Genomic DNA, 57671 nt, shown 5'->3' with positions numbered 1-57671 from the left:
CGTACTTCTTGATGTACCCGTCCTGCGAGCCGTCGGCGATCTTGTCGAGGCCGGGCTTGAACGGCTCCCACGACACATACATCAGGCCGCCGTCGCCGAAGACGTTCTGGGCGCCCTTGGAGTTGAAGCCGTCACCCCACGACGAGTAGGAGCCGACCAGGTTCGGCTTCTTGCCGACGGTCTTGGCGAAGGTGTCCACCGGCTTCAGGGAGCTGGGCGCACCGTCCAAGGCCACCCCGAAGTACTCCTTGTCCGGGTGCAGCAGCGGCTTCACGTCGTACGGCAGTTCCGCCCCGGGTGCCTTGGAGGAGGAGCCGGCGGCCGGTTCCTTCGCGGCCTGGGCGGCGGGGTCGTCGCCTCCGAGCACACCACAGCCGGAGACCCCCGCCAGGGACATCAGCGCCACGCAGAGCGGGAGGACGGTCCTACGGATCATTCGGGCTCACCTGCTGAGTGGTGTTCCTTGGGCTGGATGAGCGCCCGCGCAACGACCAGCGCGTAGAACAGCCCGGAGGACAGGACGAGGGCGAAGTCCGGCGGGTAACCGGTGAACAGGCGGTACACGGCCGCTCCGACCCAGACCACGGCCGTGCCGCCGCTCCAGATCCACATGCCCAGCCAGAAACGGCGGGTCTTGTTCTTCTTCGCGCCCTTGGAGCCGGTCGGCTGCCAGCCCATGCGCTGCTTGCGCAGGATGTCCCAGATGGCGAAGACATGTGCCCAGCCGTACATCATCCGTGCCGACCATGCCTCCAGCCGGTACGGCGCCTTGTGCCACATCGGGAAGACGAGGGTGGTGTAGGCGATGCTGGGCAGCACCCAGACCAGGTGCTTGACCTGGAGCATCTCAGGGCTGGTGAGCAGCAGCATGACGGGCACGAGCGGCGCGAAGAAGGTGAACAGCGCCGTGTGGATGTAGTAGAAGAAGCCGGACATGTAGCAGAGCCGACTGGAGAAACGTATCGGCGCGTCCCAGAACTTCTTGCTGGCGAGCAGCGACATCGATCCCGAGCACCAGCGGTACTGCTGGTTGAAGAAAGCCCCGGCGGTGTCCGGGCACACCCCCGTGGAGAGCGCGACCGGCACGTACTTCAGGTCCCAGCCGAGCCCGCGCAGGTCGAAACCGGTGTGCACGTCCTCGGAGTGCTCGATGAGGGTCGTACCGCCGTTGGTCTCCAGCGCGGCCCGCCGGTAGATGGCACAGGAGCCGACACAGATGGCGCCGTCGCTGTTCTGCCGGGACACCTGCACGGAGCGGTAGAACAGCTCCTGTACGGCACCGGCTCCGCGCTCGATCCAGTTCTGTGAGTCCAGCACCCGGAAGTACTGCGGGGACTGCACGATTCCGATGCGCTCGTCGGTCTCCATGTACGGCAGCAGCTCCTCCAGGAGGTCGGAGCGCGGTGTGAAGTCGGCGTCGAGGATCAGGACGTACTTGCCGTCGGACTGGCCGAACCCGAAGTGCAGATTGCCGGCCTTCTTGAACCAGCCGCGGTTCTCCCGGGTGCCGTAGCGGAAGCCGAAGTCCCGGGCCATGGCGGCAAGTTCCGGGCTCGCGCCGTCGTCGAGAACGAAGGGCACGCACACGCCCGGATACCGGTCGGCCAGTTGCCGCACATGGGTCCAGGTGTTGTGCAGCACCTCGATGGGCTCTCCGCACACCGGCAGGAAGACGTCGACGCTGGGATAGACCGGGGGCCGCCAGCCGCGCACGAGCTGTTGGTGGTACTCGAAGTCGAAGTCGCGCGTGAAGCCGTTCACCTTCAGCGACACGAGGTAGTAGACGACCGTGAAGAGCACCGGTGGCGCGAAGATCCACATCAGCGGGCTGGCCTTGACCAGCGCCACTTGGCTGACGGTCAGGCAGCCGAAGCTGACGATCGAGGCGAGCGTCAGCACCCACAGGCGCCGCTTGACGTATGAATACTTCTCCGCATGCGAGGGCGGCGCGGGCAGAAGCCCCATCGGCGCCTGCTCGGCGCCACGCTTTCCTCCACGCCGCGCGGATCGGTGCCCCCCGGCACCGGTCGCTCCGGACATGCGGGCAGAGTCAATAGATGACATTCCTACCCTCCGGGCCACAGGCCCGATTTGTTCCCCACCCCAAAGAAGCCCCTTTCGAACAAAAGGGCTAGACGAGGAAGGTTATCCGAGGGCTGTGAATGACGTAAGGGCCGCGTGAAGACATAAGCCCGCCATATAACTTATGCCCCTTTTCTTCATTGAAAGATCGTGTAACCAACACGTTTCCCACCTGCTCACACTGGGCAGACACGTTCACTTGTGCGCTTCTTGTCACACTTACGAGGCGTGGATACTGGCTGCCGATCTTCGAGCAGCCCAGGGGGGCACAACATGACCGGTTCGAACTCCCGACGCTCCGTCCTCAGATCAGCCGTCGCGGTGGGCGGTATCGCCCTGTCCGCCACAGCGGTCTCCGCCGGCGACGCCGCCGCCGTGGCGGCGGCGGCGGATGCGGGGTGGGTGAACGTCAAGGACCACGGCGCCAAGGGAGATGGCGCCACCGACGACACCGTGGCGCTCCAGGCGGCGCTGGACGCCTGTCAGCCGGGGAATGTCACCGTCCTTCCTGCGGGGGTGTACCGGACGAGCGCTCCCCTGCGCATAGGCCCGTACGTGACCCTGCAGGGCTCGCATGCCGGCGGCGAGGGCCAGCCCGGCGCCCGGAACCCGGTGGTGGGCATCCGCCCCCTCCCGTCGTTCACGGGAAACGCCGTCGTGGAGATCCTGGACCAGCAGCTGGGGGGCTATTCCGTCCAGGCCAACGCGCAGCGCATCTTCTCCCTGTCCATCGACGGCTCCGACCTGCCCCGCGACGGAGCCGAGATCGACGGCATCCGCGCGACCGGGCAGATCCAGCACCTTCAGCTCCGGGACGTGCACGTCCGCGCCGTCACCGGCATCGGGATCAACACCTGGTACAACTTCAACGCCACGGGCGGCCCCCAGGCACCGTTCTGCCTGCACTACGACCGCGTCTCCGTACTGTGGACCGGCTCCCACGGCATCGTGCTGAACAACTCCACCGACTCCGTCTTCCACGACGTGTACGTACTAGGAGTCGGGGGCTGCGGCTGGTGGATGTCGGGTGCGGGCAACTCCTCTTTCACCAGTTGCCGCGCGGAGTGGTCCGCGCTGCACGGATTCGACATCGAGTCCGTGCCTGGGGTGATCAAGATGGTCGCGTGCTCCACCGACCGGAACGGCTGGAACGGCATGTACGTCCACGCGACGGACACGACCGGAGTCCTTCTGCTGTCGGCCACGAACCTCACCCGGGACGGCAAGAACAAGGGCGCCGGTGGCGGCGGGTACGCCGGGCTGGGCGTCGCCGGCTCCCAGTGCAAGGTCATGGCCGACGGCCTGGTCGTCCTCACGGGCAAGGACGACGACGGAACAGGGGTGGCGAGTCCCCAGTACGGCGTGCGGGCCGACAACTCGGCCTACGTGGTGGTCAACTCAGGCCATCTCCAAGGAGTCTCGTCCCCCTGGCGGGACGGCACCGGCAACACCAAGTTCGTGAAGGGGACCCTCGTGGGTGTCGGCTGACGGAACGGGTCACCGCCGGGAGCAGCCGTTCAGCACCGGCCCGCTCCCGGCAACGACCGCCTGTTCCGCACAACCGAGCCGGATGACGATCCCGATGCGAAGTACGCCCCCTTGGTGCGCAATCAGGTCGGCTGATGATAAGAACAACCACTCAGTCTTCACGCTTGTGCCGTACCTGTGACCGTTCCGGGCGCGGACGCCAGAGGGGGGTCCCGATTTGCCCGGGTTTTCGATGCCCGCACGCGGTGGCCGTCACCGCAGCCGGCGGCGCACATGGCTGCTCTCCGTCGTGGCCGTGGCCACCGCGGCACTTATCGGCACGACGATCGGCCTGGTGGCGTCCTCGGCCCAGGCCGACCAGACCACCCAGGGCGTCGACAACCTGCGCACCAACTGGGACCAGAGCGAGTCAGGGCTCTCCCCGGCAGCTGTCCAGTCGTCCGCCTTCGGCCGGCTCTTCGCCACCAAACTGGACGGGCAGATATACGCTCAGCCGCTGGTGCTGGGCGACCAGGTGATCGCGGTCACCGAGAGCAACACCCTGTACGGCCTCGACCGCACGACCGGCGCGATCGAGTGGAGCAAGAACTACGGACCGGCGTGGCCGGCCTCCGCGATCGGCTGCGGAGACCTGGTGCCCAACGTGGGCGCTACCGCGACCCCCGTCTACGACTCCGCCACCGGCTCCCTCTACTTCACCACCAAGGTCGACGACGGCACCGCCACGCACCGCCACCCGAAGTGGCTGATGCACGCGGTGGACCCGGCCTCCGGAGCCGAGCGCGCCGGGTGGCCGGTCACCATCGCCGGAAGCCCCGTCAACGACCCGGGCAACGCGTTCGACGCCTACTACGAACAGCAGCGCCCCGGCCTGCTGTTGATGGACGGCGTCGTCTACGCGGGCTTCGGCGGCCACTGTGACGCGTGGCCGTACCGCGGCTATGTGGTCGGCGTGAGCACCACCGGACACAGCATCACCTCGATGTGGGCCTCGGTGACCGGTGCCAGCACGGGCGGCGCCGGCATCTGGCAGGGGGGCGGCGGCCTGGTCTCCGACGGTGCCGGCCGGATCTTCTTCAGCACCGGGAACGGCATCAGCCCGGCGCCCGGGCCGGGGAAGACCGTTCAGGGAACCCTGGCCGAGTCCGTCGTACGCCTCCAGGTCGGCGCGGACAACAGCCTCAGTACGGCCGACTTCTTCAGCCCGAGCGACGCCGCCACCCTCGACCTCAACGACCAGGACATCTCCTCGGGCGCCCCGATGGCGCTGCCGGACGGCTTCGGTACCGCCGAGCACCCCCATCTGCTGGTCCAGCAGGGCAAGGACGGCCGGGTGTTCCTGCTCGACCGCGACAACCTCGGCGGCATGGGGCAGGGCCCCCAGGGTGGCGACGCCGCGGTGAGCAAGTCCGGCCCCTACCAGGGCATGTGGGGACACCCCGCGTTCTGGGGCGGCGACGGCGGCTATGTCTACGTCGTCGGCAACCAGGGACCGCTGCGCGCGCTCAAGTACGGCGTGCGCAACGGCGGTACCCCCGCGCTCACCCTCACCGGCCAGAGCCAGGACACGTTCGGCTACACCAGCGGATCTCCCCTGGTCACGTCCGACGGCACGGACGAGTCCAGTGCCCTGGTGTGGATGACCTCCGCGAGCAACGCCTCCGGCGCCGACGGCACCCTGCGCGCCTACAGCCCCACTCCCGACGGCAACGGCCATCTCCAGTTGCTGTGGTCGGCACCGATCGGCACCGCGACGAAGTTCAGCACGCCGACCGCGGAGCGCGGCAAGGTGTACGTCGGCACCCGGGACGGTGTGCTCTACGGCTTCGGCAGCCCGGCCAGGACGGCTCTGACCGCGGCCTCGCTGGACTTCGGCCAGGTCGGCCTGGGCGGCAGCAGTTCGGCCGACATGAAGCTGACCGCCACGCAGGACGTCAGCATCACCGGGCTCAAAGCCTCCGGCGCGTTCTCGGTCGACCCGTCCGCCGTACCCACCCCCGAGCAGCCCACGGCGCTGGCGACGGACGCCACCCTGGACGTACCGATCAGCTTCGCCCCCACCGCCACCGGCGGCATCAACGGCACGCTGACCGCGAACCTGTCCGACGGCCAGAAGCTGGTCTTCGCCCTCCACGGCGTCGGCACCAGGCCCGGCCTCGGGGCGGCCCCCGCCGCCCTTGACTTCGGAGAAGTGCCCACCGGGAGCACCTCGACGCTGAACCTCCAGATCACCAACACAGGTACCGCACCGGAGACCATCGACTCGGTCGACTCGCCTGGCGGCGCCTTCTCCACCTCGGGGCTGCCGAACGCGGGCACGGTCGTACCCGCCGGTGGCTCCTTCGTTCTCTCGGTCACCTACACGCCGACCGGCGACCAGGTCGACAGCGACGCGCTCGTGGTCAGCAGCAGCGGCGGCGGCGGCACGCACACGCTGAGCGTGCCGGTCAGCGCGACGGCCATCTCGGGGCAGGGACACCTGGAGTTCTCCCCGAGCTCCCTGGACTTCGGGCAGGTGCCGATCGGGAGCTCGAAATCGCTGTCGTTCACCATCACCAACACGGGCAACATCCCGGTGACGGTGACCAAGGCCAAGGCGCCCACGGGTGACTTCAACAGCCCGGTGCAGCTCTCGGAGGGCCTGATCATCGGTCCCGAGCAGACGGCCGTGCAAAGCGTGACGTTCACTCCCCGTTCCGCTGCGGATCTGAGCGCCTCCTACGAGGTCACCGGCACCGGGACCGACACGAACGGCAACGCCCAGGGCGCCATGTACGTGCAGGTCAAGGGCACCGGCACCGGCACCGCCACGACCACGTCGACCGCCGACGGACTGTGGCAGACCAACGGCTCGGCGGTGCCGTCCGACGGCGGCGGCGTCCAGCTGACCCCGGCCACCAGCAACCAGGCGGGCACGGCTGTGTACACCAAGCCGTTGCGGACCGACGGTCTGCGGGCCACCTTCACCACGAAGTTCGGTCCCGGCAGCGGCGGGAAGGGCATGACGCTCTCTCTCCTCGACCCGGCCCAGAACTCCGCCTCGGCGCTGGGCGGGACCGGTGACAGCCTCGGCATCGCGGGGCGGCCGGGCACCGTGATCGCGCTCGCCACCAGTTGGAACAACACGCTCAAGGCACAGAACTTCGTGGGCGTCGGCCGCAGTTCGGCGGGCTCATCGGTGATCGACTACCAGTCGGTGGCCCGACTCGGCACCTCACTGCGCCAGGGCACGCATCAGGTCGACATACAGGTGGCCGTCGGCCACCTGTATGTCTGGATCGACGGGACGCAGGTGATGGACGCGACACCGACGCTGACATCCACCTCGCTCCTCGCCCTGTCCGGTGCTACCGCCGACGTTGCCGACGTGCAAACGGTGAGCGGTCCGGTCGTCAGCGAGGCGCCACCGCCCCCGCCGCCGAAGGCGGCCACCTCGCTCCATCTCACCGCCCCGAGCACGGGTGTCCCGGGCCGGCCGCTGACCCTCAACGGCACGCTGGACTCGACCTCGGCACTGGCCGCGGGCCAGGTCGTCCACCTCACGAGGAACGGAACGGCACTGCCCGATGTGACGACCGCGGCGGACGGCTCCTTCACGTTCGCCGACACCCCGCCGGCGGAAGCCACTTACACGTACGCCGCGAGCTACGCGGGGGACGCCACCCACGAGGCGGCGAGTGCCACCGGCCTCGTCCAGGTCGCCAAGCTGCCCACCTCGGTCACCCTGACGGCTCCGGCCACGGCCGGCCGGGCCGGCGCGCTGACCGTGTCCGGCAAGCTCTCCGGCGCGCCCTTCATCGCCGGTGAGGTCGTCAAGGTGACGAAGACCGACCTCGCGCACGCATCCGGTGTCTCACTCGCCGACGCGAAGGTCGCCACGGACGGTTCGTTCAAGTTCACGGACACCCCGCAGATCGGCGGCGCCAACACCTACAAGGTGTCCTACGGCGGCGACGTCTCGCACAAGTCCGGCAGCAGCACCGCCACCGTCCAGGTGTCCCGGGCCTCGACGTCCCTGACCATCACCACGGACCACTCGACGTACACCTACGGCCAGTCCGCGAAGATCACCGCGCACCTCGGTACGACCTACAACAGTCGTACGGTGTCGATCTACGCTCAGCCGTACAGCGGAACGAAGGTCCTGGTGAAGTCCGGGACGGTGGACTCGCACGGCAATCTGGCGGCGTCCTACAAGCTCACCCGCAACACCACGTTCAGCGCGGTGTTCGCGGGCGACTACCGGTACGCCCCGAAGACCGCCGCCCGCGCCGTGCACTCCTATGCGGGGGTCGCGGAGAAGCTGTCCGGCTACTACACGAGCACGCACTACGGAAGCACCCTCTACCGGGTGTACCACCGCACCGCCAAGGAGCGGCTCGGCGTCACCGTCTCGCCCAAGAAGGCCGGCCAGTGCGTCCTCTACCGCGTACAGCGGTACTACAGCGGCGCCTGGCACACGCAGAGCACCTCGCCCTGCTCGGCCCTCACCTCCACCAGCACCGGCCACCAGCAGATGTCCCTCACCAACGGCGTCAACAACAGGTACCGCGTGGCCGCGCAGTACGTCCACAGCAGCCGGGACAACACCAACCTCAGCACCTGGGGGGCCTGGCAGTACTTCACCGTCAGGCAGTGAGCACGACTGCGACCCGGCTGAACAGCCCCGCCCTCGGACAACGCGCCAGGGCGGGGCGCCTCACTCTCCGGTCCTCCGCCAGCAGCCGGTTCAGCGCCCGGCCGCCGGCAACGACCGCCTGTTCCGCGCCTCCTTGTTGCGCGCCGCCAGCAACTCGTCCGCCGGATACCCGACTTCCTCGAGCGTCAGGCCGTGCGGCCGTACGACATGGACGGCGCTGTCGCGGACACCCGCGTCCAGCACCTTCCGCGGCCACTCCACGCCCCGGTGCCCGTCCCCCACGAACAGCAGGGCACCCACCATCGACCTCACCTGGTTGTGGCAGAAGGCGTCGGCCCGGACCTCGATCTCGACGACACCGTCCGGCAGCCGCCGCACCCCGAAGTCCAGGATCTCGCGGATCGTCGTCGCGCCCTCACGCTTCTTCGCGTACGCCGCGAAGTCGTGCTCCCCGACGAGGGACTTGGCGGCGGCGTCCATGACGGCGACGTCCAACTCCCAGTCGTGCCACAGCACATGGTTGCGCAGCAGCGGATCCACGCCACCGGGCCGGTCCCCCACCCGGTAGACGTACCGCCGCCACAGAGCGGCGAAGCGCGCGTTGAAGCCGGCCGGAGCCTCCCGCAAGGACCAGACCCGCACATCCTTCGCCAACCGCCCCGCCAGGCGCTTCAGCAGCTTCTCCTGATGCTCCCCCCACAGCGCCTCCGGCAGATCCACGTGCGCCACCTGCCCCCGCGCATGCACCCCGGCATCCGTCCGCCCGGCCACGGTCAGCTCGTACGTCACGTCCTTCGACCGCGTCACCGTCCGCAGCGCGTCCTCGATCTCACCCTGTACGGTCCGCCGTCCCCCGGCCTGCTTGGCCCACCCGGAGAAGTCGGTTCCGTCGTAGGAGAGGTCGAGGCGGACACGGACACAACCGGGCTGTACTTCGTCGCTCACCCCTGGATCCTCTCAGGAACGCGGGACGGGCCCGCCCCGAGGGGGCGGGCCCGCACGACCGGAGGCGCCGACGATCAGGCTCGGCCCTTCGGGTTCAGCACGATGGCGCCGGAGTCGTTCGCCGGATTGCCCTCGTTCGGCATCGTGTACGCGAAGAACGCCCGGCCGGTGGCGTTCTTGATCACCTCGTCGACGCGCAGGCCGAAGGTGAAGGTGCGGGAGGCGTCCTCCAGGATCGGGGTGTCGATGTCGCAGAGGTAGTCGCCCTCGGCGCCCTCCCAGCCGGCGGGACGGCAGGCCTCGGGAACCGTGGTGGCCGTGGTCCCGGGGGGAAGGTCCACCCAGAAGGAGATCGGCTCGCCGCCGGAGCGGAGCAGGGCCAGCCAGGCGGGCCCGTGGTTGGCGAAGCCGACGTCCACCGACACCGTCTGCCCCTTGCGGGCCCGCAGCCGCTCACCGGTCAGGTCGAGGTCGAAGGTGTTCTTCGTCGGGAAGTCCATCTCCGCGTACTGCGTGTAGCCCGACGGATCGGCGTCCGGCTGCCGCACCAGCCCCAGCTCCGGCCCGGTACCCGGCTGGTAGTCGCCCGCGGCCAGCAGGTCGGCGACCTTGTCGGCGGGCACCGCGCTGAAGGAGTACGACATCGAGTCGTAGAGCGCGAAGCCGGCCGTCCCGATCGGGAAGGGGGCGCTCAGCCCGTAGGCCGCCCCCGCCGCGAACTCGCTGTCGAAGACGCACAGTGCCGTGGACCACCCGCGCAGATCATCGGGGTCACGCGGGTCGTACCAGCAGTTGCCGAAGGTGCTCGGGAAGGAGAGGCCCCGGGTGCCGGAGACCCGCAGCACGACGCCCTTGCCGCCCAGGCCGCCCTGGTTGCGGAAGCTCAGCGGTGCCTGGAAGGTGTCGCCGGCCCGGAAGCCCTCGGGCTCGGTCAGCTGCTTCATCCGCAGCTCGGGACCGCCGACCAGGACGTCCACCGTGTGCCCGGTGAAGGCCAGCCCTTCGCCCGCGGCGGTGACGGAGATGGTGCCGAAGTCGCCCGCGGCACTCTCGTCGGTCACGTCGAGACGGATGCCACCGAGGTCGTTGTAGTCCTGGCCGGCGTAGATCTCGGACCGGCTGCAGGTGGCGACCAGCCCGTCGACGGAGCAGCCCTGCCAGCCGCCGAGGCCGGAGAAGTCCACCGCGGCGACCCCGGCCAGGGAGCTTGCGTCCACGGTGACCGTGTACTCGCCGTTGTGGATCGGCCAGATGACTCCGTCATCGTCCGGTACGGCCTCGCCGGGCGCCCGGAGTCCGAGTTCGATCTGCGGCTCGCCCGGTTCACCGGGTTCGCCGGCCTCAGGCTGCAGCGAGAGGTTCACGCTGTCGGGCCCGGTGACGGAGACCGCCAGTGGTTCCTCCTGGGCGGCGGCCGGAACGGCGAGCGCCGTACCGGCCAGTGCGGCCAGCGCTAAGGCGGAGATGGTGCGCCGCACAGCGGCGAGAGACGTCATGGGACCCCCGTAAGTCAGACATCTGGCGCGCCCCCGGATCGGCGACGCGTATGCATGACCTATGAGCCCGCTGTGAGGTTGCCCTCCCACTCGCGTCCGCGCAACGCGAACGGGCCCGCCCCCCAAAGGGGCGGGCCCGTCACAACGCGAGAACGTCACAACGCCACGAGAGCGTCAGGCGTCCTTCGACTCCTCGGCCGGAGCCTCGGTGGCGTCCTCAGCCTCGTCGGCCTTGGTCGTGTCGACCTTGGTCTCCTCGGCAGCCGGAGCAGCCTCGGCGTCCTTGGCGGCACGCTTGGTGGCGGCCTCGGCCTCACCCGTCGCGGCCTGCGCGACCGTCAGCGCCTCGACCAGCTCGATGACGGCCATGGGCGCGTTGTCGCCACGGCGGTTACCGATCTTGGTGATGCGGGTGTAGCCACCGGGGCGGTTCTCGTAGCGCGGGCCGATCTCGGTGAAGAGCGTGTGGACGATGCTCTTGTCCGTGATCACCTGAAGCACCTGACGGCGGTTGTGAAGGTCGCCCTTCTTGCCCTTGGTGATCAGACGCTCGGCGTACGGACGCAGCTTGCGCGCCTTCGCCTCGGTGGTGGTGATACGGCCGTGCTCGAAGAGGCTCTTCGCGAGGTTCGCGAGAAGCAGCTTCTCGTGCGCGGCGCTGCCGCCCAGACGGGCACCCTTGGTGGGCTTCGGCATGGTGTCTCTCCTAGGTGTCTGCCCCGGCCGTATCAGGTACCGGGGTCAGTATCCGAGCAAGCGGGTGCTAGTCGGAGATCCGGGAGCAGCCCCGAAGGAGCGCTCCCGGAAGGGGCGCGGGGAACTGCGCGATCAAGCACAGCGCTCCCGCACCCAAGAACGGACCGGATGGCCCGAGCTCTTAGTACTGCTCGGTCTCGACGAACCCGGCGTCTGCATCGTCGTCCGCGCCGAAGGCATCCGCGGCGGCGGTCGGGTCGAATCCGGGCGGGCTGTCCTTGAGGGCCAGGCCCATGCCGGCCAGCTTCGCCTTGACCTCGTCGATGGACTTCGCACCGAAGTTGCGGATGTCCAGGAGGTCGGCCTCGGAGCGGGCGACGAGCTCACCCACGGAGTGGATGCCCTCACGCTTGAGGCAGTTGTACGACCGAACGGTGAGCTCGAGCTCCTCGATCGGCAGGGCGAGATCAGCGGCAAGGGCGGCGTCCGTGGGGGACGGGCCCATGTCGATGCCCTCGGCGTCGATGTTCAGCTCGCGGGCGAGACCGAACAGCTCGACCAGGGTCTTACCGGCGGAGGCCATGGCGTCACGGGGACGCATCGCCTGCTTGGTCTCGACGTCGACGATCAGCTTGTCGAAGTCGGTGCGCTGCTCGACACGGGTCGCCTCGACCTTGTACGTGACCTTCAGCACGGGGCTGTAGATGGAGTCGACCGGGATACGGCCGATCTCCTGGCCCACCTGCTTGTTCTGCACGGCGGAGACGTAACCGCGGCCACGCTCGACCGTGAGCTCCATCTCCAGCTTGCCCTTGCCGTTGAGCGTGGCGAGGACGAGGTCGGGGTTGTGCACCTCGACACCGGCCGGGGGCGCGATGTCGGCGGCGGTGACCAGACCCGGGCCCTGCTTGCGCAGGTACATCACGACCGGCTCGTCGTGCTCCGAGGAGACGACCAGCTGCTTGATGTTGAGGATCAGGTCGGTGACGTCCTCCTTGACGCCCGGCACGGTGGTGAACTCGTGCAGAACGCCGTCGATACGGATGCTGGTGACAGCAGCGCCGGGGATCGACGAGAGGAGGGTGCGGCGGAGGGAGTTGCCGAGGGTGTAGCCGAAGCCCGGCTCCAGCGGCTCGATCACGAACCGGGAGCGGAATTCGTCGACGACCTCTTCGGTCAGTGACGGACGCTGAGCAATCAGCATGAGTGGATCAGATCCTTCTTTCGTGGACGCCCGCTATTTGACGCCCGACGGACCGCACCCGGTGAAAAGTGCGGGTACTGCAAGGGTACGGGCGGTACCGCCCCGAAGAGCCGTACCGCCCGCGACCTCAAGACAACCTGGCCTCAGACGCGGCGGCGCTTGGGCGGACGGCAGCCGTACTGCGACATGTGGGGGACGACCCCCACACCCCCAGCCGACCGACCGCAGCCAAGGCCTGCGCCAGACGCGGCCCGCGTCAGACGCGGCGGCGCTTGGGCGGACGGCAGCCGTTGTGCGGAGTGGGCGTGACGTCCTGGATCGAGCCGACCTCGAGGCCGGTGGCCTGGAGGGAGCGGATCGCGGTCTCACGGCCGGAGCCGGGACCCTTGACGAACACGTCCACCTTGCGCATGCCGTGCTCCTGCGCGCGGCGGGCGGCCGACTCGGCGGCCATCTGCGCGGCGAAGGGGGTGGACTTGCGCGAGCCCTTGAAGCCGACGTGGCCGGCGGAGGCCCAGGAGATCACGTTGCCCGAGGGGTCCGTGATCGAGACGATGGTGTTGTTGAACGTGCTCTTGATGTGCGCGTGGCCGTGAGCGACGTTCTTCTTTTCCTTGCGGCGCACCTTCTTGGCAGCGCCCTGACGACCCTTGGGGGGCATCTACTTCTCCTACGGGGAGGTGGTCGGTCCTACAGCGAAGACCGCTGATGAAGCGTTGTCCGCTGAGGACTACTTCTTGCCCGGCTTCTTCTTGCCGGCGATGGCGCGACGCGGGCCCTTGCGGGTACGAGCGTTCGTGCTGGTGCGCTGACCACGGACGGGCAGACCACGGCGGTGCCGCAGGCCCTGGTAGCAGCCGATCTCGACCTTGCGGCGGATGTCGGCCTGGACCTCGCGGCGGAGGTCACCCTCGGTCTTGAAGTTGTTGTCGACGTACTCACGAATCGCGACGAGCTGCTCCTCGGAGAGGTCGCGAACGCGGGTGTCCGGGTCGATGCCGGTCTCGGCCAGCGTCAGCTGGGACAGAGTACGGCCGATACCGAACACGTAGGTCAGGGCGACCTCCACGCGCTTTTCGCGCGGGATGTCAACACCGGAAACGCGTGCCATTCAATGGCTCCTGGTGATCTTCGGAGGTCTTCCGCAGAACCGGCTCCCAGCCGCCGTACCAGGTACGAACTGGGTCCCCGGCCTCCGAACCGGGGGTGTCAGACGAAGTACGTCTGGGCTCTGCGTATGAACATGTTCAACTTGCGTCGCGCGAAACTCTGCGAGAGCAGAGGGTCGGTCGTGCGTCAGCCCTGGCGCTGCTTGTGGCGCGGGTTCTCGCAAATGACCATGACCCGACCGTGACGGCGGATCACCCTGCACTTGTCGCAGATCTTCTTGACGCTCGGCTTGACCTTCATGGGATTGAGGTTCTCCGGGTCAGTGCCACCACCCCGCCGCAGCGGGATGCGGGCAAGATCTACTTGTACCGGTAGACGATCCGGCCACGCGTCAGGTCGTACGGAGACAGCTCCACCACGACCCGGTCGTCAGGGAGGATACGGATGTAGTGCATACGCATCTTTCCGCTGATGTGAGCCAGGACCTGGTGGCCGTTCTGGAGCTCGACCTTGAACATGGCGTTCGGAAGAGACTCGACGACAGTGCCCTCGATCTCGATGGCACCTTGCTTCTTGGCCACGCTTCGCCCTTCGAATCGACTACCTTGATCGACTCTCCTGCCTTTCCCCTGAGGGGCGCATGCGGACATGCGGGTGCACGAGAGCCGACGAGTCAGTCTACGTCAGGCCCCTCCGAAAGACGAATCGAGGAAGGATGCCCGGGAACGTAGATCATTAAGCGAGCGGATCGGGAGCGGCCGTGACCCCGTGTTCGGCCAGCTTCGCCCGGCCGCCGTCGGGAGCCGTGAGCACCAGCGGCCCGTCGTCCGTCAGCGCCACCGAGTGCTCCCAGTGCGACGACCAGGTGCCGTCCGTCGTGATGACCGTCCAGTCGTCCGACAGGACCTCCGTCCTCGGCGTGCCCAGGGACACCATCGGCTCGATCGCCAGGCAGAACCCGGTGACCAGCTTCGGCCCCTTCCCCCGGCGCCGGTCGACGTAGTTCAGCAGGTGCGGGTCCATGTGCATCTCGGTGCCGATGCCGTGACCGCCGTAGTCCTCGATGATCCCGTAACGGCCGCCGCCCGGCTTCGGCTGGCGGCGGATGTACGTCTCGACGGCCCGGGAGACGTCGACGAGCCGGTTGCCCTGCTTCATCGCCGCGATGCCGGCCCACATGGACTCCTCGGTCACCCGCGAGAGCTCGAGGAGCTCCGGGGCGTGGCCCGAGCCCACGAAGGCCGTGTAGGCCGCGTCGCCGTGCCAGCCGTCGATGATCGCGCCGCAGTCGATGGAGATGATGTCGCCGTCCTTGAGGACGACCTCGTCGGACGGGATGCCGTGGACGACGACCTCGTTCACGGAGGTGCAGATCGTCGCCGGGAAACCGCCGTATCCCAGGAAGTTCGGCTTCGCGTCGTGCTCCGCGAGCACCTTGCGCGCGACCTGGTCGAGATCCCTGGTCGTGGCCCCGGGCACCGCGGCCTCTCGGGTCGCCGCGTGGATGGCGGCGACGACCAGTCCCGCCTCGCGCATCTTGGCGATCTGCTCGGGGGTCTTGATCTGCACCATGCGGCGGGAGCCTTTCTGGAACCGGGAAACTGGCAGGGGACGGGTGCTTCAACGATACGTGCACCCACACAGCAGCCGCGGCCCCCTCGGAAGGGAACCGCGGCTGTCGTACTCGGAAAAACCGCTATGCGGCGTCGCCCTCGTGCTGGAGCGCCTCCATGGCGCGGCCGGTGACGTCCTCCACCTTGCCGAGCGCCGAGATCGTGACCACCAGGCCCTGGGCCTTGTAGTAGTCGATGATCGGCTCGGTCTGGGTGTGGTAGACCTCCAGGCGCTTGCGGACCGTCTCCTCGGAGTCGTCGTCCCGCTGGTACAGCTCGCCGGCGCAGACGTCACAGACGCCGTCCTGCTTGGGCGCCTTGTACGAGACGTGGAAGACGTGCGCCGAGTCGTTGCGGCAGATGCGGCGGCCGGCGATGCGCTTGACGACCTCCTCCTCGGGTACCTCGAGGTCCAGCACCGCGTCCAGCTTCATGCCCTCGTGCTGCAGCATCTCGTCGAGCGACTCGGCCTGCGAGACGTTCCGCGGGAAGCCGTCGAGCAGGAAGCCGTTCTCGGCGTCGGGCTGCTCCATGCGGTCCTTGGCCATCCCGATGGTGACCTCGTCCGGAACCAGGTTGCCCGCGTCCATGTAGGACTTCGCGAGTTTGCCGAGGTCCGTCTGCCGGCTGATGTTGGCGCGGAACAGGTCGCCCGTGGAGATGTGCGGGATCGACAGGTTCTGGGCGAGGAACGCGGCCTGCGTTCCCTTACCGGCGCCCGGCGGCCCGACGAGGACGATACGCATCAGCGGAGGAACCCTTCGTAATTGCGCTGCTGGAGCTGGCTCTCGATCTGCTTCACCGTCTCGAGGCCCACACCCACGATGATCAGGATGCTTGTCCCACCGAACGGGAAGTTCTGGCTTGCCCCGAAGCCAACCAACGCCATCGTCGGTACGAGTGCGATCAGACCCAAGTACAGCGAACCCGGCCAGGTGATCCGGTTGAGTACGTACGACAGGTACTCAGCGGTCGGTCGGCCAGCCCGGATGCCCGGGATGAAGCCACCATACTTCTTCATGTTGTCGGCGACTTCCTCGGGGTTGAAGGAGATCGCCACGTAGAAGAACGCGAAGAAAACGATGAGCAAGAAGTACGAAGCGATGTAAATCGGGTGATCACCCTTGGTCAGGTTCTGGGTGATCCAGTCCTTCCAGGCCGAGTTACCGCTCGAGAACTGTGCGACCAGCGCCGGGATGTACAGCAGCGACGACGCGAAGATGACCGGGATCACACCGGCCTGGTTGACCTTCAGCGGGATGTACGTCGACGTACCGCCGTAGGAACGACGGCCGATCATGCGCTTCGCGTACTGCACCGGGATACGGCGCTGGGCCTGCTCGACGAAGACCACCAGGCCGACCATGACCAGGCCGACCGCGATGACGGTGCCGAACTCGATCCAGCCGTCGGCCAGGGTGCCCTGCTTCTTGATGGCCCACAGGGCGGACGGGAAGGTGGCGGCGATCGAGATGAACATCAGGATCGACATGCCGTTGCCGATGCCGCGGTCGGTGATGAGCTCACCGAGCCACATGACGACGGCCGTACCGGCGGTCATCGTGATGACCATGACGATCGTGGTGAAGATCGCGCGGTCCGGGACGATGCTCGACGCGACGGTGCAGCCGGAGAAGAGAGCGCCGCTGCGGGCGGTGGCCACCAGGCCCGTGCCCTGCAGGATGGCGAGCGCCACCGTGAGATAACGGGTGTACTGCGTGATCTTCGCCGTACCGGCCTGGCCCTCCTTCTTGAGGGCTTCCAGGCGTGGGATCACCACGGTCAGCAGCTGCAGAATGATGCTCGCCGTGATGTACGGCATGATGCCGAGCGCGAAGATCGTGATCTGCAGCAGCGCGCCACCGCTGAACATGTTGACCAGACCGAAGAGTCCCTGGTTGCCGGACGCCTGGTCCACACACTCCTGGACGGACTTGTAGTCCACGCCAGGGATCGGGATGTGGGTACCCACGCGGTACACCACGATGATGGCGAGCGTGAAGAGCAGCTTCTTGCGCAGGTCGGGCGTCCTGAACGCCCGGGCGAACGCGGTGAGCACGGTGCCTCCTGCGACCCCCGCGCTACTGCGTCAAGGGTGACGGTCTTGAGGTTCGACGAATATGTGGGAAAGCAGTGCAGGCCACCTTACCGGCGATAAGGCCTGCGGTGGAACGACCAACCGGGGATACCTCGTTGTGAGGTATCCCCGGTCGGGATTGCTTACGTCATCGAGACGCCTGCGGATCTCAGACGAGCTCGGTGACCGTGCCACCGGCGGCGGTGATCTTCTCCTTGGCGGAACCGGAGACGGCGTCGACCGTCACCTGCAGCGCCACGGAGATCTCGCCCTGGCCGAGGACCTTGACGAGGCTGTTCTTGCGAACGGCACCCTTGGCCACGAGGTCCTCGACGGTGACCTCGCCACCCTCGGGGTACAGCGCGCCCAGCTTGTCGAGGTTCACGACCTGGAACTCGGTCTTGAACGGGTTCTTGAAGCCCTTCAGCTTCGGAAGACGCATGTGGAGGGGCATCTGGCCACCCTCGAAGCGCTCCGGAACCTGGTAACGGGCCTTCGTACCCTTGGTACCACGACCGGCCGTCTTACCCTTCGACGCCTCACCACGACCCACACGGGTCTTGGCGGTCTTGGCGCCCGGGGCGGGACGGAGGTTGTGGATCTTGAGCGGGTTGTTCTCCGCCATGATCAGTCGACCTCCTCGACCGTCACGAGGTGGCGGACGGTGTGCACCATGCCGCGGAACTCGGGACGATCCTCCTTGACGACCTGCGTGTTGATGCCCTTGAGACCAAGGGAGCGCAGGGTGTCACGGTGGTTCTGCTTGCTGCCGATGTACGACTTCGTCTGCGTGATCTTGAGCTGAGCCATTACGCAGCACCAGCCCCGGCACGCGCACGCAGCAGAGCCGCGGGAGCGACGTCCTCGAGCGGCAGACCGCGGCGGGCCGCGATCTCCTCGGGACGCTGCAGGCCCTTCAGGGCCTCCACGGTCGCGTGCACGATGTTGATCGCGTTCGACGAACCGAGCGACTTCGACAGGATGTCGTGAACGCCGGCGCACTCGAGCACGGCACGCACCGGGCCACCGGCGATAACGCCGGTACCGGGGGACGCCGGCTTGAGCAGGACGACGCCCGCCGCCTTCTCACCCGTGATCGGGTGCGGGATGGTGCCCTGGATACGGGGGACCTTGAAGAAGTGCTTCTTGGCCTCCTCAACACCCTTGGCGATGGCGGCCGGCACCTCCTTGGCCTTGCCGTAACCGACACCCACGGTGCCGTCACCGTCGCCCACTACGACGAGCGCAGTGAAGCTGAAGCGACGACCACCCTTCACAACCTTGGCGACGCGGTTGATCGCGACAACGCGCTCAACGTACGCGGTCTTCTCGGCGGCAGCAGCGCCGCCGTCACGGCCCTTCCGGTCCCGCCGCTCGCCGCCACCGGCACCGCTTCCACGGCGCTGGGGTCCAGCCATTGGATTACCTCTCTCTTTCCGCTAGCTACGGAAGCGGCTCAGAACTTGAGCCCGGCTTCGCGGGCGGCGTCCGCCAGGGCGGCGATGCGCCCGGCGTACTGGTTGCCACCACGGTCGAATACGACAGCCTCGACACCGGCGGCCTTGGCGCGCTCGGCAACCAGGGCGCCGACCGACTTGGCCTGCGCGGACTTGTCGCCCTCGTTGCCGCGGATCGTGGTGTCCAGGGTCGACGCCGACGCCAGGGTGTGACCCTTGATGTCGTCGATGACCTGGGCCACGATGTGGCGGTTGGAGCGCGTCACGACCAGGCGCGGACGCTCAGCCGTACCCGAGATGTGCTTACGGATCCGGATGTGGCGACGCTTGATCGCGGCACGCTTGTAAGCGTCGCCCTTGAGGATCTTCTGTCCGTATGCCATGGCTTACTTACCCGCCTTTCCGACCTTGCGGCGGATGACTTCGCCCTCGTACTTGACGCCCTTGGCCTTGTACGGGTCGGGCTTGCGCAGCTTGCGGATGTTGGCCGCAACCTCGCCGACCTTCTGCTTGTCGATGCCCTCGACCGAGAACCGGGTGGGGGCCTCCACCTTGAAGGTGATGCCCTCGGGGGCCTCGACGGTGATCGGGTGGCTGTAGCCGAGAGCGAACTCGAGGTTCGATCCCTTGGCCTGTACGCGGTAACCGACACCGCTGATCTCGAGCTTCTTCACGTAACCCTGGGTCACGCCGGTGATCATGTTCGCCACCAGCGTGCGGGACAGGCCGTGCAGGGCCTTGTTCTGACGCTCGTCGTTGGGGCGGGTGACGTTGAGAACGCCGTCCTCACCCTTGGCGATGTCGATCGGCGCAGCGACGGTGTGGCTCAAGGAACCCTTGGGGCCCTTGACCGAGACCGTACGGCCGTCGATGGTGACGTCCACGCCGGCGGGAACCGTGATGGGGAGCTTGCCAATACGCGACATAGCTGTTTCCTCCGTTCCCTTCCGCTACCAGACGTAGGCGAGGACTTCCCCACCCACGCCCTTCTTGCCSGCCTGCTTGTCGGTGAGGAGCCCGTGCGACGTGGAGATGATCGCCACGCCGAGGCCGCCCAGCACCTTCGGCAGGGAGGTGGACTTCGCGTAAACCCGGAGACCGGGCTTGGAGATCCGCTTGATGCCCGCGATGGAGCGCTCACGGTTCGGGCCGAACTTCAGCTCGAGAACGAGGCTCTTGCCGACCTCGGCGTCCTCGACCTTCCAGCCCGTGATGAAGCCCTCCTGCTGGAGGATCTCCGCGATGTGAGACTTGATCTTGGACGCCGGCATCGTCACGGAGTCGTGGTATGCCGAGTTCGCGTTCCGCAGACGCGTAAGCATGTCTGCGATCGGATCAGTCATGGTCATGAATTGGCCTTCGGCCTCTCTCGCCGGGGTTTCCAGGTGCCCATCCCTCTCCTCGATCCGAGACGAGGCGGGTGCGGTGCGGTGGACCTACGGCGTAGTAAGTCGTACGGGCGTCAGGCGCCCAACCCTCCTAGCCTAAGCCATGAAAGGGTGGGCGCCTGACACGCCCATTGCTTACCGAGAGCTTCGGGAATCCCTGAAGGGGATTACCAGGAGCTCTTGGTCACGCCCGGCAGCTCGCCACGGTGAGCCATCTCACGAAGGCAGACGCGGCACAGGCCGAACTTGCGGTACACGGAGTGCGGACGGCCGCAGCGCTGGCAGCGCGTGTAGCCGCGAACACCGAACTTGGGCTTGCGAGCAGCCTTGGCAATCAGAGCCTTCTTCGCCATCTCGCTCACGCCTCCTTGAAGGGGAAGCCGAGGTGACGAAGGAGCGCGCGGCCCTCAGCGTCGTTGGTCGCCGTGGTCACCACGGTGATGTCCATGCCCCGGGTACGGTCGATCTTGTCCTGGTCGATCTCGTGGAACATGACCTGCTCGGTGAGACCGAAGGTGTAGTTGCCACGGCCGTCGAACTGCTTGGGGGACAGACCACGGAAGTCGCGGATGCGCGGCAGCGCGAGCGACAGGGTGCGGTCCAGGAACTCCCACATGCGGTCGCCACGGAGTGTGACGTGGGCACCGATCGGCTGGCCCTCACGCAGCTTGAACTGCGCGATGGACTTGCGGGCCTTGGTGACGGCCGGCTTCTGACCGGTGATCGTGGTGAGGTCGCGGATGGCGCCCTCGATCAGCTTGGAGTCGCGGGCGGCGTCGCCCACACCCATGTTGACCACGATCTTGACGAGGCCGGGGATCTGCATGACGTTCTCGTACTTGAACTCGTCACGCAGCTTGCCCGCGATCTCCTCGCGGTACTTCGTCTTGAGACGCGGAGTCGTGGTGGTAGCCATCAGATGTCCTCACCCGTCCGCTTGGCAACGCGGATCTTGTTGCCCTCGTCGTCGAAGCGGTAACCGACACGCGTGACAACCTTGTTGCCGTCCTTCTCAACGACCAGCTGGACGTTGGAGACGTGGATCGGCGCCTCGGTCGTGACGATGCCACCGGCCTGCGAACCGCGAGCGGTCGGGCCGGCCTTGGTGTGCTTCTTGACCCGGTTGACACCCTCGACCAGGACCCGGTCCTCGCGGGGGAAGGCCGCGATGACCTTGCCCTGCTTGCCCTTGTCCTTACCGGTGATGACCTGGACCAGGTCGCCCTTCTTGATCTTCATGCTTACAGCACCTCCGGAGCCAGCGAGATGATCTTCATGAACTTCTTCTCGCGCAGCTCACGCCCGACCGGGCCGAAGATGCGGGTACCGCGAGGGTCGCCGTCGTTCTTCAGAATGACGGCGGCGTTCTCGTCGAAGCGGATGTACGAGCCGTCCGGACGGCGGCGCTCCTTGACGGTGCGAACGATGACCGCCTTGACGACGTCACCCTTCTTCACGTTGCCACCGGGGATCGCGTCCTTGACGGTGGCGACGATGACGTCACCGATGCCCGCGTAGCGGCGACCGGAGCCACCGAGCACACGGATGCAAAGGATCTCCTTCGCACCAGTGTTGTCGGCGACACGCAGTCGCGACTCCTGCTGGATCACGTCTATCTCCTGTTTGTCTGCCGGTTCCCCGGGGGCCGTTCAGAAACGGCCCCCGGAGCCTGGCGGAACTGTCCTGCGAGGGGTGCCTCGCAGGCCTACTTTTTGGAATTCCCTTGCGGGAATTGCCTACTTGGCCTTCTCGAGGATCTCGACGACGCGCCAGCGCTTGGTCGCCGACAGCGGGCGGGTCTCCGCGAGGAGGACCCGGTCGCCGACGCCGGCAGCGTTCTGCTCGTCGTGCGCCTTGAGCTTGTTGGTACGGCGGATGACCTTGCCGTACAGCGCGTGCTTGACGCGGTCCTCGACGGCGACGACGACGGTCTTGTCCATCTTGTCGCTGACGACGAGACCCTCACGGGTCTTGCGGAAGCCGCGGGCCTCTGCAGTCTGCTCAGTCACGTTGCTCTCACTCATCAGGCGCTCTCCACCGTCTCGATGCCCAGCTCGCGCTCACGCATCAGGGTGTAGATCCGCGCGATGTCCTTACGGACGGCCTTGAGCCGACCGTGGTTCTCGAGCTGACCCGTCGCCGCCTGGAAGCGGAGGTTGAACAGCTCTTCCTTGGCTTCGCGGAGCTTGTTGAGAAGCTCCTCGTCACCCAGTTCGCGCAGCTCGGACGCCTTGGTACCGGCCGACATCACGCTTCACCTGCCTCGCGCTTGACGATCCGGCACTTCATCGGCAGCTTGTGGGCTGCGCGAGTCAGGGCCTCACGGGCGATCTTCTCGTTGGGGTAGGACAGCTCGAACATGACCCGGCCCGGGTGCACGTTCGCGATCCACCACTCCGGCGAACCCTTACCGGAACCCATGCGGGTCTCGGCAGGCTTCTTCGTGAGCGGGCGGTCCGGGTAGATGTTGATCCAGACCTTGCCGCCACGCTTGATGTGGCGGGTCATCGCGATACGGGCCGCCTCGATCTGGCGGTTGGTCACGTACGCCGGCGTGAGGGCCTGAATGCCGTACTCGCCGAACGCGACCGTCGTACCGCCCTTGGCCTGACCACGGCGCTTCGGGTGGTGCTGCTTGCGGTGCTTGACCCTACGGGGGATCAGCATGTCGGTCAGGCCTCCGTTCCGGTGCTCTCAGCCGGAGCGGCGGCAGCGGGAGCCTCGGCCTTGGGGGCCTCGGCGCCGGCAGCCTGCTGCGGCTTACGACCGCGCCGCTCGCCGCCGCCGCCACGGCCACCACGGGCCGGGCGGTCGGCGCCGCCGCCACCGCGAGCCGGGCGGTTACCCGCACGGGCGGCAGCGTTCTCGGCGCGGACCTCGGCGATGTTCTTGACATCGCCCTTGTAGATCCAGACCTTCACACCGATGCGGCCGAAGGTCGTCTTGGCCTCGAAGAAGCCGTAGTCCACGTTCGCGCGGAGCGTGTGCAGGGGCACACGGCCCTCGCGGTAGAACTCCGAGCGGGACATCTCGGCGCCGCCGAGGCGGCCACCGCACTGGATCTTGATGCCCTTGGCGCCGGCCTTCATCGCCGACTGCATGCTCTTACGCATGGCGCGACGGAAGGAGACGCGGGAGGAGAGCTGCTCGGCGACGGCCTGCGCAACCAGCTGAGCGTCCGTCTCGGGGTTCTTGACCTCGAGGATGTTCAGCTGGACCTGCTTGCCCGTGAGCTTCTCGAGGTCACCGCGGATGCGGTCGGCCTCGGCGCCACGGCGGCCGATGACGATGCCCGGACGAGCGGTGTGGATGTCCACACGCACACGGTCACGGGTGCGCTCGATCTCCACCTTCGAGATGCCCGCGCGCTCCATGCCGGACGTCATCATCCGACGGATGGCGACGTCTTCCTTGACGTAGTCCTTGTACAGCTTGTCGGCGTACCACCGGGACTTGAAGTCCGTGGTGATGCCGAGCCGGAACCCGTGCGGGTTTACCTTCTGGCCCATTACCGGGTTCCTTCCTTGCTGCTGACGACCACGGTGATGTGGCTGGTCCGCTTGCGGATCCGGTAGGCGCGGCCCTGGGCACGCGGCCGGAACCGCTTCAGGGTCGGGCCCTCGTCGACGTACGCCTCGGAGATGACGAGGCTGTCGGCGTCGGTGTGGTCGTAGTTGTGCGCGGCGTTGGCGATGGCGCTGTCGAGCACCTTGCCGACGGGCACGGAGGCTGCCTGCGGAGCGAATCGCAGAACAGCCTGAGCCTCCGTGGCGTCCATGCCACGGATAAGGTCCACCACGCGGCGGGCCTTCATGGGCGTAACGCGGATGTACCGCGCCTGGGCCCTGGCTTCCATGGTTGTCCCTCTCAGTTACTTACGTGTCTGAATGCGATCCGCGTTTAGCGGCGCTTCGACTTCCGGTCGTCCTTGACGTGACCCCGGAAGGTGCGCGTCGGCGAGAACTCGCCGAGCTTGTGGCCGACCATCGACTCGGTGACGAACACCGGGATGTGGGTCTTGCCGTTGTGCACCGCGATCGTGTGGCCCAGCATGGCCGGGACGATCATCGAGCGACGGGACCAGGTCTTGATGACGTTCTTGGTGCCTGCCTCGTTCTGTACGTCCACCTTCTTGATCAGGTGGTCGTCGACGAAGGGCCCCTTCTTGAGACTGCGCGGCATCTAAACCCGCTCCTAGCGCTTCTTGTTCGTCTTGCGGCGGCGGACGATGTACTTGTTCGAAGCCTTCTTCGGCGAACGAGTACGACCCTCCTTCTGACCCCAGGGGCTGACCGGGTGGCGACCACCGGAGGTCTTGCCCTCACCACCACCGTGGGGGTGGTCAACCGGGTTCATCGCCACACCGCGAACGGTCGGGCGGACGCCCAGCCAGCGCTTGCGGCCGGCCTTGCCCCAGTTGATGTTGCTCTGCTCGGCGTTGCCGACCTCGCCGACCGTGGCGCGGCAGCGCTGGTCGACCAGGCGGATCTCACCGGAAGGCATGCGGAGGTGGGCCATCGTGCCCTCCTTCGCCAGCAGCTGCACGGAGGCACCGGCGGAGCGGGCGAACTTGGCGCCGCCACCCGGACGGATCTCGATCGCGTGGATCGTGGTACCGACCGGGATGTTGCGGAGCGCCAGGTTGTTGCCCGGCTTGATGTCGGCCCCGGGACCGTTCTCGACGCGGTCACCCTGCTGCAGGTTGCGCGGGGCGAGGATGTAGCGCTTCTCGCCGTCCGCGTAGTGCAGCAGCGCGATGCGCGCGGTGCGGTTGGGGTCGTACTCGATGTGCGCGACCTTCGCCGGCACGCCGTCCTTGTCATGGCGACGGAAGTCGATGACGCGGTAGGCGCGCTTGTGTCCGCCACCCTGGTGGCGAACGGTCACACGACCGGCGTTGTTACGGCCGCCCTTGCTGTGCAGCGGGCGGACCAGCGACTTCTCCGGCGTGGACCGCGTGACCTCGACGAAGTCGGCGACGCTGGAGCCACGACGGCCCGGCGTAGTCGGCTTGTACTTGCGGATTCCCATTTCTCAGTCCTCGTCCGATATCGGACGATCCGACCCGCTTACGCGGTCGGACCGCCGAAGATGTCGATACGGTCGCCCTCGGCAAGGGTCACGATCGCGCGCTTGCTGTCGGCACGCTTGCCGAAGCCGGTGCGGGTCCGCTTGCGCTTGCCCTGGCGGTTGATCGTGTTGACGCCGGTGACCTTGACCGAGAAGACCGCCTGGACGGCCTGCTTGATCTGGGTCTTGTTGGCGCCGGGGGCCACGATGAACGTGTACTTGCCCTCGTCGAGAAGCGCGTAGCTCTTCTCGGACACGACCGGCTTCAGCAGCACGTCACGGTGGTCCGTGAAGGCCTTGCTGGCCGGAGTGACGACGGTGTTCTTGCCCTCGGCCTCGTGGCGACGCGCCTTGGCGACGCGCGCGACCTTCTTGGCCTTGGCGGCCTTCGAGGCGATGCTCGGGTGACGCGTAGCCATCAGGCTTCGCTCCCTTCGGTGTCAGCGGCCTTGGGGCCAGACACGAAGGACTCGAAAGCGGCCTGGGTGAAGACCACGTCGTCCGAGACGAGAACGTCGTACGTGTTCAGCTGGCCCGGCTCCAGGATGTGGACCTGGGGCAGGTTGCGAGCGGACAGCCACGCGGCCTCGTCGGCACGGTCGATGACGAGCAGCAGGTTCTTGCGCTCGCTGATCTTGCCGAAGAGCGTCTTCGCGGCCTTCGTCGAAGGCGACTCGCCCTCGATGAGACCGGAGACGACGTGGATGCGGTTGTTGCGGGCCCGGTCGGTGAGGGCGTGGCGCAGAGCCGCGGCCTTCATCTTCTTCGGGGTCCGCTGCGAGTAGTCACGCGGCGTGGGGCCGTGGACGACACCACCGCCGGCGAACTGCGGCGCACGGGTCGAACCCTGGCGGGCGCGGCCGGTGCCCTTCTGGCGGTAGGGCTTCTTGCCGCCACCGCGGACCTCGCCACGACGCTTGACCTTGTGCGTGCCCTGACGGGCGGCGGCCAGCTGCGCGACGACGACCTGGTGAAGCAGCGGAATGCTGATCTTCTCTACGTCGAAGATCTCGGCCGGGAGCTCAACGGTCCCGGCGGTGTCGCCGGAGGGCGACAGAATGTCAATGGTGCTCATAGTCCTCAGGCCCCCTTGGCCGCGGTGCGGACCAGGACGAGGCCGCCGTTCGGACCAGGAACCGCGCCCTTGATGAGGAGCAGGCCCTTCTCCGCGTCAACGGCGTGAACGGTCAGGTTCTGGGTGGTGACCCGCTCGTTGCCCATACGACCCGCCATGCGGAGGCCCTTGAACACGCGGCCCGGGGTGGCGCAGCCACCGATGGAACCGGGAGAGCGGTGCTTGCGCTGGGTGCCGTGACCGGCGCCGAGGCCCTTGAAGTTGTGACGCTTCATGACACCGGCGAAGCCCTTGCCCTTGCTCTTGCCGGTCACGTCCACCTTGACGCCGGCCTCGAAGACCTCCGCGGAGATCTCCTGGCCCAGCGTGTACTCGGAGGCGTCCGCGGTGCGGATCTCGACGAGGTGGCGGCGGGGCGTGACGTCGGCCTTGGCGAAGTGGCCCTTGAGGGGCTTGTTCACCTTGCGCGGGTCGATCTCGCCGAAGGCGATCTGGACCGACTCGTAGCCGTCGACATCGTTCGTACGGACCTGGGTCACGACATTGGGGCCGGCCTTGACGACGGTGACCGGAACAACACGGTTGTTCTCGTCCCACACCTGCGTCATGCCGAGCTTCTCGCCCAGGATGCCCTTGATCTGCTTAGCCATCGTTCAGATCACCGGCCTCAGAGCTTGATCTCGATGTCGACACCGGCCGGGAGGTCGAGTCGCATCAGAGAGTCAACGGTCTTGGGGGTCGGGTCGAGGATGTCGATCAGACGCTTGTGCGTGCGCATCTCGAAGTGCTCGCGCGAGTCCTTGTACTTGTGCGGCGACTTGATGACGCAGTACACGTTCTTCTCAGTGGGCAGCGGCACCGGGCCCGCGACCGACGCACCAGTACGCGTCACCGTCTCGACGATCTTCTTCGCCGAGCTGTCGATGACCTCGTGGTCGTAGGCCTTGAGCCGGATGCGGATCTTCTGTCCCGCCATGGCTACTCCGTAGTCCTGTCTCTTTTACAGCTCTGGAACCCGGTGTTCCGTGACCTTCGCCGACCCACGCGGTCGGGCGTGTCGCACTCTCACTGACACAGATGTCCCTTGTTCGAACATCCCTGATCTGGGAAAGAGGTTCACCGGGCGCCTGGCCAGTGCCGCACTCCACTTCCCGGAAGATTCCCGTACGTCCGCCCCAGCGCTGCCGTGTGGCAGTTAGGGCGACGAGTACTGTGGGACTCGCTTCCAGGCCTCCCGGCGGGAGGCGCGCAGCATCAACACTCGACCGAGCAACCCCGCTAGTCTGCCATACGGGGCAGGGGCCTGGCCAATCGAGCCGGAGACCTTACCCCGGGAGTGACGCAGGTCAAACACCACTCGACTTTTGCGGCCTGCGTCGCCGTCGCCCGACCGTGAAGCGGACCCCGGTCAAGGTGGACGATTCCCTGAAAAGCCAGGATGCGCCACGAGGCGGCCCAGTGCTGCATGACGGTCCTCGAGTGGACGCAGGAGGCCATCTCGGCCCCTATCCGGCGGACAGCACCAGGACGACGCGACGCCCCGCCGGTCTTCCGCCCCGGCAGGCGCGGGCGACAGCGGCCGCAGCGACATCTCAGAGCGCGTGGAGGAGTTGCTGGCCGGCCTCGCCGAGGAGGAGGGAACCGGCCGGCGGCGACTCGGCGGATGAGCGGTCTGATCGGCGATGCGGGTCCTCTTCTACGCTGCTCGACCGCCGCGACTCCGGGCACCAGCCATGCCGTCGTCTCCTGGAGTCACACCCCGGCCCGCCGCTGGTCCCCGCTCTCGTCATTCCAGAGGTCGCCCACCTCGCAGAGCGCCGCCTCGGATCCCGCGCCGAACTGCTCCTCGCCCAGGACCTCGCGGAGGGCCTCTTCACCGTCGAGCCCGTCCATCCCGACGACTGGCTCCGCATCGCCGAGCTACCCGCCTCGGAATGGCCGAGGTGGCCACGGTCGACCGCAAGCACTTCGGGACGGTACGCCCGGCGCACGTCCGATCGTTCACGCTGCGCCGTGAGTCAGCCTTCTGACGCGAACGGCAGGAAACGGGCCCATGCCCCCGGCGTAAGCGTGGAGCAGGGGCTGGCGTCGCGGTACTTGGAGTCGCGGACGTGAACAGCGCTGGGGGTGGTGGCGACCTCGACGCAGGAGTCACCCTCGCTGCCGCTGCTGTAGCTGCTCTTGAACCAATCCAACGCGGAGTCGGTGTCGCGGATCACGTCTCCCCCAGCAGGTGCTCGACGAAGGCCAGCGACTCACGAGGAGTGAGTGCCTGCGCCCGGATGATGCCATCCCGCAGTTCGAGGATACGGAGGTGCTTGGGCTCGTGGACCGGCCGCCCGTATGCCAGCACCGGCGAACTCCCCACGGCCGAGCCGTCGCGAACTTCAGGACGTCAATGCCACCGTCAGTGCCCGCGTGCTCCTCCCGGTCCATCGGCATCCACATCGGGGTGACCACGACGGTCCATGCACACGTCCGCCTCCGCCTTCAGCGCCAGGCCATCGACCTCCTCGGAAACGCCCTCGGCCACCTCGCCAAGTCCACCGCCGAGGGCAGCGAGGGCGACGATCCGCCGACTTGTGCAGCAGCCGTCCGCTGACGTTGCCGTCAGCTACTGCCGTCAGACACCACAGAGGCCCCACCGGAAACAAACTCCGGCGGGGCCTCAACCAAGGAACGCAAGTCAAGCGGGATTCAATTCATCCTTCACTGATAACCGTAGGACGCACTCCGCTGATGAGATTGTCCATAGCCTGTGGCATTCGGCCAAAACTGGCGACCCACGTTTCGATCAGATAGATCTCGCTCTGCTCGTCAATGCCGAGGAAGTATCGACCCATATCAAGGACTCCGATTGGGAAGAGCGACTTCCCAATCTCTTCGCCCCATTCGAGGAACCTGTCCTCTTCGCCGGAGCACAGAAGCGGGTCAAGTTCGAACGGCTCACGCGCCCGATTGACTCCGAGGCCCGAGATGTCCACCACAAGGCCGCCAAATTCAGCCAAGAAGGCCCGAGCCGCATCGTGGACGACCACCCCAGCCAACCCCAGGGCAGCCACCCACGAGGACGTACCTACCTGCCTTCCTGCGTGCCATCCCGCATCGCGGAGGACTGTCCGCGACTCAGCCGAAAGATCGTTCACCACCCTATCCCCTCAAACGTGACATCGAATGCGTCTTCGAGGGCTACGCAACTATCACATGGCCCGACAGGCATTCCATGCATTGGATTATCGTTCGAACTTCGCACGATAACCGCCGCAGCACGAGATCCGGTTGGGTTGAATCCATCACTCAGAGCATCCGACACGCACACCGCCAGCCCACATCTTCCATGACCAACGCCCCGTTCGCCCTCAGGAATATCATCCAAAATGGCTTGAACGTCAGGGTGAAGCTTGGGAGCCACACCACGAATGCTAGGACTCGAATAGATCTGACCTCCCGGCAGCTGAAGAGCCTCTGCCACTGCCGGTCTCGCCTTACCCGGCGTGATTGTCGATGCCGTATCAGCCGCCGCTCGTGCAGCCCCCAGTACCGGGCAACTATCCGGACCATTGGAATTGTGGACCAAGATCGGGACGCCGCCCGCCAGCACATAGTACGTATGCGTGCTGGACACCGTCAGGTTGTTGACGGTCGCCGTCTGGGTCCACGCCTTGACCGCCGTGACCTGGACGTACGTCCCCGCCGACGTCTGTAGCCAGTCCCCCGACCGCAGTTCGCTCGCCTTGGCCCAGCGGTGTTCCTTCGGCAGCCAGATCGGGTGGCCGTCGGTGGCGGTGATGGACTTGCCGTTGGAGAGGGTGAGGCGGACGAGGTGCTTGGTGCCGTGGCCCTGGATGGTCGCGGTGACTGTCTGCGTGGCGATGCCGCCCAGTACCGGGTCGGTGGACTTCACCTTGTCGCCGGGTCGGAGGTCCTTGATGGCCTTGGACTTGCCGTTCGCCAGCAGTACCCGGGTGTTCGGTGTGAAGCTGTTGCACTTCCCGCCCGCCTCCACCGCGTCCTCACCGGCGTCGGAGGCCCTGCCCGCGTCCTTCTCCGCGGTCTTCGCGGCCGACCTCTCCGTCGCCTTGGCGGCCGTCTTCTTCTCGACCGCCTTGGCCGCCTTCTCCTCGGCGGTCTTGACGACCTTCTTCTCGACCACCTTCGTCGTGGCCTTGGCGGTCGTCTCCTCGGCGGCTTTCACGGCCGCCTGTTCCGTGCCCTTGAACAACAGACCTTTGCCCAAGGCCAGCTCGGCCCTGGTCGCGATCAGGACCGGCTCACCCTGGCCGCGGGTGACGAGCAGGATGCCGACCGTGACCGACGTCATCAGGCAGGGGCCCAGGGTGGGATGGGTCGCGCAGCTCACGGCGTCCGCGGCACCGGAGTACTCGTAGAGGGCGTGCGGGATGGCCTTCGTCGCCTGCCAGGCCTTGTGCCGGATCTGGGACCAGCCCCAGAACTGGCCGTTCGGGTCCTCCTTCGTCACCGGGCTGTTGTCCGCGTAGGCGTAGCCGCCCAGTTGGAGGAGGTCGGAGAGGTCCATCACCGGGTCGATGGTCGTGAAGCGGCCCGTCACCGGGTCGTAGTCCCGCGCGCCCAGGTGGATCAGGCCCGTGCTGGACTCGTCCGCGCCGCCGATGTACGTGCTCGAACCAGCCCAGGTGGCCGGGGCGGCCTGGTCACCGCGGAGGTTGCCCCACGCGTCGTAGGAGCGGGTCGCGACCGCCATCCCGGAGGCCAGTTTGATCTGGACCGTGCCCGTGCCCTGGGTGTTGCTGATCTGCGCGGCCAGGGTCTGGGCCGAGGTGGCGCTGGAGGTGTAGCGGACCACCGTGGGGGCGCCCGCCTGTGCGTAGGTGCGCACCGCCCTGGTGGAGGTGTTCGTCTGGGATCCCCAGACCTCGGTCTCTCCCAGATACAGCGTGGTCCAGCCACCGGTGGTCTTCGCGATCCGGTTGCCGTCCGCGTCGTACAGGTACGACGTGGTCGCGGCTAGGGCGAACTTCTGGGTCGACGCGCTCGCCGTGCACGCCGCCAGGGTCAGGTCCGTGCCGGCCGTGGTGGCCGGGGCGTTGAGGCACAGCTTCGACGTCGCGTTGTAGAACGTGCCGTCCGAGCGGAGCGCGAAGGACTGGGTCGTCGCGTCGGGTACGCAGGTCTTGAGTGTGATCGCCGAGCCGGAGGCCGTGCCCGCCGCCGTGACGCACTTGCCCAGCACGGTCAGTTTGCCGCCGTTCGCGCTGAACTTCTGCGCGGGGCTGCCGTTGCAGGTGTAGATCTGGATGACCGTGCCGTCGGCGGTCCCGGCGCCGGCGTCGTCCAGGCACAGGCCGCCCGGCCCGGTGACGGCTCCCTTGCCCGCGCCGAAGCCGGACACCGAGGTCAGCAGGCCCTCGCCGTCGTACACGAAGGACTGGGAGTCGCCGTTGATCGTGCGCGTGGCGGTGCGGCCGGCGTCGTCGAAGGTGGCGGAGTTCGTCTCCGTCACTGTCTTGGTGCCGGAGTCGGCCGGGGTGACCGTCTTCTTGGTCCAGTCGGTCAGGGTGTTGGGCTGGCCCGCGTCGCCGTACGCGTACGAAGTGCCGCCGTCCAGCGCCGAGTTGAGGGCTCCGGTCGAGGTGCGCTGGGTGCTGTGGTCGGTGACCGTGGTGCGGTTGCCGAGGTCGTCGTAGCGGTACGACTGCCAGTACGGGAGGGAGCCGTAGGACGCCGTGCCCGTCGCGATCGTCGAGGGGGACGGCGCCGTTCCCACTCCGCCCGATGCGATCGCCGACGCGTCGGTCGCCTTCCACGTGGTGCCCGCCGAGTCCGTGCAGCTCTTGGCCGTGGCGCCGGTCCAGGCCTCGGCGAGCTGTCCGCGGGCGTCGTACGTGAAGCACTGGTTGTCCCAGGTGGTGGCCGCCCCGGAGGTCGAACCCGTCGCCACCAGGCTGGTGTTGCCCGCCTGGTCGTAGGCGTATGCGGTCTGGGAGACCAGGCCGGCGGCCGTCTGGGTGGCGGCGTAGGAGTGGACGAGCAGGCCGGTGGGCTCGTCGTAGAGGGCGCTGGTCCACACCCGGTAGGGGTTCTCGCCGGTGGTGGTGCGGGTGATCTGGCCGTACGGATTGTAGATCGCGCCAGTGGTGTACCAGTCCCAGCCGGAGGTGGAGACCGGCAGGTCCTGGGCGTTGTAACGGGTGATGATCTTCTCGGCCGTGGCCATGCCGCCGGGAGTGGCGGGGAGGGTGGCCGACTGCTGCTTGCCGGTGCGGGTGTAGGTGTACGCCCAGTGGTACGAGCCGGACAGGTTGTTCGTGGTGTTGCTGATCGCCGGGACGGTGACCGTCTTGCCGGTCAGCTGGCCCTTGGGGGTGTAACCGGTCGCCTCGGTGACGATGTCTCCGGCGGTGGACCCGGGGGTGGTGTGGCGCACCGAGGTCGCCGGCCGGCCGATGCCGTTGGTCGCCGTGTCGTACGTCCATTCCGCCGCCGGGAGCGTCGCCGAGCCCACGGTGAGGGAGGACTGGCGGCCCAGCGGGTCGTAGCCGTAGCGCAGGACCTTGCCGGTGGCGTCCTTGGTCTGGGTGACGCGGTCCTGGTCGTCGTACCAGGACCGGCTGGTGCCGGAGTCGGGATCGGTGCTGGTCAGGACACGGTGGCGGGAGTCGTAGGTCCAGGACCAGAGGTGACCGGACTTGTCCTTTACCTGGGTGCGGTTGCCCAGGGCGTCGTACTTGGTCTCGGTGTACGTGCTCGCTGTGCGGGCGGCGTCGGTGTAGGTGATCTGCTTGACCGCGCGGCCGATGGCGTCACCGATGGTCTTGGTGGCGGTCCCGCCGGCGGGTGGGACGACCAGGACCGATGCGTCGCTGTCGCTGTAGGTGGCCGTCGTGGTCGCGAACTCGGCGTTGTGGTGCAGGGTGACGGACTTCAGCGGGCGGCCGAGGCCGTCGTACGTCGTCTTCGTCGAGTTGGGGATCGGCTGCTGGCTGGCCGGCAGGTGCCAGGTCTTCGCCGGCAGGCCGGTCGTGTAGTAGCCGTTGTCGGTGCGGGCGGGGCTGCCGTGGTCGTCGTAGCGGACCGAGGTGACGATGCGGCCGAGGCCGGTGGCGTCCGGTGACTGCGTCTGGACGGTGCGCATCATGCCGTCGTAGAAGGTGACCGAGTCGCTGTACATGCCGTTGTCGCGCAGGCTGCTGGTGACGACCCGGGTCGGGGTCCTGGAGCCGAGCCCGTACGTGATCTTCGTGGTCGGCAGGGCGTCGTCGTCGCCGGGGAGCCAGCCGGTGGTGAGGCGGCCGAGCAGGTCGTAGGCGTAGCGCGTGACGCTGCCGTTGGGGTCCTTGGTGGTCAGGGACAGGCCGCGGGCCGGGTCGACCGTGGTGACCGTCGTCTGCTGCTTGGCGTTGGTGATGGTGGTGCCGGTGACGACGTAGGCGCTGCTGCCCGGGGTGTAGGTGGTGCCGGTCACCTGGGTGCCCTGGGTGACCTTGGTGGGGCGGCCGTAGTCGTCGTATTCGGTGGTGGAGCTGGTGACGCTTGCGGTGCCGTCGCCGTTCAGGGCTTTCTCGCTGGTGGCGTCGCCGAGCGCGTTGTAGCCGGTGGTGGTGTCGGAGACGACCTTGGCGGTGGCCGCGGTCGTGACGTTGTCGCAGTCGGTGGCCGCGGTCAGGACCCGCTGGGGCAGGCCGTAGAGGTTCAGCGACTCCTTGTTGGAGTACGTCGTGAGGGTGCAGGTGGTGTCGCCCGTGACGGGGGCCGTGTCACCCGGGGATGTCAGCGTGACCGTCGAGACCTCGCTGAGCCTGGGGAGACCGTCGCCGTCCACGGCGGTGGTGGTGCGGGTGCCGCGCCACTTGCCGTCGTAGGCGGTGAGGTCGTCGACGCGCTTCATGTAGGTCCGGCGGGCGACCAGGTCGCTGTCGCCGGTGCGGACCCGCCGGGCAGTCTCGGTGCTCGCGCCGGGCAGAGTGATCACCCGGCTGTGCGCGGCCGCAGCGCTCTCCGCGGAGAGGTAGGTGACGGCCTCGGCGGCTTGGCCGGCGTATTCGTCGGCGCCGTCGGAACTGAGCGTGGCGCCGGTGTCGTCTTTGAGGGGCTTTCCGGAACCGCGGAGGTAATACGTCGTCGATCGGGAGCGGGTGGCGGCGGCTCCGTCGGGATCGCCGACCTCGGTCGTGACGTAGGCGTAGCCGCGCCAGTCGCTGTGGGTGCGCTGCGAGGGCTTCGTGAACTCGGCGTCGCTCTTGGCCCAGTAGCCGCCGCCCCCATAGGCGTAGGTGGTGACCACATCGGGTGAGGCGAGCGCGGTCTGGGTGACGACCGTGTCCTGCTCCATGACGCGGGCCACGGTGAACTTGTTGAACCAGGACAGCGGCGGGTTCTCGACGCTCTCGTCGGGCGACCAGTGCACCGGGTAGCACGCGGCGGTGTTGTCGGCGATGTCGGTCGTGGCGGGGGCGTAGGTGCAGCCCTTGTTGTACTCGACGACGGTCTTCTTGCCGTTCTCGTCCGTGATCCCGGTGATGCGCGGGTGGATGTAGGTCAGTTCGATGTCGGCGCTGTTGTCACGCACCCGGTTGGGCAGGGGGGTGCCGTCGAAGGCGACCGCGGGCAGGTTCTGGCCGGGGGCGTCGTCCGGGTCTGTGGTGTCGGTGTCGTAGGCACCGTGCTGGATGCCGGACAGCCACAGGCCCGGGGAGGTCTGGTACCACTCGCCCTTGAATGCCTGGCTGAGCGTCCACTCGTCGATCGGATGGAGGGTGCTTGTGCCGTCGCGGTGGGCCCAGGCGACGACCTTCTCCAGGCGCTTGCGGGTCCAGAAGGACGGGAAGGTCGGACACTGCTTGGAGGTGGCCGTCTTGCAGAGCAGGGTGCGCGGGGTGTCGTACCAGACGCGGTACTTCGCGGGGTCGTCTGAGGTGAAGTCGTCCGCGTCGCACTTGCCGCTGTTCGCGTTGAGGCAGCGCTCGTCGGTCCGGAACTCGACCTTGGCGGCGGGGACCGCGTCGAGGTCGTCCTTGTTCAGGCCGTACTCGATGCTGACCGGGTAGGAGGCGCGGGCGTATTTGACGGCCGTCTTGGTCGCCTTGTTCTTGGCGTAGTAGTTGTACTCCTGCTGGTAGTTGACGACCATCGCGTTGCCGTGCGCGTCGACGACCTCGTCGAGCTGCCACGACCAGGCCTGGTTGCAGGAGGAGTCCTTGAAGGCGTCCGCGTGGCAGGGTTCCTTCGGGTCGTTGCCGAAGACGGGGACGGTGGAGACCGAGTCTGTGTCCGCGTGTCCGCCGCCGACCCTGTCCAGGCCGAAGTAGTACTTGGTGCCGTCGCGGGTGGTGGCGACCCAGTACTCGCCCTTGTCGTCGTTGTCACCCCCGTCGCCGTTGTCGGCACCGGTCTTCCGCTCCACCTTGGTGCCGTCGTCGGAGCGGGGGTGCCACTCTCCGGTGGTGTCGTCGCGGACCAGCTCGACGGTGGTGCCGCCGAGGGACATCACCGCATTCCAGGAGGCCCAGCACAGGTCGCCGGTCTTCTTGGCCTTGCCCTTGTTGTTGGCGTTTTCGCCGTCCTGGTCCTGGCCACAGCTGCGGTACGACCGCTCGATGTGCCCGGTCTCGTACGACCAGCCTTCGCCGATCCAGGAGGTCTGCGGGTTGGCGGAGGCCGTCTTGCCGTCCACGGCCTGGGAGTTGTACGAGAAAGCGACGGTCGGCGTCGGGCCCGCGGACACTGGCGGGCTGTCGATCGCATACGTGTAGGAGAAGCCTCCGGACGACGAACCGGCCGCCCAAGTGCCCGCCGAGGACAGCGGGGTGGCCCGGAAGGAGCCGCCGCCTCCGCTGCCCGAGTCGCCCACGCCCAGGACTCCGCCGGACCCGGCGGAAGCGGCTGCGCTGACCGCCTTCGCGGACGTGCCGTGCCAGACGGCCGGCTGGACGCTGCCCCGGGAGAGGGCCGCCGCCGCGTCGGCCGTGGTGGTGCCGGTGGCGGTGTCGGCGGCCATCGGGGTGGACAGGTCGAGGGTGGCCTCGACCTTGGTGTCGCCCAGGTCGGTGGTCTCGTTGCCGTCGGCGTCCGTGGTCGTGGCGTCGGGCCGCTGGTCGGACGAGTCGTCCAGGGGCTCGGGGGTGGCGCACGTCTCGTTGTCGGGCTGGGTGAGGAAGCACTCGGGGTAGCGGACCAGTTGGAGCCGGTCGGACCACTGGGCGCCGAAGTAGTTCTTGAAGTCGGTGGCGTCGATCTGGACCTTGGCCGGTGCCGGGGTGGTGTCGCTGGTGGTGATCTGCATCAGCAGGCCGTTCACGCCGGCCGCTGTGGTGTCGGCCTGGCTGAGCACGTTCACCGACCAGGTGCCTGTCGGTTGCTGAGTCGTGTCGTCGGAGGCGGCGCCGATCTTCACCGGGACCCCGCCGTCGACCTGGACGAACCCGTCGGGCGCGGTGGCCAGCTTCTCCGGGGTGACGTCGGCGGTGCCGTCAGGGCCCGCTGCCGGGATGATCGTGCTGCCGTCCGGCGGATCGGTGTCGTCCTGGGCCTGGTCGATGGCGTACTGCCGGGCGTAGCCGTCCGGGGACTGGTCGACGCCGTCCACCGGGTCGGTCGCCGGTACGTCCACCATGGCGGCGACGTCATCGGTCGGGGGCGGTTCGGCGACCGCCCGGCCGTCCAATACCCCGACGGACAGGGCGAGCGACAGCAGCAGGACACCGCCGGGCGCCATGACGCGGCGGATCCCTCGGTGCCAGCGCGGACGTGATCGACCGAACACGAAAGGAACCCCCCGGTGAGCGCGGCCGGGAAGTCACCCCGGTCGGCAGTGCGGACGAAGCCGTAAGGAAAATGTGAGGAAATCAAGAAGATGATCAGCCGGGATTATTGGCCACTCGTGCGCTTCCACGCCAGAGTGTTCGACCTTGTGTGCCATTGATCACTGAAGGAAGCATGACAAGAATGCCCAACTCCGGTCAGATTGCAGGCAGTTAAGAGTGGAATAAGGCACCTCCGGCACCCTCGCGCGACAACGGCCGCCTCGCAACTCTTGTTCAGCCTCCTTCATCCCTTCATGATCTCCACACGTCCTCCCCGCGTCCCCGGCAGAGACCACCGGGCCGCCCGAGCGGGAGGGCCGTTCGCATGTCGCCACCGTCAGAGGGGAAACGGTCCGGTGTCCTCCGCTTCTTGGCCGGGCAGGCTGAGTCAACGTCACCTGCGCCTGCTCGCGGCCCTGTTGGCCCTGCTGCTGGCCACGGCCACCGCCTGGGTGCTGCTCCCGACCCACGACCAGGACAGCGGCGGGGCGGCGGCGAAGAGCCCCGTCGCACCACACCCCCGCACGGAGCCCGAGGCCCGTGCCCTGGCCGAACGCACAGGCCACCCGGCCGAGGTGGTCACCGCCCGCACCGCGAAGACCACCACGTGGGCCAACCCGGACCGCACCCTGACCACACGGATCCACGTCATGCCGGTGCGCACCAAGGTCGACGGCCAATGGCGGGCAGTCGATCCGACGCTGCGCCGCAGGTCCGACGGGAACTGGGCGACGAAGGCCACGACGACATCTGTGGTGCTCTCGGGCGGGACCAAGAAGAAGGCCGCGTCCTCCGGCGTCAACCAGGCCACCTATGTCCACCCCGCAGCGGACGCCGAGGACGTCACGAGCACCCTCGTCACCCTCACCACCGCCGGCCACACCATCCACCTCACCTGGCCTGGCCCGCTCCCTGCTCCCGAGGTCGAGAGCAACGAGGCGCTCTACCGCGAGGTGCTGCCGGGCGTGGACCTCGTGCTGGCCGCGACCGACGGAGGTTTCTCCGAGGTTCTCGTGGTCAAGTCCGCCGAGGCCGCGGCCAATCCGGCACTGAAGACCGTCTCGTACGGTCTGACCTCGCCGGACCTGACGATGAAGCTCGACTCGCGCAGCGGATCCATCCACGCCTACGACGCCGATGGCAACGACGTCGCGGCCACCCCGACCATGCTGATGTGGGATTCGACGGGCAAGGACGCCACGAGCGACAACCTGACGCACGGAGACGGCGGCCCCGACGACCCGGATCCGACTCCGACACCAGATCAGAGCGGATCGGCGAGTCCGACCGCAGAAGCCGGTGACGACTCCGACGCTGCCCGGCGCCACGCGGCCGAGGACGAGCACGCCGACACCGACTTCGACGACGTCTCCCCCGAGCCCACCGCGACCACGGAGACCGACGGGGACGCCACGGCCTCCGCCTCCACGCCCGCTTCCGAGCCCGAACCGGCGGTCACCCAGCCGGCAGGCGACGAGGACGCGGTCGTGGTCCCCACCACCACCGCCATCGACCGCGAGATCCCGGGCCTGACAGGCCCCCAGCCCGGCACCCGCACCTCCCGCGTCGACCCCTCGCTGGCCGCCGACGGCACCATCACCCTCACGCCCGACCAGGGACTTCTGACCGGGGCGAACACGACGTACCCGGTCTTCATCGACCCCAGCACCAACACCGACGCGGGCAACTGGACCACCGCCTACAAGCGGGGTTCCTGGGCCACCGCCACCTTTTTCAACGGCCGTGGCTTCAACAAGGGCACCAACGAGGCGCGCGTCGGATACGAGTCCGACACCTTCGGCAGCAGCCGTTCGTTCTTCACGATGGATTGGCCGGAGAAGGTGCGTACGACCTCCATCAAGGAGGCCACGCTCAACATGAAGGAGACGTACGCCTGGTCCTGTTCCAAGCGGGATGTCGAGGTGTGGCGCACCGGCGACATCGACAAGAAGACCAGTTGGTCCAACCAGCCCGGCTGGAGCGACCATCTGGACACCAGGTCGTACGCCAAGGGCTACAAGAAGAGCTGCGCGGCCGGGAACACCGTCTTCGATGTCCAGGACGCCGCCCAGTACGCGGCCGACCACAGCCTGAACCACTGGACACTCGGGTTGCAGGCGAGCAACGAGGACGATCAGTACGCGTGGAAGAAGTTCCAGGCCACGAACGACAACGCGGGCCCGAGCATCGACGTCACGTTCAACACCAAGCCGAACAAGCCCAGCAAGCTCAAGATGAGCCCGGGCAAGTGCACCACCAGCTCGCCCTACGTCACCATCGGCGACAACGACCAGATCACCTTCTCAGCGGCCACCTCGGACCCGGACGGCAAGGACGATCTGGACGTCATGCACCTCACCCTGAAGAACACGGGAACGGGCACGGTGTACAACCGGGAGGCGAGCGCCTCCGGCAAGAGCACTACGAGCGTGGTGTTCGACAACACCGACTCCAGCGGCAAAAGCGTTCTCAAGGACGGCACTTACTCCTGGAACGTGTACGTCAAGGACGATTTCAGGCCGACAGCGGCCCAGTCCCCCACCAGCTACACCTGCTACTTCAAACTCGACACCGTGGCCCCGAAGACACCGACCGTGAGCTCCACGGACTTCGACGAGGCGGACGGCGACAACGACAGCGGCGGGGACCAGTGGTCCAAGGCCACGTTCGGACAGGCCGGTTGCATGAAGTTCACCAACTGGATCTCGGACAGGGTCACCCAGTACGCCTACAGCTGGAACAGCACGACGTACGACAAGTCCACCAAGATCAGTGACAGCAACAGCTGCACCACCAAGTCGGGCGACGTGATCACCGGTAACGCCATCACATCGGTCGTCTCCGTCACCCCACCCCTGGCCGGTCCCGCCATCCTCTACGTCAAGGCCGTCGACGCGGCCGGCAACGAGTCGGTGACCCCGAACTCGTACAAGATCTTCGTGAGCCCGAAGGACCGTGACGAGGCCGCCGGTGACATCACCGGTGACGACAAGCCGGACCTGCTGACCATCACCGAGAGCACTGACGACGAGGGCGTCGTCCATGACGACTTGCGCGCCTACCCGTCCGGCACCAAGGGCGACCTGTTCATCGGCATGGATCCGTCCTATGGCAAGACCACCAAGAACACCGCCTACGCCGACGGCTGCACCCAGACGGTCAGCTGGAGAGGCGCCCTGATCACCCACCTCGGCGACTACTACCCGGGCGACGGCCTCCAGGATCTGGTCGCACGCACGGGCGATGGCACCCTGTACGTCTACCCCGGCGACGGTTACGGCGGCTTCAACACCTGCGCCCGTCTGCCGATCCTGCTACCCGCCAAGGGCACCGATGCCGGCGGCGCGAGCGTCGATGTCCCCGCCCCGTCCACCTTCGACCAGATCCTCTCGGCCGGCGACGTCACCGGCGACGACCGTCCTGACCTGTTCGTCACCGCCGGCACCCAGTTCTGGGCCTTCACGGGTTACACCGGCGCCTCCTTCTCCGGCGCCCGGCTGCTCAACGACGGCACCGCCTGGCCGGGCCGTGACCTGGTCAACGTCTCCGACATCACCGGCGACGGCATCGCCGACCTGCTCTACCGCTCCACCAGCGGCCGCGCCCTGCTGCGCCAGGGCAAGGCCAACACGGCCGGCAACGGCGTCGACGTCCTCTCCCTCGCCACAGCCGCCGCCTCGTCGACCGGCACCGACGGCGAGTACGCAGCGAGCGGCTGGTCCCCGACCGACGTGCCCCGTCTGCTCGGCATCCCCGACGTCACGGCTGACGGCATCCCCGACATCTGGGCCCACATGAGCGACGGCAGCGTGCGGCTGTACTCGGGCGGCAAGTCCGTCGTCGGCAGCTCTACGACGGTGATCGGCAACTGGACGGGGAAGCTGGCGTTCGGCTGAGCCGGGGGCCGGGGGTGACGGGCTCGCAGTCACCCCCGGCCGGGACTCCCGCCTCGTCCTCCGCGTCGTTGGCGACATGCTCCACATCGAGGTCAATGACGCGAAAACGTCCTGTACCCACCGGAACGCGCCCCGTCACGTGCCGGTACTCCACCGCCCGGCCCCACGCGTGATCAAAGCCTTAAGACGAAAACCGGGGAGAGAACCAACCCCGCCCCGCCCCACCGTGCTTTCACAGAAGCCCTGGTCACCCGTACGAGTGGCGTTCCTCAACTCAGTTGGATTTCCCACCGGTTCGCTGGCATATGCTCGCCGCGACCACACCACCGCAGACATGCGACGGCCCCCGCCGGGACGGCAATCCCAGTGCGAGGGCCTGACCACCGAGGAAGTAGGAGCTTCCCGATGGACACCCCGAACCTTAGCGCGCCCCTCTGCGCCCAGCAGCTGAATCCGCGCGGAGTCACCCACATCAATGTCCCGCACACCACCCGCTTCACGGTCGTCGGCAACCACCTCGCCCAGCACCGGCAGCTCTCGCTCACCGCGATCGGCCTCGCCCTGCACATCCAGTCGCTGCCGGACGAGGCCCGCGTGGACATCAAGACGCTCGCCGACCGGTTCACCGAGGGCGAGACCCGTATCGCCGCCGCCCTACGTGAACTGAAGGCCCACGGCTATCTGGCCCAGGTGCGCAAACGGCTCCCCAACGGGCGGGTCGTCACGCACACGGTGTCGTACAACCGGCCCCAGGGCCGGCGCCTCGAGAGCAGCCCCCCGCCCACTGCCCCCGAAGGGCCACCCCCGCCGGCCCCCGACGCCGTACCGCCGCCACCGCCCGCCGTCCCGGAACCCCGGCCCACGACACCTGCGCCGCCCTCCCCCTCCCCCGCGTCCAAACCCCCGCTCCTCGAACCCCAGGACCGCGACCCGGAGCTCCAGCGTGCCGCCACCGCCCTCCTCGTCACGCTCCATCACGACGACCCCCGCTTCCTCCTCGCCGAACGCGATGTCCAGCGACTCGCCCCCGCCGTCGCCACCTGGCTCGAGCGCGGCGCGCGTCCTGAAGCCGTACGCCACTCGCTGACCTCGAACCTCCCGCGCGACCCCGTGCGCCATCCCGCGGCCCTGCTCGCCCACCGGCTCACCGAGTTCCTCCCGGCTCCGGCGCCTCCCGCCCCGCCACCCGGCAGCGATCCCGTCCCTGTAGCCCCGATGGTCAACTGCGACGGCTGTGACCGGGGCTTCCGGACCTGGGAGAAGAACGGCCGCTGCCGCGACTGTCGCGAGGCGGGCCGCGGCGCCCGCGACGCGGAAACCTGACAGACCCGTCGGCACGCAGCCGACGGACACCGCCCCCCAACCCGAAGCCCGGAGGCACGCCCCCGTGAACGAACCAACGACCGTGCACGGGCGTGAGCACGCGATGATGTACGCCGAGCTTCTCGACACCGCCGCCCGGCTCGACACGCTGCGGCGTCTGGAGGGCAGCGCCGTCGACCCGCACGTGGGCGCCGCCATGCACGCGGTCCGGTTCGCCGCCACCATCATGTGGCCGACCGCCCCGCACATGCCGCCGCCCGGCTACCGCCAGGACAGCGAAGGCATCCTCGAACTCATCGCGCACTGGCGCGAGGCAGCACTCGAAATCGGCGAGTTCGCCCCACCGCCCCCCACGCTGCGACTCGTCAGCGACACTGCATCTCCCGCGTAGCAGCCGTCAGCCCCTCCAAGGCGTTGGACTTGCCGCTGCCGGGCACCGCCCCGCAGCCAATCTGGCCGCAGAGCGGTGAACCGGTCTTCAGGCGGGGCGGGATCGGCCAGGCCCGGGGCTCGGAATTCGACCGAACCGCGACCGAAGCAATCGAACCACGACCGAACCGGACCAGCACCCATACCGACGACGTCAGCGCACGTCCACGTGGTCCCCGCCGCTCGTCGCGCCGCCCGTCGTGTCGTTGCCCCCGTACGACCAGCGCCAGGTCCCGTCCTTCGACGCGGTGACCGTGGTCTTCAGGGCGCCGGTGCTGCTGGACGCGACCTTCTTGACCGTGACGAAGGAGCTGGTGCCCGTCTCCCGGAACTGGAGGCTGACCGAACGGCCGCCGTAGCCGCCGTACTTCTTGGTCGCCCAGTTCGCACGGGTGAGGTTGCCGGTGACGGTGATCTTCTTGCCCTTGACGACCGGTTCCGGCCCGGCGTTCACGGTGACCTTCGCCGCCCGCTTGAGCCGCACGGTCAGGGACCGGGTCTCGCGCTCGTGGGCCGCGAGGTTGCCGTTGGCCTTGAACAGGAACAGGGAGACGGCGGTCTTCCATGTGGTGGCGTCGCTGTTGGAGGCGACCTCGTCACGGCTCGGGTGCGGGTCGATGTAGAGGGACCCCTCGCACTCGGCCTTCTTGTCGCTCTGCTCGTAGCAGGTGTAGCCCCCGGGACCGATGTAGTGGGCCATGGAACCGGCCAGGTCCTGCGGCAGGGTTCCCCGGTAGAGGAAGGGGAACGCGTCGTACCGGAACGGGTCGCTCGTGCTGTACCCGGGCGGCAGGGTGATCTTGAAGGTGAGGGACGGCTCCACCACCTTCGAGGTGCCGACGACTATCGGCTTGCCCTTGTTGATCACGATGTCGGACACGGTGATTCCGGTGTCCTGAGCTTGGGCCGCCGGGGCGTTCAGGACGGTGAGGGCCAGAGCCCCCACGAGTGCGGCTCCGGTGGCCGTACGTCTGCCAATGGTCATTACCACCTCATTCGTTGACGGGAAAGAAGCGGCAGACTATCCCATGACCCGATCATGACTTCCGCTTGCCCTACGGCCAGTCCACCAGCGCCATGAACACGCCGTAGACGCACGGCACCAGCGCCGGTGCCGCCAGCGCGAGTCCCAGCCGGCGGGCCGTGTTGCGGCGTTCCCACGGCAGGGCCCAGCCGGCGGCCAGCAGGAACAGGGCGAGGCCCAGGGCCTCCGAGCAGCACCGGGAAGGCGATGCCGAAGCTCGACTCGAAGCGGTCGGCCTCGGGGGCCGCGCAGGAGTCGCATGCCATCGCGGAGAGGCCGCCGACGGCGTAGGCGAGCAGACACGCGGGCAGGGTGAGGAGCGTCGAGAGCAGCGGGGCGACCCAGGCGCCGTTCGCGCGGTCGTCGTCGAGCGTGAGGTCCGGCATGGGTCCATCACAGCGCGCGGGTACACGCGGCCGCATGAGCGTTCGTACTCAGAAAGGCCGTTCGCCGTACGGACGTTCAGGCGCTCGCGTTCCGCAGTCGGGCGAACGACGTGTCCAGACCCCGCTTCAGCAGCCGTGCCGCCGGCCGCTCCACGAACCGGTGCACCAGCCAGCTCAGCAGCATGAACCCGGCGATCACGGAGACGATCAGCAGACGGGCGTCCATGGTGTCGCGCAGGCGGTTGATGACCGTCGTACCGGCCGCGTAGTGCATCAGATACAGCGGATACGTCAGCGCGCCCGCCGTCACCAGCCACCTCCAGCGGATGCGGTCCGTGGCGCCGAGGGCGATGGCGACCATGACGAGCAGGAACACGGTGAAGATCGCCACGCTCCCCCGCCATCCCGACACATGCTCGACCTCGTCGATCCTGATGCCGAGTTCGCGCTGGCCCATCAGCCAGGCCATCGCGAGGATCCCCCACAGCAGCAGGTCCTGGCCGAAGCGGTGCATCAGATACAGCGCCAGGCCGCCGATGAAGTACCAGGCACCCTCGGGGTTGGCGACCAGCTCCAGGAGGGGGAGTTTCGAGATCGGGGCGAGCATGGCCGCGGCGCCCCACACACAGCAGAAGACGACGACCTTGCGGTAGGTCAGACCGCTCCACACGACCACCAGGAAGAGGAGGTAGAAGCGGAGTTCCGACCAGAGGGTCCAGTAGACGCCGTCGACGTTCATGACGCCCGAACCGGACTGGAGCATCGTGATGTTGAGGAGTACGTCCCGCATGCGCAGGCGGTCCCACACGCCGGGCAGCAGCATCAGGACGGTGGTGGTGAACGCGATGGCGAACCAGTACGCCGGGTACAGCCGGATCACCCGTGACACGAAGAACTGTCTCGGGGTACGGCCCCAGCAGGACATGCAGATCACGAAGCCGCTGATCACGAAGAAGATCTCGACGCCGATCCAGCCGTAGGAGGCGAACCGGAAGACCGTCGGCATGATGTCGGAGACCGGCCGGTCCCAGATGCGGTTGCCCGGCTGGTCGACGCGGTTCGTGCCGGCGTAGTGGTGCACGGCGACCATGAGGGCGGCGAGGAGCCGGATGCCGTCGATGGCGTAGAGCCGGCGGCCGGCGCGGTCCCGTACGGAGGCGTGCCGGGCGGCGCGCGTGGGCTGTCCCGGCGGGGCGGGCGCGGTGAGGGGCGGAAGGGGCTGCTGCAGGCCGCTGACGACCCGCCGGGGTATCGACGTTCTGCGCTCCGCATCCTGCATCGACACCTGCGTGTCCGCCGTCCTCGCGAGGGAATGCCGGGCCGGGAGTGGCCACCGGACGCCTCAGGCTACGACCCGCACAACCGCCCCACAGCGGCCAGACAAGAACATTCGGGACGGCCTCGGCGGGGAGTTGGCCGAAGTCTCGGAAAGGCGTCCCGCAGAGTTCGCCGACTCTTCACCCCGCCCCGTGCAACCCCACGCGAAAAGGCCCGTACGACCGAAGTCGTACGGGCCCCTTCAGAGACCTACCGGGTCAAGATCAGGCGTTGATCTTGGTGACCTGGCCGGCGCCCACCGTGCGACCACCCTCACGGATGGCGAACTTCAGGCCCTCTTCCATGGCGACGGGCTGGATGAGCTCCACCTTCATCTCGGTGTTGTCACCCGGCATGACCATCTCGGTGCCCTCGGGGAGGGTCACCACGCCGGTCACGTCCGTCGTACGGAAGTAGAACTGCGGACGGTAGTTGTTGAAGAACGGCGTGTGGCGGCCACCCTCGTCCTTGGACAGGATGTAGGCCTGCGCCTCGAACTCGGTGTGCGGGGTGACCGAGCCCGGCTTGATGATGACCTGGCCGCGCTCGACGTCCTCGCGCTTGATGCCACGGAGGAGCAGACCGACGTTCTCACCGGCCTGGCCCTCGTCGAGCAGCTTGCGGAACATCTCGATACCGGTGACCGTGGTGGTGGTCTTCTCGGTCTTGATGCCGATGATGTCGACGGTCTCGTTGACCTTGAGGACACCACGCTCGATACGACCGGTGACGACGGTGCCACGACCGGTGATCGTGAAGACGTCCTCGATCGGCATCAGGAACGGCTTGTCGACGTCACGCTCGGGCTGCGGGATGGACTCGTCGACGGCCTTCATCAGGTCGAGGACGGTCTGGCCCCACTCCTTGTCACCCTCGAGCGCCTTGAGCGCCGAGACCTTGACGACCGGCAGGTCGTCGCCCGGGAACTCGTACTCGGAGAGGAGCTCACGCACCTCGAGCTCGACGAGCTCCAGGATCTCCTCGTCGTCCACCATGTCGGCCTTGTTCAGGGCGACGACGATGTAGGGAACGCCGACCTGGCGGGCCAGGAGCACGTGCTCCTTGGTCTGCGGCATCGGGCCGTCGGTGGCGGCGACCACGAGGATGGCGCCGTCCATCTGCGCCGCACCCGTGATCATGTTCTTGATGTAGTCCGCGTGACCGGGGCAGTCGACGTGGGCGTAGTGACGCGTCTCGGTCTGGTACTCGACGTGCGCGATCGAGATGGTGATACCGCGCTGGCGCTCCTCGGGAGCCTTGTCGATCTGGTCGAAGGCCGAGGCCTCGTTCAGGTCCGGGTACGCGTCGTGCAGCACCTTGGTAATGGCGGCCGTAAGGGTCGTCTTACCGTGGTCGATGTGACCGATGGTGCCGATGTTGACGTGGGGCTTAGTCCGCTCGAACTTCGCCTTCGCCACGGGGTCCTCCTGTGGAGTGGTTCTGAACGCCTTGCTTCATCGGCGCCAGGTGATCTTTGCTGGAAAGCCTCGGCCCGGGGGCACTCCCCGCGCAAATACGGGTGAATGCCCCTCCGGGCTCCGGAGTCAAGCCTAAAGCGTGCGAACGCGGTGCGTTACTCGCCCTTGGCCTTCGCGATGATCTCCTCGGCGACGTTCCGCGGAACCTCGGCGTAGGAGTCGAACTGCATCGAGTAGCTTGCGCGACCCGACGTCTTGCTGCGGAGGTCTCCGACGTAGCCGAACATCTCCGAGAGGGGCACGAGGCCCTTCACGACGCGGGCACCGGCCCGCTCCTCCATGGCCTGGATCTGACCACGGCGGGAGTTGATGTCGCCGATGACGTCGCCCATGTAGTCCTCGGGCGTGGTGACCTCGACGGCCATCATCGGCTCGAGCAGCACGGGGCTGGCCTTGCGCGCGGCCTCCTTGAAGGCCTGCGAGCCGGCGATCTTGAACGCGAGCTCGGAGGAGTCGACCTCGTGGTAGGCACCGTCGAGAAGAATGACGCGGACGCCCGTCATCTCGTACCCGGCGAGGATGCCGAACTGCATGGCCTCCTGCGCACCGGCGTCGACCGAAGGGATGTACTCCTTCGGGATACGACCACCGGTCACCTTGTTCACGAACTCGTACGAGGCGTCGCCGCCCTCGATGGGCTCGATCGCGATCTGCACCTTCGCGAACTGGCCGGTTCCACCAGTCTGCTTCTTGTGCGTGTAGTCGACGCGCTCGACGGCCTTGCGGATCGTCTCACGGTAGGCGACCTGCGGCTTACCGACGTTGGCCTCGACCTTGAACTCACGGCGCATACGGTCGACCAGCACCTCGAGGTGCAGCTCGCCCATACCACCGATGATGGTCTGGCCGGTCTCCTCGTCCGAGTGGACCTGGAAGGAGGGGTCCTCCTCCGCGAGACGCTGGATGGCGACACCCAGCTTCTCCTGGTCACCCTTGGACTTGGGCTCGATGGCGACCTGGATGACCGGCGCCGGGAAGTCCATGGACTCCAGGATGACCGGGTTCTTGTCGTCGCTCAGCGTCTCACCGGTGGTGGTCTGCTTCAGGCCCATCACGGCGACGATGTCGCCGGCGCCCACCGACTCGATCTCCTCACGCTTGTTCGCGTGCATGCGGTAGATCTTGCCGATGCGCTCCTTCTTGCCCTTGACGGAGTTCAGCACCGCGGTGCCGGACTCCAGGCGACCGGAGTAGATCCGGACGAAGGTGAGCTTGCCGAGGTGCGGGTCGCTCATGATCTTGAACGCCAGCGCGGACAGCGGCTCCTCGTCGGACGGCTTGCGCTTGACGACCAGCTCGGGGTCCTTCACGTCGTGGCCCTCGATGGCCTCGACGTCGAGCGGGGTCGGCAGGTAGCGCACGACCGCGTCGAGCAGGGGCTGGACGCCCTTGTTCTTGAACGCGGTGCCACAGAACACCGGGGTGACCGTGACGCCGTCGGACTTGCCGGACGCGATGGTGATGCGACGGATCGCGGCGTACAGCTGCTCCTCGGTGGGCTCCTGCCCCTCCAGGAACAGCTCCATGATCTCGTCGTCGTTCTCCGCGACGGCCTCGACCAGCTTGCCGCGGTACTCCTCGGCGGCCTCGGTGTGCGTGGCCGGGATGTCGACGACGTCGTACATCTCGCCCTTCGCCGCCTCGGCGGACCACACGAGCGCCTTCATGCGGACCAGGTCCACAACGCCCTTGAAGTCCATCTCGGCGCCGATCGGCAGCTGCATGACGAGCGGGACGGCGCCCAGGCGGTCCGAGATCATGTCCACGCAGCGGTGGAACTCGGCGCCGGTACGGTCCAGCTTGTTCACGAAGCAGATGCGCGGCACACCGTAACGGTCGGCCTGACGCCACACCGTCTCGGACTGCGGCTCGACACCGGCGACACCGTCGAACACCGTGACGGCACCGTCGAGCACGCGGAGCGAACGCTCCACCTCGACCGTGAAGTCGACGTGCCCGGGGGTGTCGATGATGTTGATCGTGTAGTCGTTGTCCTCGAGCGGCCAGTGACAGGTGGTGGCAGCAGAGGTGATCGTGATGCCACGCTCCTGCTCCTGCTCCATCCAGTCCATGGTGGCAGCGCCGTCGTGGACCTCACCGATCTTGTAGCTGACGCCGGTGTAGAAGAGGATCCGCTCGGTGGTGGTCGTCTTGCCCGCGTCGATGTGGGCCATGATCCCGATGTTGCGGACCTTGGCCAGGTCAAGTGAAGTGGTAGCCATAAGGCTTCGGTCTTCTCTCGGTCTCGATGGGGTCTGCGACTACCAGCGGTAGTGCGCGAAGGCCTTGTTGGACTCGGCCATCTTGTGGGTGTCCTCGCGCTTCTTGACGGCCGCACCGAGGCCGTTCGAAGCGTCGAGAAGCTCGTTGAGCAGACGCTCGGTCATGGTCTTCTCGCGACGGGCGCGGGAGTAACCGACCAGCCAGCGCAGGGCGAGCGTGTTCGCACGGCCCGGCTTGACCTCGATCGGGACCTGGTAGGTCGCGCCACCGACACGGCGGGACTTGACCTCGAGGGTCGGCTTGATGTTCTCCAGCGCGCGCTTCAGCGTGATGACCGGGTCGTTGCTGGTCTTCTCGCGCAGGCCCTCCATGGCGCCGTACACGATGCGCTCGGCGGTGGAGCGCTTGCCGTTCAGCAGCACCTTGTTGATGAGGGAGGTCACCAGAGGAGAACCGTAGACCGGGTCGATGATGACCGGGCGCTTCGGGGCGGGGCCCTTACGAGGCATTTCTACTTCTCCTTCTTGGCGCCGTAGCGGCTGCGGGCCTGCTTGCGGTTCTTGACACCCTGGGTGTCAAGCGAACCGCGGATGATCTTGTAGCGAACACCGGGCAGGTCCTTCACACGACCGCCACGCACGAGCACGATGGAGTGCTCCTGCAGGTTGTGTCCCTCACCCGGAATGTAAGCAGTGACCTCGATCCCGCTGGTCAGACGCACACGCGCGACCTTACGCAGGGCCGAGTTCGGCTTCTTCGGGGTGGTCGTGAACACACGCGTGCAGACGCCACGACGCTGAGGGGAACCCTCGAGTGCGGGCGTCTTGTTCTTCTCGACCTTGTCCTGCCGGCCCTTCCGGACCAGCTGCTGGATCGTAGGCACTACTTCTCCGGTTTCTGTGTGCCGAATGGTAAAGCTAACCTGGAACTTCGCCGACCCACGCGGTCGGGTGTGTCGAATCCGGCGGACTCCCGCCGCGAGGCGAAAAGGGCGCAGATTGCGGTGGCCGCTCGAGGCTCCCCTAGTGCGGTTGAAGGCACGCACGGGAGCCAGGGCACACCCCAGGCACAAGGTCTGAGCGTACCCAGCTGACTCGCTGCGGTCAAAACAGATGGACGAGCGCAACCTCTCGATGCGTCGGTGTCAAGCCCCTACGCCGTGGATGATCTTCGATTTCACATGGCGCACACGCGCGGGCGACGTCTTCTCGCGGTACTCAGCCGGAGGCGAGGCCCACCGCGATCAGCAGCGTCATCACGACCGACCACGCGGCGATCGACAGCCAGCCGAACACGAGCCCGGTCAGCGCGAGCCCGTCACCGCCCTCTCCCGTCCGCTCGATCTCGGCCCGCGCCGCGTGTCCGAGGATCACCGCCGGGATCCCGGTGAACCCGAAGGTCGGCACGCACAGCAGCCCGCACACCGCGGCTCCGACCGCCTTCCCGTTCGCCCGCGGCCGCGGGGCGGGCAGGAACGTCCGCGGTACGGCGGTGACGGGCGCCGGGTGGGGCATGGGCCCGAGCGGCAGATCGGACACGAGCAGCGCCAGCTCCCCGACGGTCCTCGCCCCGTACGCCCGCTCCACCCGCTTGTCGAACTCGTCCTTCTCCAACCGCCCCTCCCCGTAGCCGGCCCTGAGCACATCGACGGCCCGCTCACGGTCCGCGTGGGAGGCGAGCATGGCGGAGGCGCTCGGCAGTGCCTGCGGGGCGGGATACGCGGGCCAGGGGCGCGCGACGGGGCTGTGCGCGCCGGTCCAGGGCCGAGCCACCGGACCGTCTCTGCCCGGCCCTGACGGCGACTCGTCCTTGCCCTGCCATGCTTGCCACGACGGTTGCGACACAGGAGCACCCCCTGGGCGGTCGAATGCCTCCATGATGCTCCAACGCCCCGATACCGGGACAGGTTCCCGCTCCCCCAACGGGAAACGCCCGGACGGGTCACCGTCCTCCTCGACCGGTACGCCAAGCTGCGAGCGTCGGCGCCCCCGCGGGGCTCCCGGCGACCGCAGGGCCGTCGAGCCGCTCTCAGAGCCCTCCTGACGGTCGGCACGCCGAAGGGCGGCCACCCCGTACGAAACGGGGTGACCGCCCTTCAGTCGTTCAGACGCAGGCCCTACTGGTTGTAGGGACCGTAGTCGTAGTCCTCCAGCGGCACAGCCTGCCCGGAGCCCGTGCCGAACGGCGAGTAGTCGATGTCGTCGTAGCCGACGGCCGAGTACATCGCGGCCTTGGCCTCCTCGGTCGGCTCCACCCGGATGTTGCGGTAGCGGGACAGACCCGTACCGGCCGGGATGAGCTTACCGATGATGACGTTCTCCTTGAGGCCGATGAGGCTGTCGGACTTGGCGTTGATCGCCGCGTCCGTCAGGACTCGGGTCGTCTCCTGGAAGGAGGCGGCCGACAGCCAGGATTCCGTCGCCAGCGAGGCCTTGGTGATACCCATCAGCTGCGGACGACCGGAGGCCGGGTGACCGCCCTCCTGGACCACACGACGGTTCTCCGTCTCGAACTTCGAGCGCTCGACCAGCTCACCGGGCAGCAGCTCGGCGTCGCCGGACTCGATGATCGTCACACGGCGCAGCATCTGCCGGATGATGATCTCGATGTGCTTGTCGTGGATCGACACACCCTGCGAGTTGTAGACCTTCTGGACCTCGCCGACCAGGTGGACCTGGACGGCACGCTGGCCCAGGATGCGCAGCACGTCGTGCGGGTTGGTGGCACCCACGGTGAGCTTCTGGCCCACCTCGACGTGCTCGCCCTCGCTGACCAGGAGTCGGGCGCGCTTCGAGATCGGGAACGCCGTCTCGTCGCTGCCGTCGTCCGGCGTGATGACGATCTTCTTGGTCTTCTCGGTCTCCTCGATCCGCACGCGGCCCTGGGCCTCGGAGATCGGGGCGACACCCTTCGGGGTACGGGCCTCGAAGAGCTCGACGACACGCGGCAGACCCTGGGTGATGTCGTCACCGGCCACACCACCGGTGTGGAAGGTGCGCATCGTCAGCTGGGTGCCGGGCTCACCGATGGACTGGGCGGCGATGATGCCGACCGCCTCACCGATGTCGACCAGCTTGCCGGTGGCCAGCGAGCGGCCGTAGCACATGGCGCAGGTGCCGACGGCGGACTCACAGGTCAGGACCGAGCGGGTCTTGACCTCGGAGACACCGTGCTTGACGAGCTCGTCGATGAGGACGTCGCCGAGGTCGGTGTTGGCCGGGGCCAGCACCTTGCCGTCGACGGTGATGTCCTCGGCCAGCGCACGGGCGTACACGCTGGTCTCGACGTTGTCCGCCTTGCGCAGCACACCGTCCGCGCCGACCTCCGCGATCTGGAGCCGCAGACCGCGCTCGGTGCCGCAGTCCTCCTCGCGGATGATGACGTCCTGCGAGACGTCCACCAGACGACGGGTCAGGTAACCCGAGTCGGCGGTACGCAGGGCGGTGTCGGCCAGACCCTTACGGGCACCGTGGGTGGAGATGAAGTACTCCAGCACGGACAGGCCCTCACGGAAGGACGCCTTGATCGGACGCGGGATCGTCTCGTTCTTGGCGTTCGACACCAGACCACGCATACCGGCGATCTGCCGCATCTGCATCATGTTTCCTCGGGCACCCGAGTCAACCATCATGAAGATGGGGTTCGTCTTGGGGAAGTTCGCGTTCATCGCCTCGGCGACCTCGTTGGTCGCCTTGGTCCAGATCGCGATGAGCTCCTGAGTGCGCTCTTCCTTGGTGATCAGACCGCGCTCGTACTGCTTCTGGACCTTCTCGTCCTGAGCCTCGTAGCCCTTGACGATCTCGACCTTCGCGTCGGGAACGACGATGTCGGAGATGGCCACGGTGACGCCGGAACGGGTCGCCCAGAAGAAGCCGGCCGCCTTCAGGTTGTCGAGCGTCGCCGCCACGATGACCTTGGGGTAGCGCTCGGCCAGGTCGTTGACGATCTCGGAGAGCTGCTTCTTGCCCACCGAGTAGTCGACGAACGGGTAGTCCTCGGGCAGCAGCTCGTTGAAGAGCGCGCGGCCCAGGGTGGTGCGCAGGCGGAACGTGTCCCCCTGCTGCCACTCGGGCTCGCCCTCCTCGCGCGCCGGCGGCGTCCAGCCACGCGGCGGGATGGTGCCCACCGGGAAGCGGATGTCGACCTGCGACTGGAGTGCCAGCTCACCGGCGTCGAACGCCATGATCGCCTCGGCCGTGGAGCCGAAGGACCGGCCCTCGCCCTTGGTGTCACGCAGCTCGCCGTCGGTGGTGAGGAAGAACAGACCGAGGACCATGTCCTGGGTCGGCATCGTCACCGGACGGCCGTCGGCGGGCTTGAGGATGTTGTTCGAGGACAGCATCAGGATGCGGGCCTCGGCCTGCGCCTCCGCGGACAGCGGAAGGTGGACGGCCATCTGGTCGCCGTCGAAGTCCGCGTTGAACGCGGTGCAGACGAGCGGGTGGATCTGGATGGCCTTGCCCTCGACCAGCTGCGGCTCGAAGGCCTGGATGCCGAGGCGGTGCAGGGTGGGCGCACGGTTCAGCAGAACCGGGTGCTCCGCGATGACCTCTTCGAGGACGTCGTACACGACCGTGCGGCCGCGCTCGACCATCCGCTTGGCGCTCTTGATGTTCTGCGCGTGGTTCAGGTCGACCAGGCGCTTCATCACGAACGGCTTGAAGAGCTCCAGCGCCATCGCCTTCGGCAGACCGCACTGGTGCAGCTTCAGCTGCGGACCGACGACGATCACGGAACGCGCGGAGTAGTCCACACGCTTGCCGAGCAGGTTCTGACGGAAGCGGCCCTGCTTGCCCTTGAGCATGTCGGACAGCGACTTCAGCGGACGGTTGCCGGGGCCCGTGACCGGGCGACCACGACGGCCGTTGTCGAAGAGCGCGTCGACGGCCTCCTGAAGCATGCGCTTCTCGTTGTTCACGATGATCTCGGGCGCGCCGAGGTCGAGGAGTCGCTTCAGGCGGTTGTTGCGGTTGATCACACGGCGGTACAGGTCGTTCAGGTCGGAGGTCGCGAAGCGGCCACCGTCCAGCTGCACCATCGGGCGAAGGTCCGGCGGGATGACCGGGACGCAGTCGAGAACCATGCCCTTGGGGCTGTTGGAGGTCTGCAGGAAGGCAGACACGACCTTCAGCCGCTTCAGCGCACGGGTCTTCTTCTGGCCCTTGCCGGTACGGATGATCTCGCGAAGGCGCTCGGCCTCCTCGTCGAGGTCGAAGGACTCCAGGCGCTTCTGCAGCGCCGCGGCACCCATCGAACCGTCGAAGTAGGTACCGAAGCGGTCCCGCAGCTCGCGGTAGAGCAGCTCGTCGCCCTCGAGGTCCTGGACCTTGAGGTTCTTGAAGCGGGTCCACACCTCGTCGAGACGGTCGATCTCGCGCTGCGCACGGTCGCGCAGCTGCTTCATCTCACGCTCGGCACCCTCGCGCACCTTGCGGCGCACGTCGGCCTTGGCACCCTCGGCCTCCAGCTCGGCCAGGTCGCTTTCCAGCTTCTTGGCGCGGGCCTCGAGGTCGGCGTCACGCCGGTTCTCGACCTGCTGACGCTCCACGGAGACGTGCGCCTCCAGGGAGGGCAGGTCGCGGGTGCGGCGCTCCTCGTCGACGTACGTGATCATGTACGCCGCGAAGTAGATGACCTTCTCCAGGTCCTTCGGAGCGAGGTCGAGCAGGTAGCCGAGGCGTGACGGAACGCCCTTGAAGTACCAGATGTGGGTGACGGGGGCGGCCAGTTCGATGTGGCCCATCCGCTCACGACGCACCTTGGCGCGAGTGACCTCGACGCCGCAGCGCTCACAGATGATGCCCTTGAAGCGGACACGCTTGTACTTGCCGCAGTAGCACTCCCAGTCCCGGGTCGGACCGAAGATCTTCTCGCAGAAGAGTCCGTCCTTTTCGGGCTTGAGGGTGCGGTAGTTGATGGTCTCGGGCTTCTTGACCTCGCCGTGGCTCCACTGACGGATGTCGTCAGCGGTGGCCAGACCGATCCGGAGCTCATCGAAGAAGTTGACGTCGAGCACTATGCGTCAATCCCTCTCAGGGTTGTAAGTCTTGGGGTCTGAAACGGGGGTCCAGGGGCCGGCCGGAGGTTCCTCACCAGGTCCTCCGGCCGGACTCCCGTCAGACCTCTTCGACGCTGCTCGGCTCGCGCCGGGACAGGTCGATGCCGAGCTCTTCCGCCGCGCGGAAGACGTCCTCGTCGGTGTCGCGCATCTCGATGGACATGCCGTCCGAGGACAGCACCTCCACGTTGAGGCACAGGGACTGCATCTCCTTGATGAGCACCTTGAAGGACTCGGGGATGCCGGGCTCGGGGATGTTCTCGCCCTTGACGATGGCCTCGTAGACCTTCACGCGGCCGGTGACGTCGTCGGACTTGATGGTCAGCAGCTCCTGGAGGGCGTAGGCGGCGCCGTATGCCTCCAGCGCCCACACCTCCATCTCACCGAAGCGCTGGCCACCGAACTGGGCCTTACCACCCAGCGGCTGCTGGGTGATCATCGAGTACGGACCGGTCGAACGGGCGTGGAGCTTGTCGTCGACCAGGTGGTGGAGCTTGAGGATGTACATGTAGCCGACCGAGATCGGCTCCGGGAACGGCTCGCCGGAGCGGCCGTCGAACAGCCTCGCCTTACCGGTCGGCTGCACCATGCGCTCGCCGTCGCGGTTCGGGATGGTGTGGTTCAGCAGACCCGCGAGCTCGTCCTCACGCGCACCGTCGAACACCGGGGTGGCGACGTTGGTGCCCGGGGCGACCTGGTCGGCGCCGATCACCTGGAGCCGCTCCGCCCAGTCCTCGGCGAGCCCGGAGACGTCCCAGCCGCGGCTGGCGAGCCAGCCGAGGTGGATCTCCAGAACCTGTCCCGGGTTCATTCGGGACGGCACACCGAGCGGGTTGAGGATGATGTCGACCGGGGTCCCGTCCTCGAGGAACGGCATGTCCTCGATGGGCAGGATCTTGGAGATGACACCCTTGTTGCCGTGCCGGCCGGCGAGCTTGTCACCGTCGGTGATCTTGCGCTTCTGCGCCACGTAGACACGAACCAGCTGGTTCACGCCCGGCGGCAGCTCGTCGCCCTCTTCACGGTCGAAGACGCGGACGCCGATGACCTTGCCGATCTCGCCGTGCGGCACCTTCAGCGAGGTGTCACGGACCTCACGGGCCTTCTCACCGAAGATCGCGCGCAGCAGGCGCTCCTCCGGCGTCAACTCGGTCTCGCCCTTGGGCGTGACCTTGCCGACGAGGATGTCGCCGGCGACGACCTCGGCACCGATACGGATGATGCCGCGCTCGTCGAGGTCGGCGAGGACCTCCTCGGAGACGTTCGGGATGTCCCGGGTGATCTCCTCGGGGCCGAGCTTGGTGTCACGGGCGTCGACCTCGTGCTCCTCGATGTGGATCGAGGAGAGGACGTCGTCCTGCACGAGGCGCTGCGACAGGATGATCGCGTCCTCGTAGTTGTGACCCTCCCACGGCATGAACGCCACGAGCAGGTTCTTGCCGAGCGCCATCTCGCCGTTCTCGGTGGCCGCGCCGTCGGCGAGGACCTGGCCCTCGATGACGCGGTCGCCCTCGTCGATGATGACCTTCTGGTTGACCGAGGTGCCCTGGTTGGAGCGGGCGAACTTGGCCAGGCGGTACGTGATGTACGTGCCGTCGTCGTTGGCGGTGGTGATGTAGTCCGCGGAGACCTCCTGGACCACACCCGCCTTCTCGGCCTTGACCACGTCACCGGCGTCGACGGCGGAGCGGTACTCCATGCCGGTGCCGACGAGCGGGGCCTCGGACTTGATCAGCGGTACGGCCTGACGCATCATGTTCGCGCCCATCAGGGCACGGTTGGCGTCGTCGTGCTCAAGGAACGGGATCATGGCGGTCGCGACCGACACCATCTGGCGCGGCGAGACGTCCATGTAGTCCACGTCGTCACCGGGGACGTAGTCGACCTCGCCGCCACGACGGCGGACCAGGACGCGGCCCTCGGTGAAGCGCATGTCGTCGTCGAGCGTGGCGTTGGCCTGCGCGATGACGAAGCGGTCCTCCTCGTCGGCCGTGAGGTAGTCGACGTCGTCGGTGACGATGCCCTCGACGACCTTGCGGTACGGCGTCTCCACGAAGCCGAACGCGTTGACGCGGCCGTAGGAGGCGAGCGAACCGATCAGACCGATGTTCGGGCCTTCGGGCGTCTCGATCGGGCACATGCGTCCGTAGTGGGACGGGTGCACGTCACGGACCTCGAAGCCGGCCCGCTCACGGGAGAGACCACCCGGGCCAAGAGCCGACAGACGGCGCTTGTGGGTGAGACCCGACAGCGGGTTGTTCTGGTCCATGAACTGCGACAGCTGGCTGGTGCCGAAGAACTCCTTGATGGAGGCGACGACCGGCCGGATGTTGATCAGGGTCTGCGGCGTGATCGCCTCGACGTCCTGAGTCGTCATGCGCTCACGCACGACGCGCTCCATACGAGCCAGACCCGT

53 protein-coding genes and 1 pseudogene (2 of these 54 cut by a window edge) are annotated in these 57671 nt (G+C 67.5%); 6 read left to right on the top strand and 48 right to left on the bottom strand.

Features of this window, described 5'->3' with window-relative positions:
• Together BFN33_RS27575 and BFN33_RS27570 are read right to left on the bottom strand one after the other, a co-directional pair.
• On the bottom strand, positions 1 to 436 hold the 5' end (the start) of the coding sequence (locus tag BFN33_RS27575) for a glycoside hydrolase family 26 protein (RefSeq protein ID WP_069762826.1). 572 nt of this gene lie to the left of the window's left edge; only the first 436 of its 1008 coding nucleotides appear in the window; its start codon is at positions 434 to 436; its stop codon lies off the left edge, out of view.
• Positions 433 to 1965, bottom strand: a complete 1533-nt coding sequence (locus BFN33_RS27570; RefSeq protein WP_176742482.1) for a glycosyltransferase family 2 protein — start codon at positions 1963 to 1965, stop codon at positions 433 to 435. Before BFN33_RS27570 ends, BFN33_RS27575 begins: the two co-directional genes overlap by 4 nt.
• A 390-nt stretch (positions 1966 to 2355) precedes the next feature.
• Between BFN33_RS27570 and BFN33_RS27565 the strand changes: the two genes are divergently transcribed.
• Together BFN33_RS27565 and BFN33_RS27560 are read left to right on the top strand one after the other, a co-directional pair.
• Complete coding sequence (locus BFN33_RS27565; RefSeq protein ID WP_069762825.1) at positions 2356 to 3570, top strand: right-handed parallel beta-helix repeat-containing protein; 1215 nt, start codon at positions 2356 to 2358, stop codon at positions 3568 to 3570.
• 232 nt (positions 3571 to 3802) lie between these two features.
• Positions 3803 to 8209 carry a choice-of-anchor D domain-containing protein gene (locus BFN33_RS27560; protein ID WP_069762824.1) on the top strand — a complete coding sequence of 1469 codons (4407 nt, stop codon included), beginning with the start codon at positions 3803 to 3805 and terminating at the stop codon, positions 8207 to 8209.
• A 90-nt stretch (positions 8210 to 8299) separates the two neighbouring features.
• Here BFN33_RS27560 and truA read toward each other — a convergent pair whose 3' ends face one another.
• The 35 genes and pseudogenes from truA to BFN33_RS50240 all read right to left on the bottom strand — a co-directional run.
• Positions 8300 to 9154: a tRNA pseudouridine(38-40) synthase TruA gene (gene truA, locus BFN33_RS27555; protein WP_069762823.1), complete on the bottom strand. Its 855-nt coding sequence runs from the start codon at positions 9152 to 9154 to the stop codon at positions 8300 to 8302.
• Between the two features lie 74 nt (positions 9155 to 9228).
• The gene (locus BFN33_RS27550; RefSeq protein ID WP_069762822.1) at positions 9229 to 10650 is read right to left on the bottom strand and encodes a hypothetical protein; all 1422 of its coding nucleotides are present in this window, start codon (positions 10648 to 10650) and stop codon (positions 9229 to 9231) included.
• A gap of 174 nt (positions 10651 to 10824) precedes the next feature.
• On the bottom strand, positions 10825 to 11346 hold the full coding sequence (gene rplQ, locus BFN33_RS27545; RefSeq protein WP_069762821.1) for a 50S ribosomal protein L17: 522 nt from the start codon (positions 11344 to 11346) through the stop codon (positions 10825 to 10827).
• Between the two features lie 181 nt (positions 11347 to 11527).
• On the bottom strand, positions 11528 to 12550 hold the full coding sequence (locus tag BFN33_RS27540) for a DNA-directed RNA polymerase subunit alpha (RefSeq protein WP_003966937.1): 1023 nt from the start codon (positions 12548 to 12550) through the stop codon (positions 11528 to 11530).
• Between the two features lie 256 nt (positions 12551 to 12806).
• Positions 12807 to 13211 (bottom strand): 30S ribosomal protein S11, encoded by a 405-nt coding sequence (gene rpsK, locus BFN33_RS27535; protein WP_003956432.1) that lies wholly within the window; start codon positions 13209 to 13211, stop codon positions 12807 to 12809.
• A 69-nt stretch (positions 13212 to 13280) separates the two neighbouring features.
• Positions 13281 to 13661: a 30S ribosomal protein S13 gene (gene rpsM, locus BFN33_RS27530; RefSeq protein ID WP_057607907.1), complete on the bottom strand. Its 381-nt coding sequence runs from the start codon at positions 13659 to 13661 to the stop codon at positions 13281 to 13283.
• A 185-nt stretch (positions 13662 to 13846) separates the two neighbouring features.
• Positions 13847 to 13960 (bottom strand): 50S ribosomal protein L36, encoded by a 114-nt coding sequence (gene rpmJ, locus BFN33_RS27525; protein ID WP_003998809.1) that lies wholly within the window; start codon positions 13958 to 13960, stop codon positions 13847 to 13849.
• A 59-nt stretch (positions 13961 to 14019) separates the two neighbouring features.
• Positions 14020 to 14241: a translation initiation factor IF-1 gene (gene infA, locus BFN33_RS27520; protein WP_003948620.1), complete on the bottom strand. Its 222-nt coding sequence runs from the start codon at positions 14239 to 14241 to the stop codon at positions 14020 to 14022.
• 154 nt (positions 14242 to 14395) lie between these two features.
• A complete protein-coding gene (map, locus tag BFN33_RS27515) occupies positions 14396 to 15232 on the bottom strand; it encodes a type I methionyl aminopeptidase (protein ID WP_069762820.1) in 837 nt (278 codons plus the stop codon).
• 124 nt (positions 15233 to 15356) lie between these two features.
• Positions 15357 to 16019: an adenylate kinase gene (locus BFN33_RS27510; RefSeq protein ID WP_069762819.1), complete on the bottom strand. Its 663-nt coding sequence runs from the start codon at positions 16017 to 16019 to the stop codon at positions 15357 to 15359.
• Positions 16019 to 17332: a preprotein translocase subunit SecY gene (secY, locus tag BFN33_RS27505; protein ID WP_069762818.1), complete on the bottom strand. Its 1314-nt coding sequence runs from the start codon at positions 17330 to 17332 to the stop codon at positions 16019 to 16021. The genes BFN33_RS27510 and secY overlap by 1 nt, the downstream gene beginning before the upstream one ends.
• Positions 17333 to 17519: 187 nt before the next feature.
• Positions 17520 to 17975: a 50S ribosomal protein L15 gene (rplO, locus tag BFN33_RS27500; protein ID WP_007384079.1), complete on the bottom strand. Its 456-nt coding sequence runs from the start codon at positions 17973 to 17975 to the stop codon at positions 17520 to 17522.
• A 2-nt stretch (positions 17976 to 17977) separates the two neighbouring features.
• Complete coding sequence (gene rpmD / locus BFN33_RS27495; RefSeq protein WP_005481207.1) at positions 17978 to 18160, bottom strand: 50S ribosomal protein L30; 183 nt, start codon at positions 18158 to 18160, stop codon at positions 17978 to 17980.
• Positions 18160 to 18768 (bottom strand): 30S ribosomal protein S5, encoded by a 609-nt coding sequence (gene rpsE / locus BFN33_RS27490; protein ID WP_010354225.1) that lies wholly within the window; start codon positions 18766 to 18768, stop codon positions 18160 to 18162. The genes rpmD and rpsE overlap by 1 nt, the downstream gene beginning before the upstream one ends.
• A gap of 38 nt (positions 18769 to 18806) precedes the next feature.
• Positions 18807 to 19190, bottom strand: coding sequence for a 50S ribosomal protein L18 (gene rplR, locus BFN33_RS27485; protein WP_057607911.1), 384 nt, complete (start codon positions 19188 to 19190; stop codon positions 18807 to 18809).
• Between the two features lie 3 nt (positions 19191 to 19193).
• Entirely contained in the window at positions 19194 to 19733 is a 540-nt protein-coding gene (gene rplF / locus BFN33_RS27480) for a 50S ribosomal protein L6 (protein WP_020118535.1), read from the bottom strand.
• Positions 19734 to 19757: 24 nt separating this feature from the next.
• Positions 19758 to 20156 carry a 30S ribosomal protein S8 gene (gene rpsH / locus BFN33_RS27475; protein ID WP_057607912.1) on the bottom strand — a complete coding sequence of 133 codons (399 nt, stop codon included), beginning with the start codon at positions 20154 to 20156 and terminating at the stop codon, positions 19758 to 19760.
• A 206-nt stretch (positions 20157 to 20362) separates the two neighbouring features.
• On the bottom strand, positions 20363 to 20548 hold the full coding sequence (locus BFN33_RS27470) for a type Z 30S ribosomal protein S14 (protein ID WP_003948630.1): 186 nt from the start codon (positions 20546 to 20548) through the stop codon (positions 20363 to 20365).
• A 5-nt stretch (positions 20549 to 20553) separates the two neighbouring features.
• Positions 20554 to 21111 (bottom strand): 50S ribosomal protein L5, encoded by a 558-nt coding sequence (rplE, locus tag BFN33_RS27465; RefSeq protein WP_020135807.1) that lies wholly within the window; start codon positions 21109 to 21111, stop codon positions 20554 to 20556.
• The gene (gene rplX / locus BFN33_RS27460) at positions 21111 to 21434 is read right to left on the bottom strand and encodes a 50S ribosomal protein L24 (protein ID WP_003992365.1); all 324 of its coding nucleotides are present in this window, start codon (positions 21432 to 21434) and stop codon (positions 21111 to 21113) included. The genes rplE and rplX overlap by 1 nt, the downstream gene beginning before the upstream one ends.
• A gap of 2 nt (positions 21435 to 21436) precedes the next feature.
• Positions 21437 to 21805: a 50S ribosomal protein L14 gene (rplN, locus tag BFN33_RS27455; protein WP_003998823.1), complete on the bottom strand. Its 369-nt coding sequence runs from the start codon at positions 21803 to 21805 to the stop codon at positions 21437 to 21439.
• Positions 21806 to 21931: 126 nt separating this feature from the next.
• On the bottom strand, positions 21932 to 22219 hold the full coding sequence (gene rpsQ / locus BFN33_RS27450; protein WP_007384073.1) for a 30S ribosomal protein S17: 288 nt from the start codon (positions 22217 to 22219) through the stop codon (positions 21932 to 21934).
• Positions 22219 to 22443 (bottom strand): 50S ribosomal protein L29, encoded by a 225-nt coding sequence (gene rpmC / locus BFN33_RS27445; RefSeq protein WP_005481220.1) that lies wholly within the window; start codon positions 22441 to 22443, stop codon positions 22219 to 22221. The genes rpsQ and rpmC overlap by 1 nt, the downstream gene beginning before the upstream one ends.
• Positions 22443 to 22862, bottom strand: a complete 420-nt coding sequence (gene rplP / locus BFN33_RS27440) for a 50S ribosomal protein L16 (protein ID WP_004927269.1) — start codon at positions 22860 to 22862, stop codon at positions 22443 to 22445. Before rplP ends, rpmC begins: the two co-directional genes overlap by 1 nt.
• 5 nt (positions 22863 to 22867) lie before the next feature.
• On the bottom strand, positions 22868 to 23704 hold the full coding sequence (gene rpsC, locus BFN33_RS27435; RefSeq protein ID WP_069762817.1) for a 30S ribosomal protein S3: 837 nt from the start codon (positions 23702 to 23704) through the stop codon (positions 22868 to 22870).
• Positions 23704 to 24051, bottom strand: a complete 348-nt coding sequence (gene rplV / locus BFN33_RS27430; RefSeq protein ID WP_030619142.1) for a 50S ribosomal protein L22 — start codon at positions 24049 to 24051, stop codon at positions 23704 to 23706. The genes rpsC and rplV overlap by 1 nt, the downstream gene beginning before the upstream one ends.
• 44 nt (positions 24052 to 24095) lie before the next feature.
• Positions 24096 to 24377, bottom strand: coding sequence for a 30S ribosomal protein S19 (gene rpsS / locus BFN33_RS27425; RefSeq protein WP_003948639.1), 282 nt, complete (start codon positions 24375 to 24377; stop codon positions 24096 to 24098).
• A 12-nt stretch (positions 24378 to 24389) separates the two neighbouring features.
• Positions 24390 to 25226 (bottom strand): 50S ribosomal protein L2, encoded by an 837-nt coding sequence (gene rplB, locus BFN33_RS27420; protein WP_030039757.1) that lies wholly within the window; start codon positions 25224 to 25226, stop codon positions 24390 to 24392.
• A 38-nt stretch (positions 25227 to 25264) separates the two neighbouring features.
• The gene (gene rplW, locus BFN33_RS27415) at positions 25265 to 25684 is read right to left on the bottom strand and encodes a 50S ribosomal protein L23 (RefSeq protein WP_062047692.1); all 420 of its coding nucleotides are present in this window, start codon (positions 25682 to 25684) and stop codon (positions 25265 to 25267) included.
• Positions 25684 to 26340 carry a 50S ribosomal protein L4 gene (gene rplD / locus BFN33_RS27410; RefSeq protein WP_069762816.1) on the bottom strand — a complete coding sequence of 219 codons (657 nt, stop codon included), beginning with the start codon at positions 26338 to 26340 and terminating at the stop codon, positions 25684 to 25686. Before rplD ends, rplW begins: the two co-directional genes overlap by 1 nt.
• 5 nt (positions 26341 to 26345) lie before the next feature.
• The gene (gene rplC / locus BFN33_RS27405; protein WP_005481233.1) at positions 26346 to 26990 is read right to left on the bottom strand and encodes a 50S ribosomal protein L3; all 645 of its coding nucleotides are present in this window, start codon (positions 26988 to 26990) and stop codon (positions 26346 to 26348) included.
• 17 nt (positions 26991 to 27007) lie between these two features.
• Positions 27008 to 27316 carry a 30S ribosomal protein S10 gene (gene rpsJ / locus BFN33_RS27400; protein ID WP_003948644.1) on the bottom strand — a complete coding sequence of 103 codons (309 nt, stop codon included), beginning with the start codon at positions 27314 to 27316 and terminating at the stop codon, positions 27008 to 27010.
• Positions 27317 to 28092: 776 nt separating this feature from the next.
• A complete protein-coding gene (locus tag BFN33_RS53265) occupies positions 28093 to 28233 on the bottom strand; it encodes a hypothetical protein (protein ID WP_176742481.1) in 141 nt (46 codons plus the stop codon).
• A 125-nt stretch (positions 28234 to 28358) separates the two neighbouring features.
• Positions 28359 to 28559, bottom strand: a complete 201-nt coding sequence (locus BFN33_RS27390; protein WP_069762815.1) for a DUF397 domain-containing protein — start codon at positions 28557 to 28559, stop codon at positions 28359 to 28361.
• Positions 28556 to 28782 (bottom strand): annotated as a pseudogene (locus BFN33_RS50240) (transcriptional regulator); the annotation flags it as partial. The pseudogene BFN33_RS50240 and the gene BFN33_RS27390, both read right to left, overlap by 4 nt.
• On the opposite strand from BFN33_RS50240, the gene BFN33_RS27385 reads away from it, so the two are divergent.
• A complete protein-coding gene (locus BFN33_RS27385) occupies positions 28739 to 28942 on the top strand; it encodes a hypothetical protein (RefSeq protein ID WP_069762814.1) in 204 nt (67 codons plus the stop codon). The pseudogene BFN33_RS50240 and the gene BFN33_RS27385 sit on opposite strands and share 44 nt — an antisense overlap.
• 100 nt (positions 28943 to 29042) lie before the next feature.
• Here BFN33_RS27385 and BFN33_RS27380 read toward each other — a convergent pair whose 3' ends face one another.
• Both BFN33_RS27380 and BFN33_RS27375 read right to left on the bottom strand, forming a co-directional pair.
• Positions 29043 to 29486 (bottom strand): SUKH-3 domain-containing protein, encoded by a 444-nt coding sequence (locus tag BFN33_RS27380; RefSeq protein WP_218109051.1) that lies wholly within the window; start codon positions 29484 to 29486, stop codon positions 29043 to 29045.
• Positions 29483 to 37033 (bottom strand): ricin-type beta-trefoil lectin domain protein, encoded by a 7551-nt coding sequence (locus BFN33_RS27375; RefSeq protein WP_069762812.1) that lies wholly within the window; start codon positions 37031 to 37033, stop codon positions 29483 to 29485. Before BFN33_RS27375 ends, BFN33_RS27380 begins: the two co-directional genes overlap by 4 nt.
• Positions 37034 to 37477: 444 nt before the next feature.
• Here BFN33_RS27375 and BFN33_RS27370 point away from each other — a divergent pair, with 444 nt between their 5' ends.
• From BFN33_RS27370 to BFN33_RS27360, 3 genes are all read left to right on the top strand, one after another.
• Positions 37478 to 41017, top strand: coding sequence for a hypothetical protein (locus tag BFN33_RS27370; RefSeq protein WP_069762811.1), 3540 nt, complete (start codon positions 37478 to 37480; stop codon positions 41015 to 41017).
• Between the two features lie 405 nt (positions 41018 to 41422).
• Entirely contained in the window at positions 41423 to 42340 is a 918-nt protein-coding gene (locus BFN33_RS27365) for a DNA-binding protein (protein WP_069762810.1), read from the top strand.
• 64 nt (positions 42341 to 42404) lie between these two features.
• The gene (locus BFN33_RS27360; RefSeq protein ID WP_256122884.1) at positions 42405 to 42731 is read left to right on the top strand and encodes a hypothetical protein; all 327 of its coding nucleotides are present in this window, start codon (positions 42405 to 42407) and stop codon (positions 42729 to 42731) included.
• Between the two features lie 192 nt (positions 42732 to 42923).
• Here BFN33_RS27360 and BFN33_RS27355 read toward each other — a convergent pair whose 3' ends face one another.
• The 9 genes from BFN33_RS27355 to rpoB form a co-directional block, all read right to left on the bottom strand.
• Complete coding sequence (locus tag BFN33_RS27355) at positions 42924 to 43754, bottom strand: hypothetical protein (RefSeq protein ID WP_069762809.1); 831 nt, start codon at positions 43752 to 43754, stop codon at positions 42924 to 42926.
• A 501-nt stretch (positions 43755 to 44255) separates the two neighbouring features.
• The gene (locus BFN33_RS27350; RefSeq protein ID WP_069762918.1) at positions 44256 to 45458 is read right to left on the bottom strand and encodes an acyltransferase; all 1203 of its coding nucleotides are present in this window, start codon (positions 45456 to 45458) and stop codon (positions 44256 to 44258) included.
• 262 nt (positions 45459 to 45720) lie between these two features.
• Entirely contained in the window at positions 45721 to 46914 is a 1194-nt protein-coding gene (gene tuf / locus BFN33_RS27345) for an elongation factor Tu (protein WP_057607917.1), read from the bottom strand.
• A gap of 155 nt (positions 46915 to 47069) precedes the next feature.
• Positions 47070 to 49196, bottom strand: coding sequence for an elongation factor G (gene fusA, locus BFN33_RS27340; protein ID WP_069762808.1), 2127 nt, complete (start codon positions 49194 to 49196; stop codon positions 47070 to 47072).
• Between the two features lie 39 nt (positions 49197 to 49235).
• Positions 49236 to 49706 carry a 30S ribosomal protein S7 gene (rpsG, locus tag BFN33_RS27335; RefSeq protein ID WP_005481264.1) on the bottom strand — a complete coding sequence of 157 codons (471 nt, stop codon included), beginning with the start codon at positions 49704 to 49706 and terminating at the stop codon, positions 49236 to 49238.
• Positions 49707 to 49708: 2 nt separating this feature from the next.
• Entirely contained in the window at positions 49709 to 50080 is a 372-nt protein-coding gene (rpsL, locus tag BFN33_RS27330) for a 30S ribosomal protein S12 (RefSeq protein WP_003948652.1), read from the bottom strand.
• Positions 50081 to 50414: 334 nt separating this feature from the next.
• Positions 50415 to 50879 (bottom strand): DUF1707 and DUF4190 domain-containing protein, encoded by a 465-nt coding sequence (locus BFN33_RS27325; RefSeq protein ID WP_069762917.1) that lies wholly within the window; start codon positions 50877 to 50879, stop codon positions 50415 to 50417.
• Positions 50880 to 51313: 434 nt separating this feature from the next.
• Entirely contained in the window at positions 51314 to 55213 is a 3900-nt protein-coding gene (locus BFN33_RS27320; RefSeq protein ID WP_057607920.1) for a DNA-directed RNA polymerase subunit beta', read from the bottom strand.
• A gap of 100 nt (positions 55214 to 55313) precedes the next feature.
• Positions 55314 to 57671: the 3' portion of a DNA-directed RNA polymerase subunit beta gene (gene rpoB / locus BFN33_RS27315; RefSeq protein WP_069762807.1), read on the bottom strand. The gene runs 1128 nt beyond the window's last position; 2358 of the gene's 3486 nt are visible here — the last part of the coding sequence; its start codon lies off the right edge, out of view — the gene reads right to left on this strand; it ends in the stop codon at positions 55314 to 55316.

The organism is Streptomyces sp. LUP47B (assembly GCF_001746295.1).
Classification (GTDB): domain Bacteria; phylum Actinomycetota; class Actinomycetes; order Streptomycetales; family Streptomycetaceae; genus Streptomyces.
Note: the sequence above shows the minus strand (reverse complement) of the source record. Positions and strands in the feature narration are given on the sequence as shown.

Bases quoted from the DNA above. Each gene is read 5' to 3' on its own strand.
- BFN33_RS53265 (WP_176742481.1), bottom strand. From the start codon at position 28,233: ATGGACGGGCTCGACGGTGAAGAGGCCCTCCGCGAGGTCCTGGGCGAG.
- BFN33_RS27470 (WP_003948630.1), bottom strand. From the start codon at position 20,548: ATGGCGAAGAAGGCTCTGATTGCCAAGGCTGCTCGCAAGCCCAAGTTC.
- rplF (WP_020118535.1), bottom strand. From the start codon at position 19,733: ATGTCGCGTATTGGCAAGCTCCCCATCACGGTTCCCGCCGGCGTGGAC.
- BFN33_RS27565 (WP_069762825.1), top strand. From the start codon at position 2,356: ATGACCGGTTCGAACTCCCGACGCTCCGTCCTCAGATCAGCCGTCGCG.
- rpsC (WP_069762817.1), bottom strand. From the start codon at position 23,704: ATGGGCCAGAAGGTAAACCCGCACGGGTTCCGGCTCGGCATCACCACG.
- rpsJ (WP_003948644.1), bottom strand. From the start codon at position 27,316: ATGGCGGGACAGAAGATCCGCATCCGGCTCAAGGCCTACGACCACGAG.
- BFN33_RS27365 (WP_069762810.1), top strand. From the start codon at position 41,423: ATGGACACCCCGAACCTTAGCGCGCCCCTCTGCGCCCAGCAGCTGAAT.
- rplB (WP_030039757.1), bottom strand. From the start codon at position 25,226: ATGGGAATCCGCAAGTACAAGCCGACTACGCCGGGCCGTCGTGGCTCC.
- rpmD (WP_005481207.1), bottom strand. From the start codon at position 18,160: ATGGCTCAGCTCAAGATCACGCAGACGAAGTCGTACATCGGCAGCAAG.
- rplV (WP_030619142.1), bottom strand. From the start codon at position 24,051: ATGGAAGCCAGGGCCCAGGCGCGGTACATCCGCGTTACGCCCATGAAG.
- rplO (WP_007384079.1), bottom strand. From the start codon at position 17,975: ATGGCGGAGAACAACCCGCTCAAGATCCACAACCTCCGTCCCGCCCCG.
- fusA (WP_069762808.1), bottom strand. From the start codon at position 49,196: ATGGCTACCACTTCACTTGACCTGGCCAAGGTCCGCAACATCGGGATC.
- BFN33_RS27350 (WP_069762918.1), bottom strand. From the start codon at position 45,458: ATGCAGGATGCGGAGCGCAGAACGTCGATACCCCGGCGGGTCGTCAGC.
- rplD (WP_069762816.1), bottom strand. From the start codon at position 26,340: ATGAGCACCATTGACATTCTGTCGCCCTCCGGCGACACCGCCGGGACC.
- BFN33_RS27355 (WP_069762809.1), bottom strand. From the start codon at position 43,754: ATGACCATTGGCAGACGTACGGCCACCGGAGCCGCACTCGTGGGGGCT.
- rpmJ (WP_003998809.1), bottom strand. From the start codon at position 13,960: ATGAAGGTCAAGCCGAGCGTCAAGAAGATCTGCGACAAGTGCAGGGTG.
- BFN33_RS27550 (WP_069762822.1), bottom strand. From the start codon at position 10,650: ATGACGTCTCTCGCCGCTGTGCGGCGCACCATCTCCGCCTTAGCGCTG.
- rplW (WP_062047692.1), bottom strand. From the start codon at position 25,684: ATGGCTACGCGTCACCCGAGCATCGCCTCGAAGGCCGCCAAGGCCAAG.
- rplC (WP_005481233.1), bottom strand. From the start codon at position 26,990: ATGGCTAAGCAGATCAAGGGCATCCTGGGCGAGAAGCTCGGCATGACG.
- rpsS (WP_003948639.1), bottom strand. From the start codon at position 24,377: ATGCCGCGCAGTCTCAAGAAGGGGCCCTTCGTCGACGACCACCTGATC.
- rplX (WP_003992365.1), bottom strand. From the start codon at position 21,434: ATGAAGATCAAGAAGGGCGACCTGGTCCAGGTCATCACCGGTAAGGAC.
- BFN33_RS27560 (WP_069762824.1), top strand. From the start codon at position 3,803: ATGCCCGCACGCGGTGGCCGTCACCGCAGCCGGCGGCGCACATGGCTG.
- rpsK (WP_003956432.1), bottom strand. From the start codon at position 13,211: ATGCCCCCCAAGGGTCGTCAGGGCGCTGCCAAGAAGGTGCGCCGCAAG.
- rplP (WP_004927269.1), bottom strand. From the start codon at position 22,862: ATGCTGATCCCCCGTAGGGTCAAGCACCGCAAGCAGCACCACCCGAAG.
- BFN33_RS27570 (WP_176742482.1), bottom strand. From the start codon at position 1,965: ATGGGGCTTCTGCCCGCGCCGCCCTCGCATGCGGAGAAGTATTCATAC.
- BFN33_RS27325 (WP_069762917.1), bottom strand. From the start codon at position 50,879: ATGCTCGCCTCCCACGCGGACCGTGAGCGGGCCGTCGATGTGCTCAGG.
- map (WP_069762820.1), bottom strand. From the start codon at position 15,232: ATGGTGCAGATCAAGACCCCCGAGCAGATCGCCAAGATGCGCGAGGCG.
- rpmC (WP_005481220.1), bottom strand. From the start codon at position 22,443: ATGTCGGCCGGTACCAAGGCGTCCGAGCTGCGCGAACTGGGTGACGAG.
- rplE (WP_020135807.1), bottom strand. From the start codon at position 21,111: ATGGCTACCACCACGACTCCGCGTCTCAAGACGAAGTACCGCGAGGAG.
- rplR (WP_057607911.1), bottom strand. From the start codon at position 19,190: ATGGCATACGGACAGAAGATCCTCAAGGGCGACGCTTACAAGCGTGCC.
- rplQ (WP_069762821.1), bottom strand. From the start codon at position 11,346: ATGCCGAAGCCCACCAAGGGTGCCCGTCTGGGCGGCAGCGCCGCGCAC.
- BFN33_RS27540 (WP_003966937.1), bottom strand. From the start codon at position 12,550: ATGCTGATTGCTCAGCGTCCGTCACTGACCGAAGAGGTCGTCGACGAA.
- BFN33_RS27375 (WP_069762812.1), bottom strand. From the start codon at position 37,033: ATGGCGCCCGGCGGTGTCCTGCTGCTGTCGCTCGCCCTGTCCGTCGGG.
- rpsE (WP_010354225.1), bottom strand. From the start codon at position 18,768: ATGGCTGGACCCCAGCGCCGTGGAAGCGGTGCCGGTGGCGGCGAGCGG.
- BFN33_RS27385 (WP_069762814.1), top strand. From the start codon at position 28,739: ATGCCACCGTCAGTGCCCGCGTGCTCCTCCCGGTCCATCGGCATCCAC.
- rpsM (WP_057607907.1), bottom strand. From the start codon at position 13,661: ATGGCACGCGTTTCCGGTGTTGACATCCCGCGCGAAAAGCGCGTGGAG.
- BFN33_RS27510 (WP_069762819.1), bottom strand. From the start codon at position 16,019: ATGCGTATCGTCCTCGTCGGGCCGCCGGGCGCCGGTAAGGGAACGCAG.
- rpsQ (WP_007384073.1), bottom strand. From the start codon at position 22,219: ATGAGTGAGAGCAACGTGACTGAGCAGACTGCAGAGGCCCGCGGCTTC.
- rpsG (WP_005481264.1), bottom strand. From the start codon at position 49,706: ATGCCTCGTAAGGGCCCCGCCCCGAAGCGCCCGGTCATCATCGACCCG.